Source organism: Microbispora sp. ZYX-F-249, from assembly GCF_039649665.1.
Classification (GTDB): Bacteria; Actinomycetota; Actinomycetes; order Streptosporangiales; family Streptosporangiaceae; genus Microbispora; species Microbispora maris.
This window is the reverse complement of record NZ_JBDJAW010000002.1, coordinates 114,250-171,231: the sequence shown is the minus strand read 5'-3', so window position 1 is coordinate 171,231 and position 56,982 is coordinate 114,250. Positions and strand designations below refer to the sequence as shown.

49 protein-coding genes and 1 riboswitch (2 of these 50 cut by a window edge) are annotated in these 56,982 nt (G+C 73.0%); of the genes, 24 read left to right on the top strand and 25 right to left on the bottom strand.

What is annotated here, in order from left to right:
• Positions 1–62, top strand: the 3' end of a protein-coding gene (locus AAH991_RS03280) for a hypothetical protein (protein WP_346224217.1). 229 nt of this gene lie to the left of the window's left edge; 62 of the gene's 291 nt are visible here — the last part of the coding sequence; the start codon falls outside the window, past its left edge; the stop codon is at positions 60–62.
• Between the two features lie 69 nt (positions 63–131).
• On the opposite strand, the gene AAH991_RS03275 is transcribed toward AAH991_RS03280, so the two are convergent.
• Entirely contained in the window at positions 132–1,052 is a 921-nt protein-coding gene (locus AAH991_RS03275) for a tyrosinase family protein (protein ID WP_346224216.1), read from the bottom strand.
• A 311-nt stretch (positions 1,053–1,363) separates the two neighbouring features.
• Positions 1,364–2,212 (bottom strand): SAM-dependent methyltransferase, encoded by an 849-nt coding sequence (locus AAH991_RS03270; RefSeq protein WP_346224215.1) that lies wholly within the window; start codon positions 2,210–2,212, stop codon positions 1,364–1,366.
• A gap of 189 nt (positions 2,213–2,401) precedes the next feature.
• On the opposite strand from AAH991_RS03270, the gene AAH991_RS03265 reads away from it, so the two are divergent.
• On the top strand, positions 2,402–3,139 hold the full coding sequence (locus AAH991_RS03265) for a pyrimidine reductase family protein (RefSeq protein WP_346224214.1): 738 nt from the start codon (positions 2,402–2,404) through the stop codon (positions 3,137–3,139).
• A complete protein-coding gene (locus AAH991_RS03260; RefSeq protein ID WP_428833929.1) occupies positions 3,123–4,232 on the top strand; it encodes an ATP-dependent DNA ligase in 1,110 nt (369 codons plus the stop codon). Before AAH991_RS03265 ends, AAH991_RS03260 begins: the two co-directional genes overlap by 17 nt.
• 96 nt (positions 4,233–4,328) lie before the next feature.
• Here the strand turns inward: AAH991_RS03260 and AAH991_RS03255 are convergent, their stop codons facing one another.
• From AAH991_RS03255 to AAH991_RS03230, 6 genes are all read right to left on the bottom strand, one after another.
• Positions 4,329–4,634: an AzlD domain-containing protein gene (locus AAH991_RS03255; protein WP_346224213.1), complete on the bottom strand. Its 306-nt coding sequence runs from the start codon at positions 4,632–4,634 to the stop codon at positions 4,329–4,331.
• Positions 4,631–5,722 carry an AzlC family ABC transporter permease gene (locus AAH991_RS03250; protein WP_346224212.1) on the bottom strand — a complete coding sequence of 364 codons (1,092 nt, stop codon included), beginning with the start codon at positions 5,720–5,722 and terminating at the stop codon, positions 4,631–4,633. The genes AAH991_RS03255 and AAH991_RS03250 overlap by 4 nt, the downstream gene beginning before the upstream one ends.
• A 168-nt stretch (positions 5,723–5,890) precedes the next feature.
• A complete protein-coding gene (gene glgX, locus AAH991_RS03245; protein WP_346224211.1) occupies positions 5,891–8,008 on the bottom strand; it encodes a glycogen debranching protein GlgX in 2,118 nt (705 codons plus the stop codon).
• A 114-nt stretch (positions 8,009–8,122) separates the two neighbouring features.
• Positions 8,123–8,551 carry an OsmC family protein gene (locus AAH991_RS03240; protein ID WP_346224210.1) on the bottom strand — a complete coding sequence of 143 codons (429 nt, stop codon included), beginning with the start codon at positions 8,549–8,551 and terminating at the stop codon, positions 8,123–8,125.
• Positions 8,552–8,639: 88 nt separating this feature from the next.
• Complete coding sequence (locus tag AAH991_RS03235) at positions 8,640–10,286, bottom strand: isovaleryl-CoA dehydrogenase (protein WP_346224209.1); 1,647 nt, start codon at positions 10,284–10,286, stop codon at positions 8,640–8,642.
• Positions 10,287–10,382: 96 nt separating this feature from the next.
• The gene (locus AAH991_RS03230) at positions 10,383–11,945 is read right to left on the bottom strand and encodes an ankyrin repeat domain-containing protein (RefSeq protein ID WP_346224208.1); all 1,563 of its coding nucleotides are present in this window, start codon (positions 11,943–11,945) and stop codon (positions 10,383–10,385) included.
• Positions 11,946–12,075: 130 nt separating this feature from the next.
• Here AAH991_RS03230 and AAH991_RS03225 point away from each other — a divergent pair, with 130 nt between their 5' ends.
• Both AAH991_RS03225 and AAH991_RS03220 read left to right on the top strand, forming a co-directional pair.
• Positions 12,076–12,759, top strand: coding sequence for a DUF1707 SHOCT-like domain-containing protein (locus tag AAH991_RS03225; RefSeq protein ID WP_346224207.1), 684 nt, complete (start codon positions 12,076–12,078; stop codon positions 12,757–12,759).
• Positions 12,760–13,798: 1,039 nt separating this feature from the next.
• Entirely contained in the window at positions 13,799–15,103 is a 1,305-nt protein-coding gene (locus AAH991_RS03220) for a poly(ethylene terephthalate) hydrolase family protein (RefSeq protein WP_346224206.1), read from the top strand.
• A 31-nt stretch (positions 15,104–15,134) separates the two neighbouring features.
• On the opposite strand, the gene AAH991_RS03215 is transcribed toward AAH991_RS03220, so the two are convergent.
• From AAH991_RS03215 to AAH991_RS03195, 6 genes are all read right to left on the bottom strand, one after another.
• The gene (locus AAH991_RS03215) at positions 15,135–15,893 is read right to left on the bottom strand and encodes a sirohydrochlorin chelatase (protein ID WP_428833928.1); all 759 of its coding nucleotides are present in this window, start codon (positions 15,891–15,893) and stop codon (positions 15,135–15,137) included.
• Positions 15,875–16,603 carry a phosphoadenylyl-sulfate reductase gene (locus tag AAH991_RS03210; protein WP_346224204.1) on the bottom strand — a complete coding sequence of 243 codons (729 nt, stop codon included), beginning with the start codon at positions 16,601–16,603 and terminating at the stop codon, positions 15,875–15,877. Before AAH991_RS03210 ends, AAH991_RS03215 begins: the two co-directional genes overlap by 19 nt.
• Positions 16,604–16,663: 60 nt before the next feature.
• Positions 16,664–16,852, bottom strand: coding sequence for an Insertion element protein (locus AAH991_RS03205; protein ID WP_169980307.1), 189 nt, complete (start codon positions 16,850–16,852; stop codon positions 16,664–16,666).
• Positions 16,816–18,498: a nitrite/sulfite reductase gene (locus AAH991_RS03200; RefSeq protein WP_346224203.1), complete on the bottom strand. Its 1,683-nt coding sequence runs from the start codon at positions 18,496–18,498 to the stop codon at positions 16,816–16,818. The genes AAH991_RS03205 and AAH991_RS03200 overlap by 37 nt, the downstream gene beginning before the upstream one ends.
• A gap of 147 nt (positions 18,499–18,645) precedes the next feature.
• Positions 18,646–18,729: a putative leader peptide gene (locus AAH991_RS40430; protein WP_357054749.1), complete on the bottom strand. Its 84-nt coding sequence runs from the start codon at positions 18,727–18,729 to the stop codon at positions 18,646–18,648.
• 84 nt (positions 18,730–18,813) lie between these two features.
• Positions 18,814–18,948, bottom strand: coding sequence for a hypothetical protein (locus AAH991_RS03195; RefSeq protein WP_346224202.1), 135 nt, complete (start codon positions 18,946–18,948; stop codon positions 18,814–18,816).
• Positions 18,949–19,130: 182 nt separating this feature from the next.
• Between AAH991_RS03195 and AAH991_RS03190 the strand changes: the two genes are divergently transcribed.
• The 5 genes from AAH991_RS03190 to rsgA all read left to right on the top strand — a co-directional run bounded on the left by AAH991_RS03190 (position 19,131) and on the right by rsgA (position 25,928).
• Entirely contained in the window at positions 19,131–20,099 is a 969-nt protein-coding gene (locus AAH991_RS03190) for a YihY/virulence factor BrkB family protein (protein ID WP_346224201.1), read from the top strand.
• Between the two features lie 32 nt (positions 20,100–20,131).
• Positions 20,132–21,607, top strand: a complete 1,476-nt coding sequence (locus AAH991_RS03185; RefSeq protein ID WP_346224200.1) for a serine/threonine-protein kinase — start codon at positions 20,132–20,134, stop codon at positions 21,605–21,607.
• Positions 21,608–21,668: 61 nt separating this feature from the next.
• Entirely contained in the window at positions 21,669–23,111 is a 1,443-nt protein-coding gene (locus AAH991_RS03180) for a serine/threonine-protein kinase (RefSeq protein ID WP_428833926.1), read from the top strand.
• 40 nt (positions 23,112–23,151) lie between these two features.
• Positions 23,152–23,253: riboswitch (ZMP/ZTP riboswitch) on the top strand.
• An 11-nt stretch (positions 23,254–23,264) separates the two neighbouring features.
• Positions 23,265–24,542 carry a serine hydroxymethyltransferase gene (gene glyA / locus AAH991_RS03175; RefSeq protein ID WP_428833925.1) on the top strand — a complete coding sequence of 426 codons (1,278 nt, stop codon included), beginning with the start codon at positions 23,265–23,267 and terminating at the stop codon, positions 24,540–24,542.
• A gap of 285 nt (positions 24,543–24,827) precedes the next feature.
• Entirely contained in the window at positions 24,828–25,928 is a 1,101-nt protein-coding gene (gene rsgA, locus AAH991_RS03170) for a ribosome small subunit-dependent GTPase A (protein ID WP_346224198.1), read from the top strand.
• A 331-nt stretch (positions 25,929–26,259) separates the two neighbouring features.
• On the opposite strand, the gene AAH991_RS03165 is transcribed toward rsgA, so the two are convergent.
• The 3 genes from AAH991_RS03165 to AAH991_RS03155 all read right to left on the bottom strand — a co-directional run bounded on the left by AAH991_RS03165 (position 26,260) and on the right by AAH991_RS03155 (position 29,303).
• A complete protein-coding gene (locus AAH991_RS03165; protein ID WP_076434697.1) occupies positions 26,260–26,574 on the bottom strand; it encodes a WhiB family transcriptional regulator in 315 nt (104 codons plus the stop codon).
• A 116-nt stretch (positions 26,575–26,690) separates the two neighbouring features.
• Positions 26,691–27,596, bottom strand: coding sequence for a sucrase ferredoxin (locus AAH991_RS03160; RefSeq protein WP_346224197.1), 906 nt, complete (start codon positions 27,594–27,596; stop codon positions 26,691–26,693).
• 180 nt (positions 27,597–27,776) lie between these two features.
• Entirely contained in the window at positions 27,777–29,303 is a 1,527-nt protein-coding gene (locus tag AAH991_RS03155; protein WP_346224196.1) for a glycerol-3-phosphate dehydrogenase/oxidase, read from the bottom strand.
• A gap of 57 nt (positions 29,304–29,360) precedes the next feature.
• On the opposite strand from AAH991_RS03155, the gene AAH991_RS03150 reads away from it, so the two are divergent.
• The 3 genes from AAH991_RS03150 to AAH991_RS03140 all read left to right on the top strand — a co-directional run bounded on the left by AAH991_RS03150 (position 29,361) and on the right by AAH991_RS03140 (position 34,293).
• Positions 29,361–30,959 (top strand): FAD-binding oxidoreductase, encoded by a 1,599-nt coding sequence (locus AAH991_RS03150; RefSeq protein WP_346224195.1) that lies wholly within the window; start codon positions 29,361–29,363, stop codon positions 30,957–30,959.
• A gap of 93 nt (positions 30,960–31,052) precedes the next feature.
• Positions 31,053–32,552, top strand: a complete 1,500-nt coding sequence (locus AAH991_RS03145; RefSeq protein ID WP_346224194.1) for a metallophosphoesterase family protein — start codon at positions 31,053–31,055, stop codon at positions 32,550–32,552.
• A 100-nt stretch (positions 32,553–32,652) separates the two neighbouring features.
• Positions 32,653–34,293 (top strand): bifunctional 3'-5' exonuclease/DNA polymerase, encoded by a 1,641-nt coding sequence (locus tag AAH991_RS03140; RefSeq protein ID WP_346224193.1) that lies wholly within the window; start codon positions 32,653–32,655, stop codon positions 34,291–34,293.
• Positions 34,294–34,306: 13 nt separating this feature from the next.
• Here AAH991_RS03140 and AAH991_RS03135 read toward each other — a convergent pair whose 3' ends face one another.
• The 4 genes from AAH991_RS03135 to AAH991_RS03120 form a co-directional block, all read right to left on the bottom strand.
• Entirely contained in the window at positions 34,307–36,436 is a 2,130-nt protein-coding gene (locus tag AAH991_RS03135; protein WP_346224192.1) for a protein kinase domain-containing protein, read from the bottom strand.
• Positions 36,437–36,633: 197 nt separating this feature from the next.
• On the bottom strand, positions 36,634–38,019 hold the full coding sequence (locus AAH991_RS03130) for a YlbE family protein (protein WP_346224191.1): 1,386 nt from the start codon (positions 38,017–38,019) through the stop codon (positions 36,634–36,636).
• Between the two features lie 34 nt (positions 38,020–38,053).
• Positions 38,054–39,454, bottom strand: a complete 1,401-nt coding sequence (locus tag AAH991_RS03125) for an AllF/FdrA family protein (protein ID WP_346224190.1) — start codon at positions 39,452–39,454, stop codon at positions 38,054–38,056.
• Positions 39,451–40,353, bottom strand: a complete 903-nt coding sequence (locus AAH991_RS03120) for an oxamate carbamoyltransferase subunit AllH family protein (RefSeq protein WP_346224189.1) — start codon at positions 40,351–40,353, stop codon at positions 39,451–39,453. The genes AAH991_RS03125 and AAH991_RS03120 overlap by 4 nt, the downstream gene beginning before the upstream one ends.
• Positions 40,354–40,735: 382 nt before the next feature.
• On the opposite strand from AAH991_RS03120, the gene AAH991_RS03115 reads away from it, so the two are divergent.
• The 6 genes from AAH991_RS03115 (at position 40,736) to cutA (ending at position 48,034) form a co-directional block, all read left to right on the top strand.
• Complete coding sequence (locus AAH991_RS03115; protein ID WP_346224449.1) at positions 40,736–42,313, top strand: PucR family transcriptional regulator; 1,578 nt, start codon at positions 40,736–40,738, stop codon at positions 42,311–42,313.
• Between the two features lie 176 nt (positions 42,314–42,489).
• Positions 42,490–42,717 carry an RNA-binding S4 domain-containing protein gene (locus AAH991_RS03110; protein WP_310742008.1) on the top strand — a complete coding sequence of 76 codons (228 nt, stop codon included), beginning with the start codon at positions 42,490–42,492 and terminating at the stop codon, positions 42,715–42,717.
• A gap of 147 nt (positions 42,718–42,864) precedes the next feature.
• Positions 42,865–44,250 carry a uracil-xanthine permease family protein gene (locus tag AAH991_RS03105; protein ID WP_346224188.1) on the top strand — a complete coding sequence of 462 codons (1,386 nt, stop codon included), beginning with the start codon at positions 42,865–42,867 and terminating at the stop codon, positions 44,248–44,250.
• Positions 44,251–44,286: 36 nt separating this feature from the next.
• Positions 44,287–45,162 carry an FAD binding domain-containing protein gene (locus AAH991_RS03100; RefSeq protein WP_346224187.1) on the top strand — a complete coding sequence of 292 codons (876 nt, stop codon included), beginning with the start codon at positions 44,287–44,289 and terminating at the stop codon, positions 45,160–45,162.
• Entirely contained in the window at positions 45,159–45,653 is a 495-nt protein-coding gene (locus AAH991_RS03095; RefSeq protein WP_346224186.1) for a (2Fe-2S)-binding protein, read from the top strand. The genes AAH991_RS03100 and AAH991_RS03095 overlap by 4 nt, the downstream gene beginning before the upstream one ends.
• On the top strand, positions 45,650–48,034 hold the full coding sequence (cutA, locus tag AAH991_RS03090) for an aerobic carbon-monoxide dehydrogenase large subunit (protein WP_346224185.1): 2,385 nt from the start codon (positions 45,650–45,652) through the stop codon (positions 48,032–48,034). The genes AAH991_RS03095 and cutA overlap by 4 nt, the downstream gene beginning before the upstream one ends.
• A 6-nt stretch (positions 48,035–48,040) precedes the next feature.
• Here the strand turns inward: cutA and AAH991_RS03085 are convergent, their stop codons facing one another.
• From AAH991_RS03085 to AAH991_RS03070, 4 genes are all read right to left on the bottom strand, one after another.
• Positions 48,041–48,250 carry a hypothetical protein gene (locus AAH991_RS03085; protein ID WP_346224184.1) on the bottom strand — a complete coding sequence of 70 codons (210 nt, stop codon included), beginning with the start codon at positions 48,248–48,250 and terminating at the stop codon, positions 48,041–48,043.
• A gap of 5 nt (positions 48,251–48,255) precedes the next feature.
• Positions 48,256–49,167, bottom strand: a complete 912-nt coding sequence (gene cydB / locus AAH991_RS03080) for a cytochrome d ubiquinol oxidase subunit II (RefSeq protein ID WP_346224183.1) — start codon at positions 49,165–49,167, stop codon at positions 48,256–48,258.
• An 11-nt stretch (positions 49,168–49,178) separates the two neighbouring features.
• A complete protein-coding gene (locus tag AAH991_RS03075; protein WP_346224182.1) occupies positions 49,179–50,648 on the bottom strand; it encodes a cytochrome ubiquinol oxidase subunit I in 1,470 nt (489 codons plus the stop codon).
• A 393-nt stretch (positions 50,649–51,041) separates the two neighbouring features.
• Complete coding sequence (locus AAH991_RS03070; protein ID WP_346224181.1) at positions 51,042–52,118, bottom strand: alkene reductase; 1,077 nt, start codon at positions 52,116–52,118, stop codon at positions 51,042–51,044.
• Between the two features lie 128 nt (positions 52,119–52,246).
• On the opposite strand from AAH991_RS03070, the gene AAH991_RS03065 reads away from it, so the two are divergent.
• The 5 genes from AAH991_RS03065 to AAH991_RS03045 all read left to right on the top strand — a co-directional run.
• Complete coding sequence (locus AAH991_RS03065) at positions 52,247–52,819, top strand: MarR family winged helix-turn-helix transcriptional regulator (RefSeq protein WP_346224448.1); 573 nt, start codon at positions 52,247–52,249, stop codon at positions 52,817–52,819.
• Between the two features lie 119 nt (positions 52,820–52,938).
• Positions 52,939–53,652 (top strand): SRPBCC family protein, encoded by a 714-nt coding sequence (locus tag AAH991_RS03060; RefSeq protein WP_346224180.1) that lies wholly within the window; start codon positions 52,939–52,941, stop codon positions 53,650–53,652.
• 46 nt (positions 53,653–53,698) lie between these two features.
• The gene (locus AAH991_RS03055) at positions 53,699–54,352 is read left to right on the top strand and encodes a DsbA family oxidoreductase (RefSeq protein ID WP_346224179.1); all 654 of its coding nucleotides are present in this window, start codon (positions 53,699–53,701) and stop codon (positions 54,350–54,352) included.
• 94 nt (positions 54,353–54,446) lie between these two features.
• Complete coding sequence (locus tag AAH991_RS03050; protein ID WP_346224178.1) at positions 54,447–56,492, top strand: hydantoinase/oxoprolinase family protein; 2,046 nt, start codon at positions 54,447–54,449, stop codon at positions 56,490–56,492.
• A protein-coding gene (locus tag AAH991_RS03045) for a hydantoinase B/oxoprolinase family protein (RefSeq protein ID WP_346224177.1) crosses the window boundary here: on the top strand, positions 56,482–56,982 show its start. It continues 1,332 nt past the right edge of the window; the window shows 501 of its 1,833 coding nt (coding positions 1–501); it begins with the start codon at positions 56,482–56,484; the stop codon falls past the right edge of the window. The genes AAH991_RS03050 and AAH991_RS03045 overlap by 11 nt, the downstream gene beginning before the upstream one ends.

Below are 56,982 nucleotides of genomic sequence, written 5' to 3'. Positions count from 1 at the left end.
AGAAGGAGGCCGTCGCGCAGACGGCCGGCCGGGCCCGCGCCACCACGGGCACCAGGGCCTGACGCGCCGGGCCGCGACGCACCCGGCCGGTTCCCCCGGGGGACCGGCCGGGTCGCGTGCGGCCCCGGCCCTCACCGGGGGCGGGGCAACCTCGCCGTTCGGCGTGCGCGCGGCCACGCCGCGTCGTAGCGGTAGCCCAGCTTCTCGATGTCCAGGACGTCCGCGACCGTGTCGCCGTACCGCGGCAGCCCGCTCTCCTCGGTGACGTTCCCGTACGCCGACCGGGTCGGGGCCCCGGGATGGCGGGAGCGCCACATGTGCCAGAGCAGGTCGCCGAAGCAGGCGACGACCCAGTACAGCGGGTCGTTCGGGGCGGCGGGCTGGGCCAGGTCGCCCCCGATGCCCATCTGCACCGCTCCTATGTGGATCTCCAACTGCATGTTGAACACCTGGAAATCCGGATTTTTCAGCATGTTCCCGATGACCTCGGAGGTCGCCCACGGGGGAATCGTCGCGCCGTCGGCGTAGGAACGCCGAAGCGGATGCGCCCGCGGGATCTTGGCCGTCCATCCGGCGAACGCGCCGTCGAGCACGGCGTGATCGCGCGCGGCACTGCCGTTCCCTCCGAAATACTCCTTCGACAGCATCGCCGAGCGCGCCGGCGCCCGGCCGTCGAGGGGCCAGTCCCAGTACGGCACGGACACGGCCGGATCGACACGCTGCAGTTCCCGCTCGAAGTGCAGGAGGTATCTGCGCTGCCAGGGCAGGAAGAAGCCGTTGGCGTGGGTGGCCGCGAAGCCGTCCGCGTAGGTCCGGACCAGCGCGTCGTAGGTTCCCCGCGACTTGAGCGCGTGCACCGCCCGGACGAACGCCGCCCACTGCGCCGCAGTCATGTCGCCGGCCCGCCGGCGGATGGTCAGATCGCCGGCTCGTAGCCCGGCCTGCGGCCGGGCTGGGTCCGCGTACGCCGCCGTCCCGCGCGTTCCGAACGCGATCGCCGCCGTGCCCCACACCGCCGACGCCAGCACGTCCCGCCTGCTCGGCCCCCGCATATGTCCGCCCCCCGAATACCATCGGCTCCCGTGGCCTGTTCCGACGGGCGGAAAGACTAGAACGGTGCGGCCGCGGGGACCGTGCATTTGGCGCCGTGTCGGCCATGAGGTCGGCCATGAAGTCGGCCATGAAGTCGGGCATGAGGTCGGCCATGAAGCCGGGCATGGGGTCCGGCCATGAGGTCGGCCGTGAGACGGACCGGCCGCGGGCCGGGACGGCCCCTCACGCTCTGCTTTCCCCGAGCAGGCCGAGGCGTCCGGGCGGGAGCCGCCGCCCGGACACGGCCGCGGGAGCGCCTTCGGGAACCGGCTCAGGGAACGCGTCCGACCGCGGCGAGGATGTTCGGGCGGCTGAGGTCGATCTCGGCCTCCGCTTCCCGCTCCGGCCGCCAGGCGGCCACCGGCACGATCCCCGGTTCGAGCAGTTCCAGCCCGTCGAAGTAGGCGCCGATCTGCGCGTGGTCGCGGGGCTTGGACGACCCCGCGCTCGACCCGCGGTACACCTCCCGCACCTCCCGGTCGGTCGCGCTGCCGACCTCGCCGGTGTATCCGTGGGACACGACCAGGTAGCTCCCGGGCGCCATGGCCGCGCGGAACGCCGCGACGATGGCCTCCGCCCGGGCGTCGTCCGGTACGACGTTGAGGACCGAGAGCATCAGCACGGCGACCGGCCGGGACAGATCGAGGTGCGCCCGCAGGTCCGGGTCGCCGAGAATCGCCTCCGGGTCGTTGATGTCGCCCCGGACGACGACGGCGCCGGGACTGCCGGCGAGCAGCGCGCGGCCGTGCGCCAGCACGATCGGGTCGTTGTCCACGTAGACGACGCGGGCCTGCGGGGCCACGGCCTGGGCGACCTGGTGCACGTTCTGCTGGGTCGGCAGCCCTGCGCCGACGTCGAGGAACTGGTCGATCCCCTCCTCGGCGAGGAACCGGACGACGCGGCCGAGGAACTCGCGGTTGGCCCGGGCGAACTCGGGCAGGTTCGGCACGAGGGCGATCAGCTTCTTCGCGGCCTCGCGGTCGGCCTCGAAGTTGTCCTTACCGCCCAGGAAGTAGTCGTACATTCGCGCGACGCTCGGAGTGTTCGGATCGACGCCCGAGGGTGCCTCGCCGTACTCGCCGTACTCGCCGTACTCGCTGTACTCGTCGTACTGGGTCATGGCCCGCGCCTCCCCGTCCCCGGTGGTTTGTTGATCATTTTGCCATCGCATGGCAAAGCCGTCCGGCGAATGGGGCGAACCGCCGAAACCGGACGGGCGGACCAAGCCGGACGGGGAGCCGGAAGGGAAGCGGTGGGAAGGCGGGCGTCGCGGGCGGTCTTGTCGGTGTGGTGTGCCACTGTAGGAAGCGTGCGCCGCATCCACCCCTACTCCGAGGACGAGCCGGACATCCCCGCCGCCTACGCCTACCCGCGCGACCACTGGCTGCGCCTGAACATGGTGGCCAGCGCCGACGGCGCGGCCTGGGTGGAGGGCCATTCGGAGGGACTGTCCGGCCGGGCCGACAAGCGCATCTTCGGGCTGCTGCGCGGCCTCGCCGACGTGGTGCTGGCCGGGGCCGCGACGGTCCGCACGGAGGGATACCGCCCGGCCCGCCCCCGCGAGTCGTGGCGGGCCCTGCGGGAGGGCAGGCACCCGGCGCCGCCCATCGCCGTCGTCACCCGCCGCCTCGACCTCGACCTCGATGCCCCGCTGTTCACCGAGGCCGAGCCGTACGCCCGCACGATCGTGATCACGACGGAGTCGGCGCCGAAGGACCGGCGCGAGGAGGCGGCCGGGAGGGCCGACCTGATCGTCGCGGGCGACGAGGCGGTCGATCTCGCGACCGCCGTGAGCGAGCTGCGCGACCGGGGGCTCGGCCGCGTCCTGTGCGAGGGCGGCCCCCGGGTGAACGCGCAGCTCGCCGCCGCCGGCCTGGTCGACGAGCTGGCGCTGACCGTGAGCCCGCTGCTGACCGGCGGCGACGCCGCGCGCATACTGGACGGCGTCGCATCGCACACGCCGCTGACCCTCGCCCAGGTGCTCGAAGAGGACGGCTTCCTCTTCTGCCGATACATCAGGGAGGCGCAGGATGAAGCAGCCGGTTGAGCCGCAGATCCCCGACTTGGAACTGCCGGTCGTGCCGCCGGTCGCGCCGATGCTCGCCAAGGCCGTCAAGGCGCTGCCGAAGCAGGACGGCACGCTCTACTACGAGCCGAAGTGGGACGGCTTCCGCTGCATCGTCTTCCGGGACGGCGACGAGGTCTTCCTGGGCAGCAGGAACGAGCGGCCCTTCACGCGCTACTTTCCCGAGCTGGTCGAGGCCGTCAAACGGGAGCTGCCGCCCAAGTGCGTCGTGGACGGCGAGATCGTGCTGATCAGGGGACAGTCGCTCGACTTCGACGCGCTGCAGCAGCGCATCCATCCCGCGCAGTCCCGGGTGCGGCTGCTGGCCGAGAACACGCCCGCGTCCTTCGTCGCCTTCGACCTGCTCGCCACCGCGGCCGAGGACCTCATGGAGGCCCCGTTCTCCGAGCGCAGGGCCCGGCTGGAGGAGGCGCTGGCGGGCGCGGGCCGGTCCGTACGGCTCACGCCGGTCACCCGGGACGAGGGCCGGGCCGCCGAGTGGTTCGACGCGTTCGAGGGCGCCGGCCTCGACGGCATCGTCGTGAAGCCGGGCGACCAGCCGTACACGCCGGACAAGCGCGTGATGTTCAAGGTCAAGCACGAGCGGACGGCCGACTGCGTGGTGGCGGGCTACCGCGAGCACAAGTCCGGCCCGGTCGTCGGGTCGCTGCTGCTCGGGCTCTACTCGCCGGACGGCCGTCTGCACCATGTGGGCGTCGCGGCGTCGTTCCCGATGAAGCGCCGTGAGGAACTCGTCGAGGAGCTCGCGCCGTACCGGGTGCGGGACCTGAGCGAGCATCCGTGGGGGCACTGGGCCGAGGTCGCCGCGGGCGGCGCCGAGGGCCAGCGCCTGCCCGGCGCCGTGTCGCGGTGGAACGCCAAGAAGGATCTGTCGTTCATCCCGCTGCGGCCCGAACGGGTGGTCGAGGTGGCCTACGACCACATGGAGGGCGACCGGTTCCGCCACACCGCCCAGTTCCGCCGCTGGCGCCCGGACCGCACTCCCGCGTCCTGCACCTACGACCAGCTCGACCGCCCGGTGAGCTACGACCTCGACAAGATCCTCGCCCGCTGACCGTCCTGCCGCGGCGCCGGCCGCGCCACGCGGGTGGCGGACGGCCCGGTTCCCGGCCGGCGCGGGCGGCGCGGACGGCGCGGACGGCGCGGCGGGTCAGCCGGTGAGGGCGCGGACGGCGGCGGTGACGACGACGGCGACCGCGACGATCACCAGGAACGGCGCGCGCAGCAGCAGGGCGACGGCCGCCGCCGCGAGCCCGGCGGCCCGGGCGTCGACGACGAGCGTGCGGCCGTCGGCGAAGGTCTGCAGGGCGATCAGCGCGGCCAGCGCCGCGATCGGCACCAGCGCGGCCAGCCTGCGTACGAGCGGTCGTTCGAGCACCGCCGCCGGGACCGACAGCCCGAGCAGCTTCACGGCGTAGCACCCGGCGGCGGTGACCACGATCGCGGCCCAGATCATCGGCGTTCTCCTCGGGGCGAGCGGCGGGCACTGCGGGGGGCACTGTGGCCGGCACTGTGGCCGGCACTGTGGCCGGCACTGTGGCCGGCACTGTGGCCGGCACTGTGGCCGGCACTGAGCCGGGGCGAGCGGCGGGAACTGTGGCGGGGCGAGCGGCGGGAACTGTGGCGGGGCGAGCGGCGGGAACTGTGGCGGGCACGGAGCCGGGACACGGCCAGCACGGCCGGTGCGGCGAGCACGGCCACCAGCACCGGCACGCCCGCGGGGACGAACGGCACGCAGGCGAGGGCCAGCACGACGGCCAGCGCCGCCACCGCCGCCTCCTGCCACGGGAAGGCCGTGCTCCTCGCCGTGCCTCCTGGCGTGCCTCCTGGCGTGCCCCCTACCGTGCTTCCTACCGTGCTCCTCGCCGTGCCCCCGGACGTACCCGTGCCCGCCGGGCCCGTCGTCGCGATCGGCCGCTGGTCCGCAACGCCGCCGGGGACGGCAGCATCGGTCCCGGCAGCATCGGATGCCGCCGTGGAGCGGCCCCGGAGCATGGGGAGGAGCAGGGCGAGGAAGACGGCCGGACCGGCGACGTCGAGCCCCCAGGCCGCCGGGTCGCCCAGCGCGGAGGCGCCCAGCGCGCCCAGGAACGTGGTGATGTTCCAGCCGGCGTACAGGCTGGCCCCGGTGACCGTGAACCCGAGCCGGGCGAGGCGCCGGTCGGGCTGGGCCAGGGCCACGGCGGAGGTCTCGTCGATCACCCACTGCGCGGCGAACGGACGGACCGCCGCGGGCAGCCCCAGCAACTGCGACAGCCGCAGCCCGTAGAAGGCGTTGCGGACGCCGAGCAGCAGCGCCCCGGCCGCGGCGGCGAGCGGGTTCCCGCCGGTGCCGAGCGCGCCCACCAGCGCGAACTGGGAGGCCCCGGTGAACACGAACAGCGACAGCACGCAGGTCTGCGCGACGCTCATCCCCGCGCCCGCGGAGGTGACGCCGAACGCGAAGCCGGACAGGCCGACGGCCGTGCCCACCCCGAGGGCGTCCCGCACCACCGCCGCCCGGGGCTTCGGCGGCAGGCCGGCCTGCACTGATGTCCTGGTCACCCGCTTGAGCGTAACGAACTGGGCGGGATAGTCCCCTATGGGGGTCAATGCCGCGTTCGTCCCTACCGCTCTCGCTCGTACGGGGTCCATGGAGGGCCCGGGAGCCTGCTCCGCTTCGCCCTCATCGGCTTCGGGCGCGCCGGTCACCCATGCGCGGGGCCGCGTGGATCAGCCGGCGCGGACCAGGATCCGCATGGACCGGTCGGCGACGCAGACCTTGGCCCCGGCGGGCAGGCTCTCCTCGGCGTACGGGTCGTCGCGGACGCTCTCGTCGGCGGTGTCCAGGACGGGACGCCAGGCGGCCCCCAGCTCCGGGCCGGGAAGGGCGAACGTCAGGCTCTCGTGGTGCGCGTTGATCAGCAGCAGGAACGTCTCGTCCCTGATCCGCTCGCCGCGCGGGCCGGGCTCGCCGATCGCGTCGCCGTTGAGGTACACCCCCAGCGACTTCGCGTAGCCCGTGTGCCAGTCGCCGTCGGTCATCTCGGCGCCCGAGGGCGTGAGCCAGACGATGTCCCTGCTGCCGCCCCCGACCGTGCGGCCGTGGAAGAACCGGCGCCGCCGGAAGACGGGATGCGCCCGCCGTAACGCGGCCAGGCGGCGGACGAACTCGAGCAGGTCGTCCTCCTGGCGCAGCAGCGACCAGTCGATCCAGGAGACGTCGTTGTCCTGGCAGTAGGCGTTGTTGTTGCCGTGCTGGGTGCGGCCGAACTCGTCGCCCGCGAGCAGCATCGGCACGCCCTGGGACACGAACAGCGTGGCGAGGAGGTTGCGCCGCTGCCGCCGGCGCAGCCGTACGATCGCCGGGTCCTCCACCGGGCCCTCGGCGCCGCAGTTCCAGGAGCGGTTGTCGTCGGTGCCGTCGCGGTTGCCCTCGCCGTTGGCCTCGTTGTGCTTGTGGTCGTAGGAGACGAGGTCGGTGAGGGTGAACCCGTCGTGGGCGGTCACGAAGTTGATCGAGGCCACCGGGCGGCGGCCGCTGCTGGCGTACAGGTCGCTCGACCCGGCCAGGCGCGAGGCGAACTCGGGCAGCGTCTGGGAGGCGCCGCGCCAGAAGTCCCGCACGGAGTCGCGGTACTTCCCGTTCCACTCCGTCCACAGCGGCGGGAAGTTGCCGACCTGGTAACCGCCGGGGCCGACGTCCCACGGCTCGGCGATCAGCTTGACCTGCGAGATCACCGGGTCCTGCTGGATGAGGTCGAAGAACGCGCTCAGCCGGTCCACGTCGTGCAGCTCCCGCGCCAGGGCGGCGGCGAGGTCGAAGCGGAAACCGTCCACGTGCATGTCGAGCACCCAGTAGCGCAGCGAGTCCATGATCAGCTGAAGCGCGTGGGGCGAGCGGACGTTCAGCGAGTTGCCGCACCCGGTGTAGTCGAGGTAGTAGCGGCGGTCCTCCTCGCGCAGCCGGTAGTAGGCGACGTTGTCGATGCCGCGGAAGCCCAGCGTCGGACCCATGTGGTCGCCCTCGGCGGTGTGGTTGTAGACCACGTCGAGGATCACCTCGATGCCCGCCTCGTGCAGGGCGCGCACCATCGCCTTGAACTCCTGGACCTGCTCCCCGCGCTGCCCGGAGCTGGCGTAGGTGTTGTGCGGCGCCATGTAGGCGATCGTGTTGTAGCCCCAGTAGTTGGTCAGCCCCCTGGCCACCAGGAAGTGCTCGGGCACGAACTGGTGCACGGGCATGAGCTCGACCGCCGTGACCCCGATCGACAGGAGGTGCTCGATCACGGCCGGGTGCGCGAGCCCGGCGTAGGTGCCCCGCTGCTCCTCCGGGACGGCGGGATGGCGCATGGTCAGGCCGCGCACGTGCGCCTCGTAGATCACCGTCTCGTGGTACGGCGTGCGGGGCGGCCGGTCGTTGCCCCATTCGAAGAACGGGTTCACGACCACGTTCTTCGGCATGTAGGGCGCGGAGTCCTCGGTGTTGAGCCGGGCGGGGTCGGCGAACTGGTAGGAGAACAGCGACTGGTTCCACCGCACCGAGCCCTCGATCGCCTTGGCGTACGGGTCGAGCAGCAGCTTGGACGGATTGCACCGGTGCCCGTGCTCGGGCCGGTAGGGCCCGTGCACGCGGAAGCCGTACCGCTGTCCGGGCATGATCCCCGGCACGTACCCGTGCCAGACGAACCCGTCGACCTCGGGCAGATCGACGCGGGTCTCCCCGCCGTTGTCGTCGTACAGGCACAGCTCGACCCGCTCGGCCGCCTCCGAGAACACCGAGAAGTTGGTGCCCACACCATCCCAGGTGGCGCCGAGCGGGTAGGGCTCTCCAGGCCAAACCTCGCGCATGTAACCTCATTCTCCACTGCCGGGGCGAATCGTGCACCCGCGACGCCCCCTGCTCTCGCGCGGGAACGCGGGAGCCCCCGCCGGATCGGGTCCGGCGGGGGCTCCCGCTGACGCTCAGCCGACGAGCTCGGCCTTGAGGCTGATCGTCGTGCCGGCGAGCGCCTTGCTCACCGGGCAGTTCGCCTTGGCCGTCTCGGCGGCCTGCTGGAAGTCCTCGGCCGAGATGCCGGGCACCTGTCCCCGGACGGAGATCACGATGCCGGTGATGCCCTCACCCGGCTGGAAGGTCACGTCCGCGCGGGTCTCCAGCGACTGCGGCGGCGTGCCCGCCTTGGCCAGGCCGTTGGACAGGGCCATCGAGAAGCACGAGGAGTGGGCGGCGGCGATCAGCTCCTCCGGGCTCGTCTTGCCGTTGGCCTCCTCCGCCCGGGAGGGCCAGGAGACGTCGAAGGTGCCGACCCCCGAGGAGTCGAGCGAAACGGTGCCCGAACCGTCGAGCAGCGCGCCCTTCCACTGCGTCGTCGCGGTACGAGTGGTCGCCATGGCGATATCCCTTCAGTAAGCGGAGCCTATCCACAGTGACCTTAACGCCGCCGCCGGTGCGCCGGGCTCACCGGCATGGCCGGTCGGCTCACGCCGGCGCCGCGCGGTCGAGGATCGCGTCGAGGTCGAGGCCCGGCGGCAGCGTGCCGAAGGCGCGTCCCCAGTCGCCGGACAGGCGCGAGGCGCAGAACGCGTCGGCCACCGCGGCGGGGGCGTGCCGTACGAGCAGGGACGCCTGCAGGACCAGCGTCATCTCCTCGGCCACCCGGCGCGCGTCGGCCTCTCCCGCGCCGGCGAGCGTCTTGAGCGCCCGCTCGGCCGCGTCGGCGACCCGTCTGTCCCCGGCCGCCGCCACCTCGGCGAAGAACGCCTCGACCGCCTCCGGCTCCCTGGCCAGCACCCGCATGAGGTCGAGGGCGGCCACGTTGCCCGAGCCCTCCCAGATGCCGTTCAGCGGCGACTCGCGGAACAGCCGGGGCATCTGCGACTCCTCGACGTAGCCGTTGCCCCCGAGGCACTCCAGCGCCTCGGCCGCGTGGACCGGCGCCCGCTTGCACACCCAGTATTTGGCCGCGGCGAGCGCGGCCCGCCGGAACAGGCCCTCGGCCGCGTCGCCCCGGATCGCCCGGTCGGTCGCCCCCGCCAGGCGCGTCATGAGCGTGGTCGCCGCCTCGGACTCCAGCGCCAGGTCGGCGAGCACCGAGCGCATCAGCGGCTGCTCGGCCAGCGTCCGGCCGAACGCCGTGCGGTGGCGGGCGTGGTGGAGCGCCTGCGCCAGCCCGTACCGCATGCCGGCGGCCGAGCCGATCACGCAGTCGAGCCTGGTCATGTTCACCATCTCGATGATCGTGCGGACGCCCCGGCCCTCCTCGCCGACGAGGAAGGCGACGGCGCCCTCGTACTCGACCTCGGCGGAGGCGTTCGACCGGTTGCCGAGCTTGTCCTTCAGCCGCATCAGCCGCACCGCGTTGCGGGTGCCGTCGGGCAGCACGCGGGGGAGCAGGAAGCACGACAGCCCGCCCGGGGCCTGCGCCAGCACCAGGAACACGTCGCACATCGGGGCGGAGTTGAACCACTTGTGGCCGGTCAGGGCGAAGCTGCCGTCGCCCAGCGGCTCGGCGCGCGTGGTGTTGGCCCGCACGTCGGAGCCGCCCTGCTTCTCGGTCATCGCCATCCCGGCCAGCACGCCCCGCTTGTCCTGCGGCGGGCGCAGCCCGAAGTCGTACGTCCGGGAGGCCAGCAGCGGCTCCCACTCCGCCCGCAGCGACGGCGAGTGCCGCAGCGCGGCCACGGCGGCGTACGTCATGGAGATCGGGCAGCCGTGCCCGGCCTCGACCTGGGACCAGGTGAAGAACTTGGCGGCCCTGGCGACGTGCGCCCCCGGCCGTGCCGACGTCCAGGGCGCGGCGTGCGCACCGCTCTCGACCGCGACCGCCATGAGCTCGTGCCAGGCCGGGTGGAACTCGACCTCGTCGATCCTGTTGCCGTACCGGTCGTGGGTGCGCAGGACGGGCGGGTGCTCGTTGGCCAGCCGCCCCCACTCCTGCGCCTTCGCCGAGCCGGCCAGCAGGCCGAGCTGTCGCAGCTCTCCGGTCGCCCAGTCCGCCCCCTCCCTGGCGAGCCCCTCCAGCAGCGCGTGATCGGCCGAGACGTCGTGGCCGGTCAGCGGGGGCACCTGGTTGGTCACCTCGTGGGTCACTGGGTCCTCCTGCGGTCGATGCCGGGAATCGTCCATCCGGGACGTCCACGATGCGGGGAGTCCGGTATTGCCGGGACTCCATCTCAACACTCCGGGCGGCCGGGACAAACACCGGGCGGGATCCGGGTCCGGTCAGGCGCCCGAGATCTCCAGACCGAGCTCCTGGGCCGCCTCCAGGGCGAGATCGCGGGCGTAGTCCTGGTCGGCCCCCGCCTCGCACAGCACCCGGTGGATCCCGTCGAGCGCGCGCCGGTCCCCGCGCCCGGCCAGGCCCCGCGCGGCCTCGGCCACCGTCGTCAGATCGCGGTCCGCCAGCCGCGTGGTCAGGGCCTCCCTGATACGGGCGCTGTCGGCGGCCAGGCCCGCGATCCCCATCGTCGCCCAGTCGCGCACCTCGTCGTCGGGGCACTCGCTCAGCCGGATCAGCGTGGCCAGCCCGTCCTCGTCGTCCGGCGGCAGGACCGCGGCGAGCGCGACGGGGTCGTGGACGGTCGGCTTCCGGCCCGGGCTGTTGACGATGTCCAGCACCTCGGGGAGCGCCCGCTCGTCGGCGTGGTGGCCGAACGCGTGCAGCAGCGCCTCGACGACCGCCGGCTCGCTCTCGTGCCGGGCCATGTCGCGGAGGATCGCCAGAGTGCGGTCCCGGTAGGGAGCGCGCCCCGCGTCCCGGCCGATCACCGTTTCCCGGCCGGGCCGCGTCTCCTGGCCGACTCCCGTCTCCTGACCGACCACCCTCTCCCGGCCGGGCCGTGTCTCCTGGCCGAACTCCGCGAGCACGTCGACGCCGAACTCCCGCTCCACCGGGTCGTCGCTCTCGCACAGCCGGGTCAGCGCGAGGAACGTCTCCTCGTCGTGGCGGGACTGCAGCGCGTGGACGGCCGCCCACCACGTCTCGTCGTCCTCGTCCAGGTCGCGGTACGGCAGCACCCGCCTGAGCAGCACGTCCGCGGACGGCCGCAGGCCGAGCGCCGACTCCAGGACCGTCGCGACGGCGGCGTGGCCGCGCTGGCGGGTGATCGAGTAGCCGCCGTCGGCGCCCCGCGCCTCGACCGTGACCCGCCGGGTGCCGTCCGGCGCGGAGCCGTGCGCCACCAGCACGGTGTGCTCGCCCTCCACCCTCGCGGAGACCTCCTCGCGCAGCATGGCTTCGAGATCCGCCGCCGCGAGCCGTGAGGAGATCTCCAGCGGGGTCGCGCCGTCCCAGCCGGGCGCGGACGGATCGGCGCCGTGTTCGAGGAGGGACCAGACGATCCCGTACGCCCCGAAGATCGCGGCCAGCGTCAGCGGGGTGTCGCCGTCGTCGTCGGCCCGGCCGGGGTCGGCCCCCGCGTCGAGCAGGATGTCGGCCGACTCGAGGTTGCCGTTGGCCGCGGCCCACAGCAGGGCCGTCCAGCCGCCCTCCTCCGCCGCGTCGGGGTCGGCGCCGCCGTCGAGCAGCGCCTGCACGGTCTCGGCGTGGTCCCAGCACGCCGCCGCGCAGAGCGGAAGGCCCTCCTCGTGCCCTCCGCTCGGCCGGTCGGGGTCGGCGCCGTACTCCAGGAGCAGCCTGACGATGTCGTGGTGACCGGCGACCGCCGCCCGGTAGAGCGGCGTCGTTCCCTGAGCGGGGTTCACGGCGGTGTCCGGGTGCAGCATCGCCGCCACCCGCGCGACGTCCCCTCCCGCTATCGCCTCGAGCAACCTGCTGCGGGTCACGATTCCATGCTCACACAGCCCCGGGCGGCGTCGTCGTCAGGGATCGTCCTCCCGCCGCACCCTGGAAGGGTTCCGGGATCGTTCCCGAGGAGGATAGGGGAGCGGCGCCGGCCGGGATACGGTGATGGGCGTGACTGATCCGGGTGGAATGCGGGCATCCGACGCCGAACGCGAGTCCGTGGTGGAGCGGCTGCGGGTGGCGTCCGCGGAGGGACGGCTGACCCTCGCCGAACTGACCGAGCGTACCGAGGCCGCCTACCTGGCGCAGACCCACGGCGAGCTCGCCCAGATCACCGCCGACCTGCCGGGTGCCGCCCCGGTCTCCGCTCCCGTGGCGCCGGCCGCCCGGGGGAGCAGGGCGCGCAAGTGGATCGTGGCGGTGCTGGGCGACGCCAAGAGGACCGGCACGTGGCGGATCGACGACGGCATCGGCGCGGTCTGTGTGATGGGCGACGTGGTCCTCGACCTGCGCGAGGCCGAGGTGCGCGGGCGTGAGGTGGACATCGTCGCCACGTGCGTGATGGGCGACGTCAAGATCATCGTGCCGGACGGCGTCGACGTCGAGCTGTCCGGAGTCACGATCCTGGGGGACAAGAAGGTTCAGGTGGTCGAGGCCCCGCGCGGCCAGTCCGCCCCCGTCGTCAAGGTCACGGCGTACGTGCTCATGGGCGACGTGAAGATCATCGGAGACTCCCGGGCCGACCCGATCAAGCGCGGCTGGTTCGCCTGGAGCGAGTGGTGGCAGGAGCGCCGGCAGCGCCCGGGCCACGGCGGATACGACCTGCCCGACCGCGGTCGCCACGGCCTGCACTAATCCGGGCCGCCCCGGTCCGGCTCGCTCTGGTCCGGCTCGCTCTGGTCCGGCTCGCTCTGAGGCGGCATGCGCGCCGCCGCGCAAGGGGCGGGAGCGCCGCCCTGACATGCCCTCCAGTTGTGCCCCGGGCGAGGAAGCATGATGAAAATTTCACCGTGGGAGACGCCGCTTCGGCGGGCGGCCTCACGCTAACGCCCAGTCAGCCCACGCTCGCAATCATGGGGCGACGCGAACCCGTACGCCGGGCGCTTGACAGTGGCGCTTGACCTCGTGTTTGCTCCGCCCGACACCACCGCTGTCCACCCCGGCGGAGAGGGGCTCGACCGGCAGACAAAATGTGAGCGCTAACAACGAGACGTCACGCGCGTGACCGGGCGCCGTACGACCCGAGCGCACCACGGAACGGTGCTCCTCCCGGCCCGGGGCTCCCGAGCCGGAAGGTCATTCGCCTGCGGCGCCGGAAGCAGGAGCCGCCGGTGCGCGGCCGTCGCGACAGGTCCCGGCCGGCGAGGCGTCTCCCCACATCGGATCGGCACGCCCGACAGCGCCGGTACGCATCACCTTTCGCAGCCGGGACGTCACGTACCCGCAGCAGAGGCGCCGGCCGCGGGGCCCGGCACCATCCGACGGCCATATCGCCGGCGGTCCGGGCCGACCCCCACACCGGCAGGGCCGCCGGACCCCGCCGGGTCCACCCTCGGCGAAATCCCCGCACGTTCTTCCGCGAGCTGTCCAGCGACGGCCGGACCCTCGGCGAAGTGCGGGGTGCGGGAAGCGGACCGCGACCCGGCAGCGCGCTACCGGGCCGGAGCCGCCCGACGGCTCCGAGCCGCTGCCGGCTCCTGAGCCGATCCGCAGTGCCGGCCGGCGGATTCCACGGCGTCGCCGTCGCGGTGACCGCGGCCGCCGGCCAGGCCGCCGAGCCGGCTGATGTCAGAGTCTGACGAGGAGGAACACAACGGTGCGAAGACATGTGAGCGAATCTCTGTATGGTGCCGCCGACGCACTCGGGCCGCCGCCCGGCCGGGGACGCCGCTTGATGCACCGCTTGATGCACCGCGTGACGGCCGCGACGGTGGCCGTTCTCGGGCTGCTCTCGATGACCATCGCGACTCACGCGGCATCGGCCGCCGACAATCCCTATCAGCGGGGTCCCAACCCGACCCTGGCCAGCGTGTCGGCCACCCGGGGGACGTTCGCCACCGCGCAGATCAGCGTGCCGCCCGGGAACGGCTTCGGCAGCGGTGTGATCTACTACCCGACGGACACCGGTCAGGGGACCTTCGGCGGCGTCGCGATCGTGCCGGGCTACTCCGCCCTGTTCGCCAACGAGGAAGCGTGGATGGGCCCCTGGCTCGCGTCCTTCGGCTTCGTAGTGATCGGGATCGAGACCAACAGCCGCACCGACAGCGCGGACGCCCGGGGAACCCAGCTGCTCGCCGCGCTGGACTACCTCACCCAGCGCAGCGCGGTGCGCGACCGGGTCGACCCCAACCGGTTGTCGGTGGTCGGCCATTCCGCGGGCGGGGCAGGCGTCCTGTCCGCGCTGCTCCGGCGGCCCACGCTGAAGGCCGCGGTCGGACTCGCGCCCGGCTCGCCGGTCGGGGACTACAGCCTGTACAACGACCGCGTGCCGACGATGTTCATCTCGGGCGAGAGGGACACGACCGTCACACGGTCCTACCTCAACGGGCTGTACACCACCATCCCGGCTTCGACGCCGAGCGCGTGGGTGGAGATCACCGGTGTGGACCACCTGTTCGCGACCCGCGCGAACACCACCGAGATGCGGGTGCTGATCCCCTGGTTGAAGATTTTCCTCGACGACGACACCCGGTACACCCAGTTCCTGTGCCCGCAACTGGCGGACTCCGCCAACGTCTCGATGTACCGGAGCAAGTGCCCGTACGTGCCGCCGGGCGGGTCGTCACCGTCGGCCAGCCCGTCCACGTCGCCGTCCGCCAGCCCGCCCGCCAGCCCGTCCACGTCGCCGTCCGCAAGCCCGCCGATTTCGCCGTCGCCGTCGCCGTCCGCCAGCCCGTCGGCGTCGCGCGCCTGCACGGCGAGCTACCGTACGGTGAACTCCTGGTCCGGGGGCTTCCAGGGCGAGGTGACGGTGACGGCGGGCACTTCGGCGATCAACGGGTGGACCGTCGGCTGGACGCTGAGCGGCGGCCAGACGATCAACCAGGTGTGGAACGGCACGCTGAGCGTCAACGGCTCCGCCGTCAGAGTGACGAACGCCTCGTACAACGGCTCGATCCCCGCGTCCGGCTCGAGCACGTTCGGCTTCCTCGGCACCGGTACGCCGTCGATGCCCTCCATCACGTGCACCAGCCCGTGAACCCTTCCGGCACGCCGTAGCGCGTAGGGCGTCAGGCGGCTTCGGAAGCGGCGCGGACGGCCTGGGCGTGCCGTTCGAGCAGGAGCGCGACCAGTTCGGGGGCGGGGCCGAGGACGCCGGCCACGGCGTGTGCGCCGGCCTCCAGGGCGTCGCGCTCCACCTTGTCGGCGAAGTGGCCGGGGGCCAGCAGGTAGGGCGCCACCACGACCCTCGGGGCGCCCGCGCGCGACAGCCGTACGACCTCGTCCCCGGGCGTGGGCGCGGCGGCCGAGGCGTAGGCGGCGGTGACCGACCACCAGGGGCGGGTGAGCGCCCACTCGCGGGCGACCGCGGCGATCGTCGCGTTCGCCCGGCGGTCGCTGGAGCCGGCCGAGACGAGCACCACGGCCGTCTCCGGGTCGCCGATCTCGACGCCGGCCTCGGTGAGACGGCGTTCGAGGGCCCGGACGAGCAGCGGATGCGGGCCGAGCGTGGGTCCGCAGACGGCCCGCAGCCGCGGGGTGCGTCCGGCCGCCTCCCGCAGCGCCGCCGGGATGTCCACGCGGCTGTGGTAGGCGGCGGTGAGCAGCAGGGGGAGCACGACGGCCTCGTCCAGCCCGGACAGCGCCTGCGGCAGCGAGGGCGGGGCGTGGTCGAGATAGGCGGCGCGGACGTCCAGGCCGGGCCGCGCCCGCCGTACGCCGTCGAGCAGCGCCTCCACGGTCGCGGCGGCGCGCGGGTCGCGGGACCCGTGCGCCACCGCGACCAGCGGCGCGCCTTCGTGCGGGACGGTCACAGGTGGATGCCGCATTCGATCTTGCCGAGGCCGGCCCAGCGGCCGCTGCGCGGGTCCTCGCCCGGCGCCACGCGGCGGGTGCAGGGGGCGCAGCCGATCGAGGGGTAGTCGTCGTAGTGCAGCGGGTTGATCAGAACCCCGTTGTCGGCGATGTAGTTGTCGACGTCCTGCTGGGTCCACCGGGCGATGGGGTTGACCTTGACCATCTGCCGCTTGGCGTCCCACTCCACGACCTTGGTGTTCGCGCGGGTGGGCGACTCGTCGCGGCGGATGCCCGACACCCACGCGAGGTACGGCTCCAGCGCCCGGTTGAGCGGCTCGACCTTGCGCAGGTAGCAGCACAGGTCGGGGTTGCGCCCGTACAGGCGCGGCCCGAGGTCGCGGTCCTGCTCCTCGACGGTCCTGGACGGCTTCACGTTGATCACGTTGACCTTGTAGACCGCCTCGACCGCGTCCCGGGTGCCGATGGTCTCGGCGAAGTGGTAGCCGGTGTCGATGAACAGCACGTCGACGCCGGGCTTGACCCTGCTGACCAGGTCGATCAGCAGGGCGTCGCTCATCGACGAGGTGAGACAGAGGCGGTCGCCGAAGGTGGCCGCGGCCCAACGGATGATCTCCCGGGCGGGCGCGTCCTCGAGGAAGCGCGCCGCGGACTCCACGATGCCCTGGAGGTCCAGCGTGGCCCGCTGCCGCTCCAGTCCTGCCTCTATCTCCGCCACCGACATCGTTACTCCTCACACGTCGTTCACTGATTCATCGGATGATTGGACGAAAGCCTTCTGGGATCACGAACGCACGCCGAGGCCGAGGAATTTCACCCGGAAGGCGCGGGCGCAGGACCTGCAGTACCATCCGTGGCTCTCCTCCTCGGTCACGTAGGGCTCCAGGTCCTCCTCGCCGCAGTACGGGCAGTAGAACGGCGCGGCCCTCTCGGTCGTCACTTGAGGTCGGCCTCGTCGGCGCGCTTGACCCATTCGGCGAAGGACTCGCCCTCGTCCTTCTGCTTCTCGTAGTTGCGCACGACCCGCTCGACGTAGTCGGGCAGGTCCTCGGCCGTGGTCTTGAGGCCGCGGACCTTCCTGCCGAAGCTCGGGTTCAGGCCGAACGAGCCGCCCAGGTGCACCTGGTAGCCCTCGACCTGCTCGCCCCTGTCGTTGACCACGAGCTGGCCCTTGAGGCCGATGTCGGCCGTCTGGATGCGGGCGCAGGAGTTCGGGCAGCCGTTGATGTTGATGGTCAGCGGCGCGGCGAAGTCGGGCAGTCGCCGCTCGAGCTCGTCGATCAGCTCGGACGCGGCGTTCTTGGTCTCCACGATCGCGAGCTTGCAGTACTCGATGCCGGTGCAGGCCATCGTCTGACGGCGGAACGTGGAGGGGTTGACCCGCAGGTCCGCGGCCTCCAGCTCGGCCACGATCGAGTCCACCCGGTCGGGCGCGACGTCGAGGATGACCATCTTCTGCTCGACCGTCGTCGCCACCCGGCCGGACCCGTGGCGCTCGGCGATGTCGGCGATGCGGTGCAGCAGGTCGCCGCTGAGCCGGCCCACCCGGGGCGCGAAGCCCACGTAGTAGTTGCCGTCACGCTGGAGGTGGACGCCGACGTGGTCGCGCCGGTCTCCGCGCGGCGCCGCGGGGGCCGGGCCGTCGGGCAGCTCGTACTTGAGGTACTCGGTCTGCAGCACCTCGCGGAACTTCTCCGGGCCCCAGTCGTTCATCAGGAACTTCAGCCGCGCCCTGCCGCGCAGCCGCCGGTAGCCGTAGTCGCGGAAGATGCCGGTGACCCCGGCCCACACCTCGTGGGCCTGCTCGGGCCGGACGAACACGCCGAGCCGCTTGGCGAACATCGGGTTGGTCGACAGGCCGCCGCCCACCCACAGGTCGAAGCCGGCCTCGCCCTGCTCGTTCAGCACGCCGACGAACGCGATGTCGTTGATCTCGTGAACCGTGCAGTGCGCGGCGCAGCCGCTGATCGCGGTCTTGAACTTGCGCGGCAGATTGGAGAACGCCGGGTCGCCGATGTACCGCTCGCGGATCTCCTGGAGCTGGGGCCGGCCGTCGATCACCTCGTCGGCGTCGATGCCCGCGAGGGGGCAGCCGAGCATGCCGCGCGGGGTGTCGCCGCACGCCTCGGTGGTGGACAGGCCCACGGCCTCCAGCCGCGTCCACATGTCCGGCACCGACTCGATCTCCACCCAGTGGAGCTGGATGTTCTGCCGGTCGGTGACGTCGGCGGTGCCCCTGGCGTAGTCGTTGGAGACGTCGGCGATCACCCGGAGCTGCTCCAGGCTGAGCTGGCCGCCGTCGGTCCGGATGCGGATCATGAAGTAGCGGTCGTCGAGCTCCTCGGGCTCCAGGACGGCCGTCTTGCCGCCGTCGATGCCCGGCTTGCGCTGGGTGTACAGGCCGTACCAGCGGAAGCGGCCGCGCAGGTCGGCGGGGTCGATGGAGTCGAAGCCGCGCTTGGAGTAGATGTCGATGATCCGCTGACGGACGTTCAGCCCGTCGTCGGCCTTCTTGTTCTCCTCGTTCTTGTTCAGCGGCTCACGGTAACCGAGAGCCCACTGACCTTCGCCACGCGGGCGCTTGTGATGGCGGTTCGCCGGGCGGGCCGGGGTGCTCATGGGCACACGTCCTTCTCCGAGGCTCGGTCTGAGATCGGTGTTCGGCGGGACGCCGGCGCAGGCGGCCTCTCACCTCGCCGTCGAGTGTGAGGGCATACGAAAACGACGCCTGGCCGAGCGCCCGGATGGATCAGCGGAGGGCGACGGTCAGCCGGCGTCGATACAGATCGCGCTACGGACACGCAGGAGATCGACGTGGCGTCGCACGACGAGCAACGGGTCCGCTGGCATGTCCCAAACGATACCTCTGAGATCCTGGATGTCCAAGTTCGTGTCCAGGATGCGGGATTGTGACGGCAATGTGACGCGGGGTCGTCACCCCTTGCGTATCCAGTTCTCCGGCGGCTCGGCCTCGTGGTCCTTCTCGGACGGCTCCTGGTGCTGGCAGTCGCACCAGGACCCGCCACGGCACTCCTCGTGCCGGTGCTCCCTGCACGCTGGGCAGATCATGTCTCCATTGTTCACCCCCTGTCACGGCCGGATGACAGGGGCGCGCGGTGACCGGTTCGTGAGGGATCCTCGCGAGAGGAGGGCAGAGGCCCCTATCCTGGGCGGCGACAATCCGCTCGCAGGTCACGTACTAAGCGCCCCGGCAGCGGGTAGAGCCCAGATCTCATGACCGATTGGGTGCCATGACCTCCACGGACGCGCCGTCGCGCAGGCCGCGGCGCCTCACGCGCAAGGGCATGACCATTGCGCGGGCGCGCCTGACGTGGCTGCGCGGCACGAACATCTGGTCTCTCGTCAAGGCGACCACGATGGCGGGCGTCGACTACCGGGTGACCGGCCTCGCGGGCGAGGCGGCCTTCTTCGCGCTGCTGTCGCTGCCGCCGTTCGTGCTCGGGCTGCTCGGCGTCATGGGTCACCTCAGCGGGCTGATCGGCGAGTCCACCGTCGGAGAGATCAGGGACTGGGTCGTGGCCCAGTCGGAGCTGCTGTTCACGCACAACACCGTCGAGCGGGTCGTGAAGCCGCTGCTCGCCGACGTGCTGAGCGGCGGACAGGTCTCGCTGATCTCCGTCGGCTTCCTGCTGTCTTTGTGGTCCGGCTCGCGTGCGCTGTTCGTGTACGTGGACCTGATATCCATCGCGTACGGGCTGGGGGAGACCCGGGGGATCATCCGCACCCGGGTGCTGTCGTTCATCCTCTATGTCGCCGCGCTGCTGATCGGGCTGGTCGTCATGCCGATCCTGGTCATCGGGCCGACCCTGATGTCCAACGCTCTGCCCAGATACGCCGTGCTCGTGAACGTCCTCTACTGGCCCGTGGTGGTGATCGGCTCGGTGCTGGCGCTGACCGTGCTGTACCACGTGAGCGTGCCGCACCGGACGCGCTGGTGGCGCGAGACCCCGGGGTCCGTGCTGGCGCTGGTGATCTGGATCGTGTGCGCCGCGTTCCTGCGTGAGGTGCTGGCGGCGTGGTTCACCCCGCTGTCGATCTACGGCTCGCTCGCGGCGCCGATCGCCGTGCTGCTGTGGCTCTACATCACCGCGCTCGCCGTGCTCATCGGGGCGACGCTGAACGCGGAGGTGGACCGGCTGTGGCCGCTCGGCGGCGCCAGCCGGCACGAGCACCATCACCGCAAGTCCGGTAAAGGCTGATCCATACCGATAGCGGTGGAAGGATGGCGTCGATGGACGCGCAGCCTTCCGCCGGTGACCCCACCGCGACCCACCGGCGCACGATCGGCCCCTACGTCCCCGTACGCCGCCTGGGGGAGGGCGGCATGGGCATCGTCTATCTCGCCAGGGACCCGCGGGGCCGCCAGGTGGCGCTCAAGGTCATGCGGCCGGAGCTGGCCGCCCAGGAGGAGTTCCGGACGCGGTTCCGCAAGGAGGCGGAGGCCGCCCAGCGGGTCGCCAGGTTCTGCACCGCGCCGCTCCTCGACGCCGGGCGGGACGGCGACCGGCACTACCTCGTCACCGAGTATGTCGACGGCCCCGACCTGTCGTCGGTCATCGACGCACAGGGCCCGCTCTCCGGTTCCAACCTCGACGCGCTCGCCGTCGGCGTCGCGACCGCCCTCGCCGCCATCCACAGGGCGGGGATCGTGCACCGCGACCTCAAGCCGTCCAACATCCTGCTCTCGCCCCTCGGCCCCCGGGTGATCGATTTCGGCGTGGCCCAGCTCGCGGACATGCTCGCCGAACGGACCGGGACCGTGATCGGGACGCCCAGCTACATGTCCCCGGAACAGGCGCGCGGGGAGCCGGTGACCTCCGCGGCCGACGTCTTCGCCTGGGGCTGCGTGATCGCGTACGCCGCGACCGGCAGGCCGCCGTTCGGCGGCGGCGCCGCGCCCGAGGTCCTCTACCGGGTCGCGCACCACGTGCCGCACCTGACCGGGCTCGACGAGCGCCTGCGGCCCCTGGTCGAACGGGCGCTGGACAAGGACCCCGGCCGGCGGCCGAGCGCCCAGCGGCTCCTCGACCGGCTGCTCGGCCGGGAGGAGGTGGCGGTCGAGGCCGCCACGAGGATCGTCAGCGACATCTGGGCGGCCCCCGCCGAGACGACCCGCCGCGCGGGCGCCGCGCGGGACGGCGTGAGGGCGGCCGGCGCGGGAACCGGCCCGGGAGCGGGAACGGAAGCGGGCGCGGAAGCCGGCTCGGACCGGCGGGACCGCCGCCGCTGGGCGCCGGTGGCGGCGGTCTGCGGGGCGCTCGCGGTGGCGGCCGCGGCTCTGCTCCTGACGTCGCGGCCCTTCGGCGGCGGCGGGACCGAGCCGAAGGGCCCGCTGACGGTCCGGGACGCCACGTTCAACGGTTCCTCGCTCCACCTGACCGTCGACGCGGTCCGTCGGCGGGGGACCTCGGTGAGTGTGCAGCTGACGGTCACTTTGAAGGACGGCAACCAGTGGTGGCCCAAGGATCTGTTCGGGGACCAGGTGTCGGGCGCCGCCCTCGTCGATCCGCCCAGCGGCTCCAAGTTCACGCCCGCGAGCAAGGACGGAGGCTGCCTGTGCAGCACGCTTCCGGCCCACTGGCTGCAGCCGGGCGACGTGGTCCCTCTCTACGCCACGTACACGGGTGTCCCCGAGGACCTGGAGACCGTGGGCCTCGACGTCCCGGGGTTCGGGCTCCTCGCCGACGTTCCGATCCAAGACGGATGACCGGACCACGTCTTCCGTACAGTCCGGGAATCCGTCGCGAAAGACTGATCTATCCGCCACCATGGGGCAGGTGACGGCGCCGATTCCTCCCACTGACGATGCGTCGACGTCCCCGCGGTCGGCGCGGCCTTCGATCGGGGGGTACACACTGCTTCGGCGGCTCGGGGAGGGCGGCATGGGAATCGTCCACCTGGCCCGTGACCGGTCGGGCCGGCCGGTGGCGATCAAGATCATGCGCCCGGAGCTGGCGGCCGGGCCGGAGTTCCGGCGCAGGTTCGCCCGCGAGGCGCAGGCCGCCCAGCGCGTCGCCCCGTTCTGCACCGCGGCCGTGCTCGACTCCGGAGTGGACGGCGACCAGGCCTATATCGTCACCGAATACGTCGAAGGGCCCGACCTCGGCTCGCTGATCAGGGACCGCGGCCCGCTCACCGGCGGAAGCCTGCAGGCCCTGGCCGTCGCGACGGCCACCGCCCTGGTCGCCATCCACGCGGCCGGCGTCGTGCACCGGGATCTGAAGCCGTCGAACATCCTGCTCGGCGTGCTCGGGCCCAAAGTGATCGATTTCGGCATCGCCCGGCTGGCCGACGCCGACGCCACCAGGACCGGGTCCGTCGTGGGCACTCCCGCCTACATGGCCCCGGAGCAGGCGAACGGCGAGCCGATCACCGCGGCGGCCGACGTCTTCGCCTGGGGGTGCGTGATCGCGTACGCCGGCACCGGCGGCCCGCCGTTCGGCGGCGGCACCCCGGCCGAGGTGCTCTTCCGCGTGGTGTCCCGGCCGCCGCGGCTCGACGGCCTCGACGAGCGCCTGCGGCCGCTGGTGGAGCGGGCGCTGGACAAGGACCCGGCCCGCCGCCCCACCGCCCAGGGGCTCCTCGACGCCCTGCTCGGCCGCGAGAGCGCCGGGATCGAGACGGCCACCCGGGTGGTCGGGGACACCTGGACCCCGGTCGTCGCCCCGGCCGCCACGCTCGCGGCTCCCGTTCCGCCGGACCGGCGCGGGCGGCGCCGGTGGCCGTACCTCACGGCGGCGCTGCTCGCCCTCGTCGCCGCCGCGACGGCGCTGGTGATCACCCGGCCGTGGGAGCCGGAGGGCAACCTTCCCGGCACGCCCGCGACCACCCGTGAGATGGAGATCGATAAGAATCCGATGCGGGTCCAGATCACCGAAGCGGTCCGGCTGCGCGACGGCGACGTCCGGCTGAGCTGGGCGCTCACGAACAGGGGTCCGAACGCCTGGATATTCATGGACGACTTCGGCAGGAGTGCGCTCGACTACTCGGTGTCCCAGGTCGGCCTGACGACGCCGGGGAGCAAGGAGCCCCTCTACCCCACCTGGAAGGACGGCGCGTGCTTGTGCAGCTCCGGGGTCACGTCGGTGCGCTCCGGTGAGGAGAAGCGGTTCTACGCGGTCTACACGTCCGTGCCGGAGGAGGCGGAGTCGGTGGACGTCGACATCCCCCGCCTGGGCGTCTTCCGGAATGTGTCGATTTCCGACGGCTGAGCCGCACTCGGCTCTCCGGCGAGGCGCGCTCGGATAGGGTTGGAGGCATCGCGACTGGCGCTGACGTGCTGCTGTGGCGCGTCGCTAGGTGGGGCACCACCGGGGAGCGAATTCGCGGAGGCCGTGCGCCTGGGTCGCCGCCGAAGAGTCGACGTGGAGAAGGAAGGCGCAATGGCTGAGAACTCGCTGAACGTCGTCGATCCCGAGATCGCCGAACTGATCAGGGCGGAGGAGCGGCGGCAGGCCGACACCGTCAAGCTGATCGCGTCCGAGAACTACGTGTCGAAGGCCGTCCTGGAGGCGACCGGGACCGTCCTCACCAACAAATACTCCGAGGGTTACCCGGGCAAGCGCTACTACGAGGGCCAGCAGGTCATCGACAAGATCGAGACGCTGGCGATCGAGCGGGCCAAGTCGGTCTTCGGCGTGAGCCACGCCAACGTCCAGCCCTACTCGGGCTCGCCCGCCAACCTCGCCGTCTACCTGGCGTTCCTGAGCCCGGGCGACACCGTGCTCGGCATGGGCCTGCCGTTCGGCGGCCACCTCACCCACGGCTGGTCGGTGTCCGCCACCGGCAAGTGGTTCAACTCCGTCAAGTACGGCGTGCGCCGCGACACCGGCCGCATCGACATGGACGAGGTGCGCGCGCTGGCGCTCGAGCACCGGCCCAAGCTGATCTTCTGCGGCGGCACCGCGATCCCGCGCACCATCGACTTCCCGGCCTTCGCGGAGATCGCCAAGGAGGTCGGCGCGGTGCTGGCGGCCGACATCGCCCACATCGCGGGCCTGGTCGCCGGGGGCGCCCACCCCTCCCCGGTCGGGCACGCCGACGTGATCTCCACGACCACCCACAAGACCCTGCGCGGCCCGCGCGGCGCGATGCTCATGGCGACCTCCGAGGAGATCGGCAAGGCGCTCGACAAGGCCGTGTTCCCCGGCCTGCAGGGCGGCCCGCACAACCACACCACCGCCGCCATCGCCGTCGCCCTGCGCGAGGCCGCCCAGCCGGACTTCAGGACGTACGCCGCGCAGATCGTGAAGAACGCGAAGGCGCTCGCCGACGAGCTGCTCGCCCGGGGCTTCGACCTGGTCTCCGGTGGCACCGACAACCACCTGATCCTGATGGATCTCACGTCCAAGGGCGTCGGGGGCAAGCCGGCCGCGCAGGCGCTCGACCGGGCGGGCCTGGAGACCAACTACAACACGGTGCCCTTCGACCCGCGCAAGCCGTTCGACCCGTCGGGCATCCGCATCGGCACTCCGTCGGTCACCTCCCGGGGGATGGGCGAGGCCGAGATGCGCCAGATCGCCGCGTGGATGGACGAGGTCGTCACCGCCGTGGCCAAGGGCGACGCGGAGGACGTGATCGCGCGGGTGCACGGCGAGGTCACCGAGCTGACGAGCCGGTTCCCCGCGCCCGGCCTGTCCTGATCACCCGGATCGACCGTGACGGCTCCCCGCGAAGGTGGCGGGGAGCCGTTCTCGTACCGGGCGGTCAGCCGAATCGCCTGCGGCGTGATGAAGCGGATTAATTCGGTTGCGGGGAGCGGCTGAAGGGCTGCTACTGTTCCCCCATCGCCGCGATCCGCGCGGCCGGAACCAGGGAGGTGAGGACTATGCGGGTCTTTCTGACGACCATGCCGTCCGTCAACTCCCGGGTGCCCGCCTAGTCTCCTCTCGCTGGGACACCCGGTCTTCGAAGGGTGTTCACCAGCAGTGTTCAACGATCTTTCTCTTCTCGGCTGGCACGAGGGGCTCGCGGAGCAGCTCCCCGACCTGCCCGGCGGCGCCGTTCCCGCGCGTGTGGCGCGGGTCGACCGGGGCGCCGCCGAGGTCATCGCCGCCGACGGAACCCATCAGGCACGGTTCGGCGCCCGCGTCCGCAGGGCCGCGGCCGCCGATCCGCTCGAGCTTCCGTGCGTGGGGGACTGGGTCGCGCTCGCCCGGCTCGATGAGGGCCGCTACGAACTGGCCGAGGTGCTGCCCCGCCGTACGGCCTTCGTCCGGGGCGGGGTGAGCCGCGACTCGCGCGGAGGGCTGTCGGGCGACGGTCAGGGGCAGGTCCTGGCCGCCAACGTCGACGTGGTCTTCGTGGCCGAGCCGTCCATGCACGCCACCGACTTCGCCGATCTCGGGCGGATCGAGCGCCTCGTGGCGCTCGCCTGGGAGAGCGGCGCCCGTCCGGTCGTGCTCGTCACCAAGGCCGATCTCTTCGAGCAGGGAATCGGCGATCTCCTCGCCGACGTCGCGGCGGCGGCGCCGGGCGTCGACGTCCACCCGGTCTGCTCACTCACCGGCGACGGGGTGGAGCTGGTGCGTGCCCACCTCGGCGCCGCCGGGACCGCCGTGGTCCTCGGCCCGTCGGGCGCGGGCAAGTCGACGCTCGTCAACGCGCTCGCCGGCACGGAGGTCATGGAGACCCAGCAGGTCAGGGCCGCCGACGGGCGGGGCAGGCACACGACCGTCCACCGGCAGCTCATCCCGCTGCCCGGCGGCGGGCTCGTCATCGACACCCCCGGCATCCGCCGGGTCGGACTGTACGAGATGAGCGAGGGCGTCGGCCTGGTCTTCGCCGACATCGAGGAACTGGCCGAGGGCTGCCGGTTCTCCGACTGCCGTCACCACGAGGAGCCGGGCTGCGCCGTGCTGGCCGCGGTGGAGTCGGGCGAACTGCCCGAGCGGCGGCTGGAGAGCTGGAACAGGCTGCAGCGCGAGGCCGCCTGGATGGCCCGCCGGACCGACGCCCGGCTGCGGGCCGAGGAGACCCGCAAGTGGAAGATCATCCACAAGCAGATGCGGGGCATCAACCGCCCGTAGGACGGCGACTCGGGGGTGCCTTCCGCTCCGGCCGCGGGTATGACCCGGGCGTGAGGACGACGCGGGCGCGGCCGCCGTACGCGGGCCGTGCCCCTGTGAAGGCGCTATGGGGGCGCTGCGTGCCGGGTCGCGCGGGACATGGGCCCGCGCGACCCGGCACTGCTCGCGCCGTCCGTCCGCCGGCGGCCGGCTCACCGAGGCGTGGTGTGCCCACCGGCCGCGGCGTGACGGAAGACAACGCGAAGGGCGCCCCGGGTGCGCCGTCCTCCCGCTCAGGGGGACGGAACGCGGGGCGCCCAGTGGTGACGCGTGTCGGGGAAGGGGGAAACGCTCAGGCGACGGCGCTGATGCCGGCGCTGGCGGCGCGGCGCATGCGGCGGCGACGCTCGGACGCGCGCTCGTCCTCGTTGAGGCCGCCCCACGTGCCGTACTTCTCCGGCCGGGAGAGCGCGTAGTCGAGGCACTCCGCTCGCACAGGACACTGAGCGCAGATGGCCTTGGCCTTGCGCTCCCGGATGTCGCGCTCGGGCTGACGCTCACCGTCAGGACCGAAGAACAGCACCAGGTCCTCTCCCCGGCACGCGGCATCATCCTGCCAACCCCAGCTGGGGCGCGGGCGGGCGAGCTGCCGACGTACCTGAGACATGAGAAACCACCTTTGGTGAGAGGTATTTCAGTGTTCGTGCCGCTTTGGACGCTTGTGGCGTCCCTTGTGCCAACGCCGGGATAGGCCGTGGTGTTCCCGGCTCCGGGCAGGAGCCCTCAGGTCAATACCGGCGTGAGCTCGCTCAGCTCGGCCAACCTGTAGGTCGGGATTCCATCGGCGCAAGTCATCCCGCACGGTGCCGTGAACACCGCGGGTTCGACCACGACTCGGAATCGCGACGTCCCACGCTCCGTCGTGCGCCGCACGACGGAGATCGTGGTGTCGTCAACCGACCGGGAGGATTCCACGGCCACCCCGCCGACCGAGATCTCGCCGGTGTGCGCCCGGACGAAGTGCTCGGCGGCCTGCAGTGGCTCAGGGATACCCGCGCGTCCCCGGAAACGGTCGAGGACGACCTCGCCGTGCCGGTACGCGTTTGCCGCCGCGATCGCAGCAGCCTGAGACATGCTGCCGTAGTAAAGCCCGTGTGGCAAGCATACGAGGTTGGCGGCGTATCGATCGCCGCCGACATGTGTGGTTTCCCACACTTCGCCGGGCAGGTTCTCGTCGAGGAACCGGGCCAGCGGGAGTCCGAGACGCGCACAGCACGCGTTGTGCCTGCCGTGCGTGCAGACCAGGTACATCGGCTCGTTCACCAGTATGCAGGACTCCGGAACCACTCCGTGCACGAGAGCGCCCAGGTCAAGATCGTCGGGGTGCTCCAGAAAGCCCTCCGCGAGCCACGGGTGGTCCACCGCGGCGGCGGCGACGTAGACGTGCAGGGGGCCCGTGAGGGGCTCGCGGCGGCCGGGCCGGCGGATCAGCTGCGGCCGGATGTCCAGTGCCCTGGCGCGGGAGATCAGCCGGTGGACGTCCTCGGGCAGCCGGCACTCCTCCAGCTCCGCGGCCCAGGGTCCCGTGTGCTCGATGAGCAGCCAGAACCGGCCCTTCCTGGTCGCGCTCGCCAGGATCGGCGCCTCCCCCGAGTGGCAGGCGGCGGGGTGCTCGCACCCGTTGGCCATCCGGTCCCGTCCTTCTCTCGCGTTTCTTAGGTAAGACTTACCTTAGCGACTTGCGGAAGAGGGTGCGGGGGCGGGGCCGTAAATCCCCATTAAATCCGCAATTGTCCGGATGTAGTCGCAGTCGCCCGAATCCTCGCATTTCATCGGCAAGCGAGGGCGAGCGGCAGTGGGGGATGCGCGTCAGGAGTAGGCGAGGGCGGCCTCGGCGGCAGGGAGGGCCGCCGCCCGGTCCTCGGGGACCAGGCCGATCCTCGTCCGCCGGTCCAGCAGGTCGGCGGCGTCCAGAGCGCCCTCGTGGCGCACGGCCCACACCAGCTCGGCCCGGGTGATCCCCAGCGCCACCGGCTCGGCCAGCGCGGGGTCCTCGCGCATCAGCTCGTGCAGCGCCCAGGCCTCCGAGCCGTACTTGCGGGCCAGCCGCCCGGGCGTGCCCGGCCGTACCGGTCCGGCCCCGACGAGGGGCAGGCGCGCGGTACGGCTCGCGCGCGCGTGCGGGCACGCGGCGTCGACGGCGTCCTCGGCCATCCGCCGATAGGTGGTGAGCTTCCCGCCCACGACCGTCACGACGCCGTCCGGCGAGCGCAGCACGGCGTGACGGCGGGACAGGTCGGCCGTCGGCCCGCCGGCGGCGTCCGCAGAGCCGGCCGCGTCGGCCGTGCCGGCCGTGTCCACCAGGGGCCGCAGCCCGGCGAAGGCGGCGGCGACGTCCGCGCGGGACAGCGGCCGGTCCAGCGCGGTCCCGAGGACGTCGAGCAGGAACGCGACGTCGCTCTCGGGCGCCTCGGGGACGTCGGGGATCGGCCCGTCCAGCGGTTCGTCGGTCAGCCCGGCGTAGACGCGGCCGTCGGCCTGGGGGAGCACCAGCGCGAAGCGGGCGCGCTCGCCGGGGATCGGCACGTGCAGTCCCGCGCGCAGCGGGCCGAGCGCCCCGGGGCGCAACACGAGGTGCGTGCCCCGCGAGGGGCGCAGCGCCACCGACGGCGTCAGCCCACCGGCCCACACGCCGGTCGCGTTGATCACCGCGCGGGCCCGGATGTCGAACTCCTCGCCGGTCAGCTCGTCACGCACCCGGGCGCCGTCCCCCGCCAGCGTCAGCGCCCGGCAGCGGGTGAGGATCCGGGCGCCGTGGGCGGCGGCCGTACGCGCCAGCGCGACGACCAGGCGGGCGTCGTCCACCACCCGGCCGTCCCACGACAGCAGCGCCCCGCGCAGACCGTCCGCGCGCAGGGCCGGGGCGAGCGCGAGGGCCCGCTCCGCCCCGAGCCGGAGGGGGCCCGGCAGCAGCCGCCGCGGCGTGCCCGCGGCGGCCCGCAGCGCGTCGCCCAGGCGGTACCCCGCCATGACGGTCGAGGCCCGGGCCCGGGGGACGGCCGGCGTCAGCGGCAGCAGGTACGGGTGGGCGGAGACCAGATGGGGCGCGGTGAAGCGCAGCAGGGCGTCGCGCTCCACCGCGCTCTCCCAGGCCACGCCGACCTGCCCGCTCGCGAGGTAGCGCAGCCCGCCGTGGATCAGCTTCGAGCTCCACCGGGAGGTGCCGAACGCCAGGTCGTGGGCGTCGACGGCGGCCACAGAAAGCCCGCGTGAGGCGGCGTCGAGCGCCGCTCCGGCCCCCGTCGCCCCCAGGCCGACCACGAGCACGTCGACGACGTCGGTGCGCGCCTCACCGATCTCCCAGAGGCGCCTGGCGGCGTTGAGTGAGGAGTTCATGTCCTCTCCACTACTTGGGGATTACTCTTGAGTAACCTACCTGGAGGCGTCACGGACATGGAAACCCCTCTCACCTCGGCGGAACCCATGCTCTGGTCGGGCTGGGGCGATCCCGCCAAGGCCGCCGAGCTTCCCGCGCCGGTGCGCGACCTGCTCGCGGAGCTCCTCGGCGTCCGCGCGCCCGCCGCGCCGGCGGCGACCTTCGGCGAGGTGCGGCTGCCGCCCGTGGCACTGCCGCCGCCCGTCCAGGCGGCGCTGGCCACGGTGGTGGGGGACGAGCACGTGCGGGCCGACGACGACGCCCGCATCCGCCACACCCGGGGCAAGTCCACCCCCGACCTGCTGCTCATGCGCGCGGGAGACGCCTCGGACGCGCCCGACGCGGTCGTGCTTCCCGGTTCCCACGACGAGGTGGCCGCCGTCCTGCGCCTGTGCGCGGAGCACCGGGTGGCCGTGGTGCCGTTCGGCGGTGGCACCTCGGTGGTCGGCGGGCTCGTGGCGGCCCGGCGGGGTTTCGCGGGCGTGGTCGCGCTCGACCTGACCCGGCTCGACCGGCTCGTCTCCGTCGACCCGGTGTCCATGGTCGCGGAGCTGGAGCCGGGCCTGCGCGCGCCGCAGGCCGAGCAGCTGCTCGCGGGGCACGGGCTGACGCTCGGGCACTTCCCCCAGTCGTACGAGTACGCGACGCTCGGCGGGTTCGCGGCGGCCAGGTCCAGCGGGCAGGCCTCGGCCGGATACGGCAGGTTCGACGACATGGTCGCCGGTCTGACCGTCGCGACGCCCCGGGGCACGCTGGAGATCGGCCGCGCGCCCAGGTCGGCCGCCGGGCCCGACCTGCGCCAGGTGTTCCTGGGCTCCGAGGGCGCCCTCGGGGTGATCACCTCGCTGCGGCTGCGGGTGCACCGCACCCCGGCCGTCAGGGCGTACGAGGGCTGGCGGTTCGAGAGCTTCGCGGCGGGGACGGCGGCCGTGCGGCGGCTCGCCCAGGAGGGGCCGCCCCCCACCGTGCTGCGGCTGTCGGACGAGACCGAGACCATGGTCGGGCTGGCCAAGCCCGCCGATCTCGGCGCGGCCGGCCGCGACTCCGGCTGCCTGCTGGTGGCGGGCTTCGAGGGCGCCCCGGGCGACGTGGCCCACCGGCGGGACCGCGTCGCCGCCGTGCTGATCGAGGCGGGCGGCGTCCACCTGGGGCCCGAGCCGGGGGAGAAGTGGGCGCGGGGCCGGTTCTCCGCGCCCTACCTGCGTGACTCCCTGCTGGCCGCCGGGGCGACCGTGGAGACGCTGGAGACCGCCGGCTTCTGGTCGAACCTGCCGCGCCTGTACGACGCCGTACGGCTCGCCCTGCACGGCGCGCTGGGCTCGCCCCTGGTCATGTGTCACATCTCCCACGTCTACGCCACGGGGGCCTCGCTGTACTTCACCGTGGTGACCGCGCAGACCGCCGACCCGCTCGCCCAGTGGGCGGCGGCCAAGCGGGCCGCGAACGAGGCGATCGTGGGGGCGGGCGGCACGATCTCCCACCACCACGGCGTCGGCCGCGACCACCGCGAGGCGTACGCCGCGGAGATCGGCGACCTGGGCGGCGAGATCCTGCGGGGGATCAAGGAACGGCTCGACCCCGACGGGATCCTCAACCCGGGGGTGCTGATTCCTTAGCCTCTCCCCGCCGATCTTCGCTCTTCCCGCGGAGACCGCTCAGTTCGGGCAAATCTTGCCGGTCGAGGCGATGGAGACGCGAAGATTGTTTCCATGGTCGATGTGGGCGCGGCCGCCGCGCGGGGGAAGCAGGTCTCGTCACGGGTGTCGCAGGCGGGAGCGGGCTGGGACTGCCAGGAGATCGGCTCCTTCGACGCGCTGCGCCCCGACCGGAACTCCTTCAGCTGGCTGAACCCCGTGACGCTGTGGCGCTCGCGCAACGAGGTCCTCGCCCAGATCTTCGGCGACCCCTCGCCGGAGGTGCGCCGCCGCTGGGTGGCCGCACAGCGCGAGCGCGGCGTCGACGAGGACTTCCGGGTGCGCCTCGACCCGGGCGAGGAGTTCTCGTTCCTGGTGCTCGGCGATACCGGAGAGGGCGACGCCTCGCAGTACGCGGTGGTGCCCGGGCTGCTCAAGCTCGGCGAGGGCACCGCGTTCGCCGTCATCGCGAGCGACGTGATCTACCCGACCGGCTCCGGCAACGAGTACCGCGACAAGTTCTTCCGGCCGTACCAGGACTACCCGGCCCCGATCTTCGCCGTGCCCGGCAACCACGACTGGTACGACGGGCTCGGCGGCTTCATGCGGGTCTTCTGCGACGCCCGCCCCCTGTCCGCGGAGAACCGTGGATTCCGCCTGTCGCCCGGCGGACTGCGCGGGCTGCTGTGGAGGAAACCCGAGACGATCGACGAGGACGCCCTCGCGGAGGCCAGGAAGATGCGGCCCGGCCCCGGGCCGGCGCTGCCGGGGCCCTACTGGGTGCTCGACACCGGCCGCCTGCTGCTCGTGGGCATCGACACCGGCATCAAGGGCACGCTCGACCGCGAGCAGGGCGAGTGGCTGCGCCGGGTCTCCGCCGACCCCCGCCCGAAGATCCTGATCACCGGCAAGCCGATCTACGTCAACAACGCCTACCACCCCTGTCCCATCGAGGGCGGCGGCACGGTGGACGACGTGGTCCGCGACCCGGCGCACAACTACGTCGCGGCCATCGGCGGTGACGTGCACAACTACCAGCGCTACCCGGTCCGCGCGGAGGGCCGGCTCATCCAGTACGTCGTGTCCGGGGGCGGCGGGGCGTTCATGCACGCGACCCACACCATCCCCCGGGTGGACGCCGGTGGCGTCCACGAGGACGACTTCAAGTGCTATCCCCTGCGCGGCGACTCGCTGTCGTTCTACAGCCTGCTCTACAGCAGGAGGCTGCGGCTGCGCGGGCTGTACATCACCCCCGAGGAGGGGCTGGCCCTGATGTCCCGGCGCATCGGCAACGCCCCGCCCCGGCCCACGCCGGGTGCGCCGACCGGCGCGCGGGTGAGGTGGGCGGCCCGGCTGCTCGGCGGCTGGCCGATGCCGTTCCGCCTGCCGGTGGGCCGGGTCTTCCATCGGTACATCTCCGAACTGTCCGACTGGGACACGCCGCCCTTCTTCAAGAGCTTCCTCCACCTGTCGGTCACCGGGGACACGATCCGGCTGCGCTGCTTCGCCGCCACGGGCTGCCTGCCGCAGGAGGAGGAGCCCCCGCTGGAGGACGAGGTCGAGATCCCGCTCTGACCTCGTACGGCGTCCTCGCGGGCGGCGGGACCGATCACGCAGCGGGACCGCGAAACCGACCGGCGGATGAACTGTCGGTGGCGCCTGGCACGCTGGTGGAGTGCACGTTGTGGTCGCGGCCGACGCCGAGGGAGGCGGGACGATCCGGCCCCTCGGCGAGAACGGGCACGCGGCGCATGCGAGCAGGGTGCCCGACCTCGCGGCGGCCGTGCGGTCGCTGGAGGCCGCCTCGCGGCCCCGCTGGGTGTGGGCCGACGCGCGCCGCGTCTACCCGGCGCTCCTGTCCGCCGGCGTACGGCTGTCGCGCTGCCACGACGTCGCGCTGACCGAGGGACTGCTGCTGGCGGCCGACGGCCGTTACGGGGAGCCCAGGCAGGTCCGTGCGGCCTACGCGCGCCTGCACGGCCTCCCCGTGCCCGACGACCCCCACGAGGCCGCGGAGGGGCATCAGGCGGGCGGCACGCAGGCGAGCCTGTTCGAGCCCGCGCCGCCCGGGCACGACGTCCCCGAGGCCGACATGGTCGCCGAGGTGTTCGAGGACCAGCGCCGCCGCGTCGCGCGTACGCCCGATCCGGGGCGGTTCCGCCTGCTGGTCGCCGCCGAGTCGGCCGGCACGCTGGTCGCCGCGGAGATGGCCCACGACGGCATGCCGTGGCGCGAGGACGTCCACGACGCGCTGCTGACCGACCTGCTCGGGCCCCGCCCCGCCCACGGCATGCGGCCCGCCAAGCTCCAGGCGCTGGCCGGCGAGGTGTCGGCCGCCTTCGGTCACCACGTCAACCCCGACTCCCCGCAGCAGATCGTCCGGGCGTTCAAGACCGCGGGGATCGAGATCCCGTCCACCCGCTCCCATGTGCTGAAGACGGTCGATCACCCGGCCGTCGCGCCGTTGCTGGCGTACAAGGAACTGGCCCGCCTGTACAGCTTCCACGGCTGGACCTGGGCCGCGCAGTGGGTCAGCGGCCACCGCTTCCGCCCCGAGTACGTCGTGGGCGGGGTGGTGAGCGGCAGGTGGGCCACCAGCGGCGGCGGGGCGCTGCAGATCCCCAAGGTGATGCGCAGGGTCGTGGTGGCCGACGACGGCTGGACGCTCGTAGTGGCCGACGCCGCGCAACTCGAACCCCGGGTGCTGGCCGCGCTGTCCGGCGACCGCGGGCTCGCCCGGGCCGCCGGGGAGATCGACCTGTACGCCGCGCTGGCCCAGGCGTTCGGCGGGGTCCGCGAGTCGGCCAAGATCGCGATGCTGTCCGCGATGTACGGCGGGACCAGCGGCGACGCCTCCAAGCTGCTGGCCGTCATGCGGCAGCGGTTCCCCAAGGCGTACGCGTTCGTGGAGGACGCCGCCCGCGCGGGGGAGGAAGGGCGGCTGGTGCGCTCCTGGCTGGGCCGCACCTGCCCGCCCCCGTCCGAGCGATGGCGGCGCCTGGTGGCCGGTCCCGAGGGCGCCCGGGCGGCCAGGGACCGGGGGAGGTTCACCCGCAACTTCGTCGTGCAGGCCACGGCGGCCGAGTGGGCGCTGACGCTTCTCGCGGTGCTGCGGGGGCTCCTGCCCGACGCGGCGAGGCTGGTGTTCTTCCAGCACGACGAGGTGATGGTGCACTGCCCGCTCGACCTGGCCGGCGAGGTCCGCGAGGCCGTGGGGCAGGCGGCGGAGGAGGCGACCCGGCTGCTGTTCGGCGACACCACGGTCCGCTTCCCGATGGAGGCGGTGGCCGTCAGCTGCTACGCCGACGCGAAGTGACCCCTGCCGGGGATCACGCGGGGCGGAAGGTGCTCCAGAGGGCCTGCCGCACCGGTGCGGCGGACTCGTTCCAGTCGAAGTCGGGCGAGGCGAACATGATCGCGTAGGCGCGCCCGCCGGTCGTCTCCAGATACCGGATGACCGCGTGGACGGTGACCTCGCTGGTGTTGGTGTAGGTGTACTCCCAGTCGGCCGCGGGGTAGCGGTAGTCCACCTGGCGCAACTGGATCTGCGTGTAGTCGGTGAAGTCCTTGATGTCGAGGTTCTGCTCGGCGGCCCGCAGCGCCGTGAGGCCGCCGTCCGGGATCCTCTTGATCGTGATGCTCTGCCCGCTGTCCTTCGGGCCCGTGAGCCTGACGGTCCCGTCCTCGACCGCGGCGGACCACTCCTCCGGCACCGCCAGCGACACGCCGCCCTCGGTCACCTGGCGGTAGCCCTCGGGCACGCGTACGGCCGACAGCGGGCGCTCGGACGGCGCGTCGCTCGTGCCGGCCGAGGAGGTCGCCGCCGCCGTCGTGGCGTCCGGGCGGGCGACCGCGGTCTCGTCGTCGTCCGGACCGCTCGGCAGCAGCACGAGCACGATCGCGACGATCACCGCGATCACGGCCACACCGGCCACGACCGGGAGGAGCTTCGACCTGCCCTCGGAGCCGGGGACCTCGTCGGCCCGCTCCTTGCGCCTGCGCCCGACCCGGGGCCGGTGCGGGCCGGTGACCTCCGCGGCCGGTTCGGAGCCGTCACCCTGAAGAGCGCCCGTCTGTACTGCGCCCGTCTGTACTGCGCCCGTCTGTACTGCGCCCGTCTGTACTGCGCCCGTCTGTACTGCGCCGGCCTGTGCCGCGCCCGTTCGCATCGGGGCGGCCGGCTGCGGGGACGCCGCGTACTGCCCCGGCCGGTGCGGCGGCTGCGCGGTCGCGCCCAGGTCGCCCGGCATGTCACCCGAGGTGGGCGTCGGCCACATGGCCTCCCTCGGCCGTTCGGGCGCGTGCGTCGACCCCGAGGGGGACGACAGCGCGTCGAAGGCCATGTCGGGGGAGGACACCTGCCCGAAGGCGGCCACGGGCCCGAACGCGCCCGGAGGCTCGTACGCGGGCTCGTCGGGCCGGACGTCCACGGAGTGGGACTCGGCGGGGCGCGGCGCGGCGCCGCCGGGCAGGCTCTCCGCCGTGAGCGGCACGCGGACCGGCCCCGAGGGCGTCTCGATGATGCGCGAGGGCAGCGGCCCCGAGGGGATGTCGAGCGGCGGCAGCAGGCCCGCGGGCGTGGAGTCCTGCGGCGTCGGCACCGAGGACGGCGTCCCCGCGCGCCCCGGCAGCCCGGCGCCGTGGCTGTGCAGCACGCGCTCGAGCATCTCCGCGACCTGCGCGGCCGGAAGGCGGTCGGCCGGGTTCTTGCGGAGCAGGCCCTCGATGACCGGCAGCAGCGCCCCCGCCCGGCGGGGCCGGTTGGGCTCCTGCGTCAGCACCGCGCCGAGCACGGCGACCGCGTCCGGTCCCTCGTACGGCGGGCGGCCCTCCACGGCGGCGTACAGCGTCGCGCCGAAGGACCACAGGTCGGCGGCGTGGGTGATCGGGCGGCCCTGCAGGCGCTCCGGCGGGATGTACGCCGGCGAGCCCATCAGCAGCCCGGTCTGCGTGATCGTGACGTCGCCCTCTATGGCGGCGATGCCGAAGTCGGTGAGCACCACGCGGTCGGCGGTGAGCAGCACGTTGCCGGGCTTCACGTCCCGGTGGAGGATGCCGGCGGCGTGGGCGTGACGCAGCGCGTCGAGCACCCGGATGCCGATCTCGGCGGCCTGCACGACCGGCAGCGGCCCGCTCTGCCGCACGGCCTGCTCCAGGGACCAGGCGCGGACGAGCTCCATGACGATCCACGGCCGCCCGTCCTCCTCCACGACGTCGTGGACGGTGACGATGCCGGGATGGCTGAGCCGGGCGGCCGAGCGCGCCTCACGCAGCATCCGCCGATGCGCGGTCTGCGCGCCGGTCTGGTCGAGCCCGAACGGCAGGAGCAGCTCCTTGACCGCGACGTCCCGGTCCAGCAGCACGTCGTGGGCGTGCCAGACCATCCCCATGCCGCCGCGGCCCACCGGGGACAGCAGCCGGTAGCGCCGGCCGACGAGACGTCCCTGCCCTTCGGGCACGCCCCCGGAGGGGACTCGGCCCACAGGTCCCTGACCCTCTGGCATAGGGGGGACCATACCGAGCAGGCGATCCGTCGTCATAGATAAGGTCCCCAATTCACGCTCGATCCGCAAGATCCCCCGAACGGACCGTGCGAATTGCATCGGATATCTGAGGTTGACGACGATATTACGGTCTGATGACGGTCAAAGGGAATTCACGCATCCGCCAGCGCGTCGAGAGCGGCCGTGAAGGCCTCGGCCGGCGGACTGACCAGACCCGCTCCCACCTGCCCGGTTCCCGCGATCCGGCCCGCGATCCCGGTGTTGACGACGGGCAGTGAACCGGTTCGGCCCACGAGCGCCACGTCGATGCCGGCCGGCGTGCCGCGGAAGCCCAGCCCGGGAATCTGGTACGCCGGGTGCTCGGCCATCGTGATCTCGTACATCGAGGTCGTGGCCGCGACGGCGTCGGACACCTCGCCGCCGACGAACCGGACGATCGCGGGGGCCGCCGCCATCGCGAAGCCGCCCAGGCCCGCCGTCTCGGTGATCGTGGAGTCGCCGATGTCGGGATTGGCGTCGTCCGGGCCGTACCCCCCGAGGTACAGGCCGTCGGGCACCCCGGCCGGGCCGGTGAACCACCGGTCGCCGAGGCCCGACACCTGTATTCCGAAATCCGTTCCATTGCGCGCCATGGCCACGACCAGGCTCGATCCGGGTACGCCGCGGGCCGCGTCGGCGCTGACTTTCGCCGCCGCCATTCCCGCGTTCAGGAAGAAATGATCATTTCCATTGATGAAACGCAGCACCTCGGCCGCGCGGTCCGGAGCGGCCTCCACGATCGCGGGCGCGATCTCGCGTACCAGCAGGGACGTCGCCGCGCGGTTGCGGTTGTGCAGCTCGTCGCCCATCTGCAGCGCCTGGGCGATGAGCGTGCGCAGGTCGAGCGGGCCGCAGCGCTCCAGCGCCGCCGCCAGCACCGGCCCCAGCACCTCGCCCATCCAGCGCAGCCGGCCGATGACCTCGGGTCCGTACGCGCCGTAGCGCAGGACCTTGCCCAGCCCCTCGTTCAGCGAGCAGTACGCCGTGCCGCCGTGCTCGGCGTCGGTCACCTCCAGCATCCACATCGAGGGGCTGACGACGCCCGCCATGGGGCCGACCGTGCGGTGGTGGTGACAGGAGTCGAGGCCGATCCCCGCGCCGGAGGCCAGGCGGTCCTGCGCCTCCTCGGGGGTGGCGGCCAGGCCCTCGAACAGCATCGCCCCGGTGAGCGCCCCGCGCATCGGCCCGGAGGCGCGCTCCCAGGTGATCGGGGGACCGGCGTGGAAGAACTCCCCGGCCCGCAGGCCCAGGACCGCGTGTGCCGGGCGTACGCCGGTCAGCATGGGCCGCGCCGACAGCATCCTGCCGACGGCGGTGGCGTTGGCGCCCTCGCGGCGGGGGTCGGCGAGCACCCGGGCGAGGGCCGGGGCGGTGCCCGGCAGCGGCGGACGCCAGTCGACCTCACAGCGCGGCACGGCCTGCCGCTCCAGCGCCTCGCCCAGCACCTGCGCCCCCACGGTGACCACCCGTGGCTCGCCGTACAGCATGGAGAGGGTCATCGGGCTCCGATCCTGGTCGGCGCGGCCACGCCCGTCACCCGCCGGCCAGGAGGCGGGCGTGCCGGGCGGCCGCGGCGTTGGAGGTGAAGACCGCCGCCCCGGCCTCGTTGAGCCGGGCGGCCTGGGCGCGCAGCCCCTGCGGGTCGCCGTCGGTGCCGACGAGGGCCACGACCACGTCCACGCCCTGGGCCACGGCCTCGCGTACGGCGGGCGCGAGCCAGGAGGACGGGTCGGGGTCGGCGCCGTGCCCGAGCACGACGTCCATCAGCACGACGCCGGAAGCCACACCGCGCAGCGCCTCCAGGCGCAGCGCCGGGTCGATCATCGGATGGGCCCGGCCCCGGGTGTAGGAGTCGTCGCCGAAGTCGGTGAACTCGCCGTCGCCCGCGACCAGGGCGGCCTCCGCGCACAGCGTGCCGCCGGCGTAGAGACCCCGGGGCCCGCGCCGCACCGCGCCGTCGCCCGCCGCGTCCGCGCCGTGCGGCGCGGAAAGGCGGGCCGCGCGGGGTGCGGGCCAGGAGGGCCACTCGGGCACGTCGCGGCCGAGGGCGCGCAGCACCTTCTCCGCGGCGGTGGTGAGGTCGTCCTGCCCGGGCCCGAGCAGCGCGGCGACGACCGGCGTCGCCAGGTCGAGGTCCCGTACGGCACGGGCCACCTCGGGGGCGGGGGGCTTGGAGACCAGCACGATCAGCTCGGTCGCCGGGTCCTCGTCGAGCGCGCGCAGCGCCTGCACGGCCGAGCGCCCGCCCACCTCGGCGGACAGGTCCCTGCCGCCCACGCCGAGCACGTGGGACACGCCGACGCCGGCGAGGTCGAGCAGGCTCGTCACCTGCTGCGCGCCCGTTCCCGAGGCGGCCACGACGCCCACCGGCCCGGGGCGCAGGACGTTGGCGAAGCCCAGACCGGCACCGCCGACGACGGCGGTGCCGCAGTCGGGCCCCATCACGAGCACGCCCTTGGCCCGGGCCCGGTCCTTGAGCAGGATCTCCTGCTCCACCGGCACGTTGTCACTGAAGATCATCACGGAGAGCCCGGCCTCCACGGCGTCGAGCGCCTCGGCGAAGGCGTGCTCGCCCGGCACGCTCACCAGCGCCAGCGTCGCGTCGAAGGCCCGCGCCGCCGACCGGGTGGTGCGCGGCGGCGCCTCGTCCCGCGTCCCGCTCGCCGGCGCCCGTGCGGCGAGCTGTCGTTCCAGTTCGGCGGCGGCGTCCTCCAGTTCCCCGGGGGAGGAGGCCCGCACCGCCACCAGCAGGTCGCCGGGCGTCGCGGGCGGCACCGCGAAGCCGAGATCGCGGGCGAGAGCCGTGTTGAGCTCGGTGGCCATCGCGACGACGGCGACGCTCACTCCGGGCTGTCCGGTGAGTGCCCGGCTCACCCGCATCAGCGTCACGGAGTCGCGGTAGACCCCGGGTCGCACCTCGACAAGGTCGTTCAACGGCCCTCCCGGAGAGCGAGGACGGCGGACAGGCCCATCTGCACACCCCACGCCAGGTCGGCGCCCGAGGTGTGGCCGAGGCGGAGCAGGCGGTGCACGGCCGGCTCCAGCGGCTGGTGCCCGGCCACGCCGCGGAGCACCCCGGTGACCTCCGGGCTCGCCTCCCCCCTGGCGGCGCAGTGCAGCAGGGTGGCCGAGACGGGCGTGGTCCGGGTGCGGGCGTCGAAGGTGACCGCGGCGGCCAGCCAGTCCGCCAGCCAGACGGCCCGCGGCACGCCCGCCGCCGCGCCGAGATGCCGCAGCGCGACCAGCAGGCCGGCGAGCATGTCGTCGCCGCTCGGGGTGAGCCCCGGGCCGAGGCCGATCAGCCGCTCGGCCGCCGTGATGCTGTCCAGCAGAGATCCCGCCAGGCAGCCGCGCTCCAGCAGCGCGGGGGCGCCGCCGGGGTCCAGGCCCGGCCGCCGGTGCGAGGCCGCGCGGGCACGGCCGAGCAGTCCTGGCGCGGCCGCGAGCCGTACGGGGTCGGCGGGGGCGAGCGGGGGAGCGGGGTCCCACCAGCGGCGCACGCGGATCGACAGGCCGCCGACCTCGACGGAGCCCTCCCCGACCCAGGCGTCGTCGCCCGCCGACACCCCTTCGACGCGCCCGGCGAGCACCACGGCGTTGGGCAGGCGGGTCGCCTCGCCCGTCACCACGGCGACGACGTGCGGCTCGGTCTCGCTCCTGATCTCCAGGTAGAGCGCGAGGGGAAAGGCCGCGAGCACCCGGGCCGGGCGGCGGGGCGCCTCGAGCGCGGGCCGTACGGCCGCACTCGCGGCGCCGCTCACGTAGGCGGGGGCCGCCGGGGGGCGGGACGCGGGCGCCGCCGCCCGCGCTCTCGGGCGCGTGCCAACACTCACCGGACCTCCCGAAGCCAGTCGTTGCCGACGCTAAAGCCCGGTCTCCCCCCTCCGTACGGAGAAAGATGCCAACAGTCGGCCGAATGCTTGGCTCTTCCTGACAGGACCGGTGCTCGGGCACAATCGCCCAAAGACGTCCCCGGAGCGAACCCGACGCAGTGAGCGGAGTGGTCCGTGAGGTACGAGCGGCCCGCGTAGCGAGCGAGGAGTGGTGAGCGACCGATGAGCCGGAGCGAGCGCGAGCGAGGAGCGGTGAGCGACCGATGCGCCGGAGCGAGCGCGAGCGAGGAGCGGTGAGCGACCAGTGACCCGAGGACGTCGCGATCCCCTCCGGCAAGCAGGACCGGAGACGGCATCGCACAACGACCCGGCCCCGCCCGCGATGCGCCTGGCGAGCACCGGAACGATCTTCCACGGCGTGTCGGTGGGGGAGGTGCTCGGCGTCTCGACGCTCGCGGACGCCCGCCTGATCGCCGGCCGGGGCGGCCTCGACCGCATCGTGCAGCGCCTCAACGTGATGGAGGTGCCCGACATCCTCGCCTGGGTGAAGCCGCACGAGCTGCTGCTCACCACGGGCTACCCGCTGCGCAACACGCCGCAGTCACTCGACCGGCTCGTGGCGGACCTGGACGAGCGCGGCCTGGCCGCTCTGGCGATCAAGCTCGGCCGCTACCTGGACGAGCTCCCGGGGGAGATGGTCGAGCAGGCCGACCGGCTGGGCTTCCCGCTGATCCTGCTGCCCAACGACGTCGGCTTCGACGACATCCTCAACCAGGTGCTCACCGACATCCTCAACCGGCAGGCGGCGATCCTCGCCCGCACGGAGGAGGCGCACCGGGCGCTGGTGCAGATCGTGCTCGCGGGGGGCGGGATGCGCGAGGTCACGGCGGAGGTGGCCGGGCTGCTGCAGGTGGCCGTGGGGGCGGCCGACGCCGCCGGCCACTTTCTCGCCACCGCGGGGGAGCCCGCGCAGGTGGCCCGGCTGCGGGAGATCAACGCGGCCCTCGCACGGACTCCGGCGGCCACGCCCGCCGGCGGCGACGGGCACCACGCCGCCGTCCCGATCGTCGCGGGCGGGCACCACCACGGAAGGATCGCGGCCTACAGCGCCCACGGCACGCTGACCCCCAGCGACATCGGGATCCTGGAGCGCGCCGCGACCGTCGCCGCGCTGGTGATCACCAAGCAGGAGGCGGTCACCGCCGTCGAGAGCAAGTACCGCGCCGACTTCCTGCGGGACGTGCTCACCGGCAGGGGCGGGCTGCGCGTGGCCGAGCGCGCCCAGGCGTTCGGCTGGGACCTGGAGCGCCCGGTGAGCGTGCTGGTCGCCGAGATCGACCCCGACGCCGAGGAACGGCCGCTTCAGGACCGCATGCTGGCGGCGTGGCAGGCGTCGGTGCGCAAGCACGACCCGCGCGGCGCGGTCGCGGGCTTCTCCCACGAGGTCGTGGCGATCGTCGGGGCGGCCGCCGATCCGGCCAGGGTGGCCAGGGACGCGCTCGCCGCCGTCTCCGACGGCACGTTCTCCACCGGCCTCAGCCGGGTCGCCTCCGGCGCGGACGCCCTGCCCGGCGCGTACGGCCAGGCGCTGAAGGCCGCGAGGGTGGGCCGCCAGCTCCACGGGGCGGGCGCGGTCGCCCACTTCGACGAGCTGGGGGTCTACCGGCTGCTGTCGCTGGTGAACGACACCGACGAGCTGCACGCCTTCGTCCGGGAGACCCTGGGCCCGCTGGCGGGGGACGACGACGCCGAGAACGCCGACCTGCGGCGTACCCTGCAGGCGTTGCTGGAGACCAACCTCAACGTCGCCGAGACCGCGCGCCGGCTGCACTTCCACTACAACACGCTGCGCTACCGGATCGGGAAGCTTGAGCGCATGCTGGGCAACTTCACCGAGGACGCCCACCTGCGGCTCAACCTCACCCTCGCCCTGCACGTGCTGCGCATGCGGGGCATCTAGGTCGTGCCCCTTGGATCTCTTGCCTACTGCGGTCGCCCAGGCGGCGCCTCGCCGCGTTGTCGTCGTCGCCCGTAGCTCCGCTATGGGCTCCTCCTCCGCCTGGCGATGCATCCACCTGCCCGATCCTCGCTACGGCGAGATCTGCGGGACACTCCCTGACTGCCTAAGCTGGCGGCGTGAACGATGCGAAGGCCCCTGCCATCACCTTCGAGCTGGACGGCGACCACATCCCGCTCTGCGATCTCCTCAAGTTCTGCCAGATCGCCGACAGCGGCGGCGCCGCCAAGCACCTCGTCGCCGAGGGCCGGGTGCGCGTCGACGGACGCGTGGAGCTGCGCAAGGCCTGCAAAATCCGGGCGGGCCAGGTCGTCACGGGAGACGGGTACACGATCCGCGTGGTGTGACGCCCCGGAGTCCGTCGGTTTGGCAGATCATGCCAATGTCTGTCGCGCACGCCAGTCCTAAAGTGCCCCAAACGGTCTAGAAGCGCCGCGGAGGGACGCCTGCGGGGTGGCCGACCGGCCCACGGCCCAGTAGCAAGAGGGGCGTAAATGGCTTTCAGATGGACAGTGCACGGCGACGGGAGAGGGCTGGCGCCCGGGGAGGTCGTCAAACCCGACGAGAGGCTGAGCTGGCCGCGCATGGTCGGCATCGGCGCCCAGCACGTGATCGCCATGTTCGGCGCGACCTTCGTGTTCCCGCTCGTGATGGGTCTGGACCCGAACATCGCCGTGATGATGTCGGGCGTCGCGACGATCCTGTTCCTGCTGATCACCCAGGGGAATGTGCCCAGCTACCTCGGCACGTCGGCCTCGTTCGTCGGCGGCGTGGTGGCCGTGCGGGCGGCGTTCGGCGGCGACACCCCGGCCGTCGACCGGGTCGTCACCGGATCGATCCTCGTCGCCGGCCTGGTGCTCGCCCTGTGCGGCGTGGCGATCCACGTGCTCGGCGTGCAGATCATCCATCGCGTCTTCCCGCCGGTCGTGACCGGCGCCGTGGTCATGCTGATCGGCTTCGGCCTGGCGTACGTCGTGGCCGACGTCTACTGGCCGCAGGACCCGTGGATCGCGCTGATCACGATGGTCGCGACGTTCGTGTTCATCGTGCTGTTCCGCGGCTTCCTCGGCCGGATCGGCGTGCTGCTCGGGCTCGTCTTCGGGTTCGTCCTGTCCTGGCTCGCCGACAAGGTCTTCGGGAACATCACCGCCTACAACGCGGGCACCGGGAAGGTCGACACGCACCCCCGGGTGAACTTCCAGGCCGTCGCCGACGCCGACTGGATCGGGCTGCCGCACTTCAACATGCCCCCGTCGTTCCAGGTCTCGGCGATCCTGGTCGTGCTGCCCGCCGTCATCGCCCTGATCGCGGAGAACGTCGGCCACGTCAAGGCCGTGGGCCAGATGACCGGCTCCGACGTCGACCCCCAGATGGGCAAGGCGGTCATCGCCGACGGCGTGGGCACCGTGGTCGCGACCGCCGTCGGCGGCTCGCCCACCACGACGTACGCCGAGAACATCGGCGTCATGGCGGCCACGCGGGTCTACTCGACGGCCGCCTACTACATCGCCGCGGTCATCGCGATCCTGTTCGGCCTGTGCCCCAAGTTCGGCGCGCTGATCGCCGCCACGCCCGGCGGCGTGCTCGGCGGCGTCACGGTCATCCTGTACGGCATGATCGGTCTGCTCGGCGCGAAGATCTGGGTGGAGAACCGGGTGGACTTCGCCGACCCGGTGAACATGGTGCCGATCGGCGCGGGGATCATCCTCGCGATCGGCCCGGTCACCCACCAGATCACCGGCGACTTCTCGCTCGCCGGAATCGCGCTCGGGACGATCGTGGTGCTCGCCGGCTATCACCTGCTGCGCGCCATCGCGCGCAGACCAGCGAAGGAGGTCTCGGGTGGGGAGATCGGGCTCGAACGCGACCCGGCGGTCTGAGCGGCGGGAGCCGCGCGAGCCGCGGGTGCGAGCGCTGTGAAGCCGCCCCCGTTCGACTACCACGGCCCGGCCACCCTCGGCGAGGCGCTGGACGTCCTCGCCGAGGCCGGGCCGGACGGGAAGGTGCTGGCGGGCGGCCAGAGCCTGATCCCGCTGCTCAACATGCGGCTGGCCGCGCCCGGCCACATCGTCGACGTGAACCGCGTGCCCGGCCTGGACAAGATCGAGGCCGGGCCGGCCGGCGTACGCGTCGGGGCACTGGCCCGGCACGCCGCGGTGGAGCGCTCACCCGAGGCCGCCGCCGTGCTGCCGTTGCTGCGGCAGGCGCTGCGGCTGGTCGCCCATCCCGTGATCCGCAACCGCGGCACGGTGGTGGGCAGCCTCGTGCACGCCGATCCCTCCGCCGAGATGCCGGCCGTCCTCGCCCTGCTCGGCGGGTCCGTACGGCTGGCGAGCCGGGGCGGGGAGCGGGAGGCGCCGGCCGCGGAGTTCTTCACCGGTCCCATGGAGTCGGCCCTGCGGCCGGGCGAGCTGGCCGTGTCGGCGTTCTTCCCGGCGTTGCCCGCCCGGTCGGGCACGGCCTTCCACGAGGTGGCCCGGCGGCACGGCGACTACGCGGTGGCCGGGGTCGCCGCCGCCGTCACCCTGGACGATGACCTCCGCGTCGCCGCCGCCCGCGTCGCCTGCGTGAGCGTGGGCCCCGTGCCGGTGGTCGTGGACGTGACCGCGGCCTGCGGCACGCGGCCCGCCGCGTCGGCCGGCTGGGAGGCGGCGGCGGCCGCCGTACGGGACCGCGTCGAGCCGGAGGGCGACATCCACGCGACGGCGGACTACCGGCGGCACCTCACCGGGGTGCTCGCCGCACGGGCGCTGCGGGACGCCGCCGCGGCGGCCCACGGGGAGGAAGCGTGAACGAGACGCGCCATCGGGTGACGCTGACGGTCAACGGGGTCGTGCGGGAGGCGGAGGTGCCCGGGCGGCGGCTGCTGTCCGACTGCCTGCGCCACGACCTCGGCCTCACCGGCACCCACGTGGGCTGCGAGCACGGCGTCTGCGGCGCCTGCACGGTGCTGCTGGACGGTGAGCCGGTGCGGTCGTGCCTGACATTGGCCGTCACGGCGGACGGTCACGAGATCACCACCGTGGAGGGCCTGGCCCGCGGCGACGGCGAGCCGTCGCCGGTCCAGCGGGCCTTCACCGAGTGCCACGCCCTGCAGTGCGGGTTCTGCACGCCGGGCTTCCTGTGCACGGTCACCGCGTTCCTGCGGGACAACCCCGCCCCGTCCGAGGAGGAGGCGCTGGAGGCCGTGGCGGGCAACCTGTGCCGGTGCACCGGCTACCAGAACATCCTCAAGGCCGTCCACCGGGCTGCGGAGATCCAGTCGGAGGAGGGCGGAGCATGACGACGAAGCTGTTCGGCGAGCCGGTCCGGCGGCGCGAGGACGCCCGGTTGATTACCGGGCGGGGGCGCTACCTCGACGACCTGGGCCGGGGCGCGCTGGCCGCCGCCTTCGTCAGGTCGCCGCACGCCCACGCGCGGATCCTCGACGTCGACGTGTCGGCCGCCCTCGACGTCGAGGGCCTGGTGGCGATCTACACCTGGGAGGACCTGCCGGGCGCGCTGGCCGAGCCGCTGCCGCTGCTGATCCCGCACCCCGCGCTCACCCACGGCCGTACGGCCCACCCGCTGGCCCGGGAGATCGTCCGGCACGTCGGGGAGCCGGTCGTCATGGTCGTCGCCCGCGACCGTTACCTCGCCGAGGACGCCTGCGCGCTGATCCGGGTCGACTACGAGATCCTCAAGCCCGTCGTGGGCATCGAGGAGGCCGTGCGCGGCGTCCACCTCGTGCACGAGGACGTGCCGGGCAACGTCGGCGCGCACCTCGTCCAGGAGGTGCCGGGCCACGGCGGGGTGACGGCGCGGGAGGCGGTCGAGGCGGCCCCGCACCGGCTGGAGTTCCGCCTCGACGTCGAGCGCAGCGCGTGCACCCCCCTGGAGGGGAAGGGCGTGTACGCCCGCTGGGACGCCGACGACGGCTCGCTGCGCGTCTACTCCTCCACCCAGACCTCCACGAGCGTGCGGATGGCGATCGCGGCCAAGCTCGGCCTGCCGCTGCCCAAGGTGGAGGTCATCGCGCCGGACGTCGGCGGCGGCTTCGGTGTCAAGATCGTCCACCCGTGGCCCGAGGAGATCCTCGTGCCGTGGGCGGCCCGGCTGCTGAACCGCGAGGTGAAGTGGGCCGAGGACCGGCGCGAGCACTTCGTCTCGTCGTCGCACGAGCGCGGCCAGGTCCAGCACGTGCGGGTCGGTTTCGACGACGACGGGCGCGTCCTCGGCCTGGAGGTGGAGATCCTGCACGACCACGGCGCCTACACGCCGTACGGGATCATCGTGCCGATCATCACCTCGACGCAGCTGCTCGGGCCGTACAAGGTGGGGGCCTACCGGGTCGAGTTCTCCTCGATCTACACCAACACCGTGCAGGTCACGCCCTACCGGGGCGCGGGCCGCCCGCAGGGCGTGTTCTGCATGGAGCGGACGATGGACAAGATCGCCGCGTACCTCGGGAGGGACCGCACGGAGGTCCGCGCGGCCAACTTCATCCAGCCGGACGAGTTCCCCTACGACCAGGGCCTGACGTTCCAGGACGGGCGTCCGCTGATCTACGACAGCGGCGACTACCCCGAGGCGCTGCGCATGCTCAAGGAGCTGATCGGCTGGGACTCCTTCGCCCAGGAGAAGGCCCGCGCGGCGGCCGAGGGGCGCAGGATCGGCATCGGCGTCGGCTGCTACGTCGAGGGCACCGGCGTCGGCCCGTACGAGGGCGGGCACGTGCACGTCACCTCCGACGGCCGGGTGCACGTCTCGACCGGCCTCACCTCCCAGGGGCAGGGGCACGAGACGGTGTTCGCGCAGATCGCCGCCACCGAGCTCGGCGTGCCGATCGAGAAGGTGTCGGTGGTCACCGGCGACACCCGGCGCTTCGGGTACGCCGTGGGGACCTTCGCCTCACGGGCGGCCGTGATGAGCGGCAACGCGATCGCGCTCGCCTGCCGGAAGGTCAGGGAGAAGGCGCTGCGGATCGCGGCGGAGGCACTGGAGGCCGACCCGCGCGACCTGGAGATCACCGACGGGACGGTCCACGTCGCCGGCGTGCCGTCGGCGTCGATCCCGCTGGCGACCGTCGCCGTGCTGTCCAACCCGCTGCGGTACGCCTTCGACGAGGAGGCCAAGCGGGCCACGCAGTTCGCCGGGCCGGCCTCCGACGACCGGCCGCCGGTGGCCGAGGGGGAGGAGCCCGGGCTGGAGGGCCGCGACTACTACTCGCCGGTGAGATCCACCTTCGCCGCCGGCATGCACGCGGCGATCGTGGAGACCGACCCCGACACCGCCGAGATCAGGATCCTGCGGTACGCCGTCGTCCACGACTGCGGGAAGCTGATCAACCCGATGATCGTCGAGGGGCAGATCCACGGCGGGGTGGCCCAGGGCGTGGGCGGCGCCCTGTACGAGAAGATGGTCTACGACGAGCACGGCCAGTTGCTGAACGCCTCGTTCATGGACTTCCTGATGCCGTACGCCACGGAGGTCCCGCGCATCGAGACGGCCCACCTGGAGACGCCCTCGCCGCTGAACCCGCTCGGGATCAAGGGCGCGGGGGAGGCCGGGGTGATCCCCGTCTCCGCCGTCATCGCCTCCGCGGTCGAGGACGCCGAGGGCATCGCGATCGACCGGATGCCCATCTCCCCCTCCGACCTCCACCACCTGCGCCTGGAACGGTGATCACCGTCATGGCCCGATCATCTGACCGACCCGGAAGACGAGCTCCCCATGGGAGCCTGGATCGATCTTCGTGTGGGGCTTGGTGAGGCTGGCCACGTGGAGAGTCTCTATCACTCCGAGGTCCGCGACCCCGGTCCCCGGGACGGTGAAGAGACGGCGCGGATGGATGACTTTCGCCATCGTGTCGTCCCGCCGGTAGACCGGGAGGGCCAGCACGGTCCTCAGGACACCTGGGCGGTGAGGCGCTTGCGGAAGACCCAGTAGGTCCAGGCCTGGTAGGCGATGACGCCCGGCAGGGCGAGCAGGCCGATCCAGGTGAGGACGGTCAGCGTGTACGGCGCCGAGGCCGCCTCGGCCAGCGTGAGCCCGGGCAGCGGGGCCGACCACAGCACGCCGAAGACGGTGGCCGTCGTCGCGGCGATCGACGTGGCGGTCGCGGTGAAGGCCCAGCCCTCCCGGCGGCCCCACACCAGCGTCACCCCGGCCGCCAGCGCCGACGCGGCGAGCAGGGCCGTCCCCAGCGTCCACATCGGCCCCTTGCCGGGCACGGACGGCAGCGTGCCGATCGCGACCGGCACCGCGCCCACGGCCGCGAGCAGCGCGGCGCGGCGGGCGCGGGCGCGGACCGCGCCGGTCGTCTTGAGCGCGACGAACACCGCGCCGTGCAGCACGGCCACCGACAGCGACAGGGCCCCGCCGAGCACGGTCGCCAGCGCCGTGCCGAACAGCAGGTTGCCGAAGATCGCGCCCCACAGGAACGCCGGCAGCACGCTGCCGGTGACGATCCCGGCGTCGCACAGCGCGACCTCGCGCCGGGAGTGGACCTTCCCCCGCCACTCCAGGCCCACCCCGCGGACGATCAGACCGGCGATGACGAGGAAGACCGCCAGGTAGAAGCCGCTCAGCAGGCCCGAGTACCACGCCGGGAAGGCGGCGAACATCGCCCCGATCGCGGTGATCAGCCACACCTCGTTGCCGTCCCAGACCGGGCCGATGGTGCCCAGCACCTGCTTGCGGTCGGTCTCCGAGCGCGACAGCAGCGGCAGCAGCGCGCCCACGCCGAAGTCGAACCCCTCCAGGACGAAGTAGCCCGTCCAGAGGAACGCGATCACGATGAACCAGAAGGTCGTCATCTCGTGACTCCTCAGTACATGAGCGTCGGCATGAGCCGCGCCTCGTCGGACCGGTCCGGAACGGCGCCGGCGGGCGCGGTCTCGGCCGGAGGCAGCTCCGGGCCCGCCTTGACGTGCCGCACCAGCAGCACGCCCTCGGCCAGGGCCAGCACGCCGTACAGGACCGTGAAGACGGCCAGGGTGATCGCGACCTCGCCGAGCGAGACGCCGGGCGAGACGCTGGCGGCGGTCATGAGCTCGCCCTGGACGGTCCACGGCTGACGGCCGATCTCGCTGAGCAGCCAGCCGGCGACGATCGCCATGGTGGGCAGCGGGAGCGCCAGGACGCAGAGGCGGGCGAACCAGGCGGGCACCGGCTTCGCGGTGCCGCCCTGCCGGCGCCGGGGCCGCCGGGTCAGCCACAGGCCGAGCACGGACAGGCCCACCGTGGCCATGCCGAAGCCGATCATCACACGGAAGGACCAGAAGACGACCGGCAGGTTCGGGGTGTAGTCGGCCGGCCCGAAGGTCTTCTCGTACCGCGCCTGGATGTCGTCGACGCCCTGGACGGTCGCGCCGGGGTCGTGCGCCGCGAGCAGGCTGAGCAGGCCGGGCACCTCGACGCCGGGCGCGATCGAGAACGGCGCGCCGGCGGTGTCGTGGCGCAGGCCCTCCGCCGCGGCGAGCTTCATCGGCTGCTGCTCACGCAGCAGCTGGCCGGACAGGTCGCCGCTGCCGGCGACGACGGCACCCGCGATCGCCGTCATGACGAGCGCGGCGCGCAGGCTGGTCCGCCACATGTCCGGCAGGCGGCGCATGGGCACGGTCGCGTCCCGGACGGCCCGGGCGTTCCCGCGGCCGGGCATCAGGCCGGCGCCGCGCTCGCGCAGGATGCGGTAGCCCGCGACGGCGATGACGAACCCGCCCGCGACGACGAACGAGGCGGCGACCACGTGGGGCACCTGGGCGAGGGCCGTAGAGTTGGTCAGCACCGCCCACAGGTCGGTCATCCTGGCCCTGCCGTCCACGACCTCGTAGCCGACCGGGTGCTTCATCCAGGCGTTGGCCGCGAGGATGAAGTACGCCGACAGGTTGGACCCGATGACGGCGGCCCACAGGCAGGCGAGGTGGATCCGCTTGGGCAGGCGGTCCCAGCCGAAGATCCACAACCCGAGGAACGTCGACTCCAGGAAGAACGCGAGCAGCGCCTCCAGCGCCAGCGGCGCGCCGAACACGTCGCCGACGAAGGTCGAGTACTCGCTCCAGTTCATCCCGAACTGGAACTCCTGGACGATGCCGGTGACGACGCCCATGGCGAAGTTGATCAGAAAGAGCTTGCCGAAGAACTTCGTCAGCCTGAGGTAGTGCTCCTTGCCCGTACGCAGCCAGGCGGTCTGGAGTCCGGCGACGTAGACGCCCAGTCCGATCGTCAGGGGTACGAAGAGAAAGTGGTACACGGTGGTCACCCCGAACTGCCACCGTGCCAGGTCAAGCGCGTCCATGTCTCCCTCACACCGGAGCTCTACGGCCCGTAGTCCTATAACAAGTAGTACTACAAGCTGTAGAGCATTAGGGCTCTGCGGCGTGCGATCTTCGTCACAGCCGGCGGAGTGCCGCCCGGACTCCGCGTCGCGAGGGCCGGAACCCCGTTTCTTGCAGTACCGACGATTGCGGCCGGATGGTCCCGGCCGCCAGGGACACGGGTCCCGTCCCGCCGGGAGCGCCTCCTGGGGAGGCACGGGATCAAGAATGGGCGAACACCGGCATGCGGCGCGTCCGCCGCGCGGCTGATTCGCCCGTACGCCGCGCGGTTGAGACCCGCGGGGAGGCGGGACGCGGGAACGGCGAAGACCTCCGGTTCGCCGAACCGGAGGTCTTCGCGTCGTGTGTGCCGGCTACGCCGCGGCAGGGTGGGCGGCAGGGTGCAGGGCGAGCGTCGGGTAGTCGGTGTAGCCGCGGTGGTCGCCGCCGAAGGCCGTGCTCAGATCCGCCTCGTTGAGCGGCGCGCCGACCCGCAGGCGCAGCGGCAGGTCGGGGTTGGCCAGGAAGGACTTGCCCAGCGCGACCAGGTCGGCGCCCCAGTCCAGCAGCCGCTCCGCGGCGGACGCCGGGTCGGTGGCCGCGGGATCGTTGACGACGAGGGCGTTCGGCCACAGGTCGCGGATCCGCGCGTTGAGCTCGTCGCCGCCGGTCGCCACCAGGTGCAGATAGACCAGGTCGAGATCGGCGAGCGCGGACACCAGCACGGGGTAGAGCTCGTCCGCGTCGTCCTCGGCCAGTCCCTGGGCGCCGTTGCGGGGGGACAGGCGGATGCCCACCCGCTCGGGGCCGATCTCCGCCGCCACGGCCCGGGCGGTCTCCACCGCGAACCGGATGCGGCCGGACACCGTCCCCCCGTAGCGGTCGTCGCGCAGGTTGGCGTTCCGGGACAGGAACTGGTGGACGAGGTAGCCGTTGGCACCGTGGAGCTCGACCCCGTCGAACCCGGCGTCCACCGCGCGCCGCGCGGCGGCGGCGAAGTCGCGGACCGTGGCCTCAACTTCGGCGGTGGACAACGCGACCGGCACCGGCGTGTCCTGGAGACCGGACGGCGTGAAGATCTGCCCCCCGATCCGTACGGCCGAGGGGGCGACGGGAAGCCTGCCGGTGTTGGCGGGATGGCCGGCCCCGCCCGCGTGCATGAGCTGGGCGACGATCCTGCCGCCCGCCGCGTGGACGGCGTCGGTCACCTCGCGCCACCCCGCCACCTGCTCGTCGGTGTGCAGCCCCGGCGTGTCCATGTAGCCCTGCCCGGCGGGGCTCGGCTGGACGCCCTCGGTGATGATCAGCCCGGCCGAGGCGCGCTGGGCGTAGTAGAGCGCGGTGAGCGGAGAGGGGATTCCGGCGACGTACGAGCGTGACCGCGTCATGGGCGCCATGACGAGGCGATTCGGCAGACGGAGGGAGCCCAGCTCGAAGGAGGTGAACGGCATGATCGTGTCCTTTCGCGTCATCATGTGGCCAGCCAACTTGGTCGGCAAACTTGGTCGGCCAACGAAAGTAATACAACTTGGCCGACCAATATGCAAGCGGGTAGGCTGAACGCGGAGGAGGGGGCGTGATGATGGATGCGCTGACCGGCGACGCGGGGGCGTGCGGGGTGCCGCAAGGTGAGGGCTCCGACAGCCTGAGCTGCCTGATGGCGCAGGCGGCCCTGGGCCACCGGGTCCTGCTCGCCGCCATGCTCGCGGAGATCGGCCTCTATCCCGGGCAGGACCGGGTGCTCGGCACGCTGTGGGAGAACGGCCCGATGTCCCAGAACAAGCTCGCCGCCGCGCTGGGCATCGACATGTCCACGATGACCAAGAGCCTGCAGCGGCTGGAGCGCAGCGGGCTCGTGAGCCGCGCGCCGTCGCCCGCCAACCGGCGGGTCAGCGTGGTGAGCACGACGCCGAAGGGCGACGCACTGCGTCCCGAGATCCGCCGGGTCGAGGAGGAGCTCCACCGCCGGATGTCCGACGGCCTGACGCCGGAGGAGGTGGAGACGCTCCGCTCGCTGCTGGCGGTGGTCACCCGCAACACCTGCCGCGAGGTCGCGCGGTCCCAGCCCGCCATGCCCTCCTCCGCGCCCTCCTCCAAGCCCTCCTCCAAGCCCTCCTCCGCGCCCACCGAAGCGGCCGCGGCGTCCCGGTAGACCCGCCGGCGTCGCGGCGGCATGTGAACTCTGCACGACCGCCGCGCCGTGCCGGGGCAGATCTTGCCGTTCTCGCCGGACAGGTGATTTTCTAGGGTGCTCGGCATCGGAGGTGGCCCATGAAGGTCTCGGGCAGCGCGCTGGTCGCGGCGGAGCGCAAGCGGGTCTGGGACGCCCTCCAGGACCCCGGTGTCCTGGTGCGGACGATCCCCGGCTGCGAGCGCCTGGAGACGACAGGCGAGAACGTGTACGCGATGACGGTGACCGCGGGGGTCGCCTCGATCAAGGGCGTCTACCAGGGCGAGGTCGCGCTGCGCGACCAGGAGGAGCCGGACCGGTTCACGCTCGGCGCGCGCGGGCAGGGCGCCCCCGGCACCGTCGAGGCGACCGTGGCCGTACGGCTCAGCGACGCGGGGGGCGGCACCCGCATCGACTACGACGCCGAGGCCGTGGTCGGCGGCATGATCGGCGGGGTGGGGCAGCGGATGCTCGCCTCGGTCGCCAAGAAGACCGCAGGCGAGTTCTTCGCCGCCGTCGAGCGGCACCTGCTGTCCGTCCCCGCCGTCCCCGCCGTCCCCGCCGTCCCCGCCGAGTCCGCTGACGCCGTGACCGCGCCCGTGACCGCGCCCGTGACCGCGCCCGTGGTGGCGCCCGTGGTGGCGCCCGTCACAGGGGAGTCCGCGCCGCGGGTGTTCACCCGCGAGGCTCCGGCCGCGCCCCGTCAGGGGGTGCCCGCCTGGACGATGCTCGCGGCGTTCGGGACCGGCGCCGGGGTCGCGCTCGGCAGCGCCGTCATCGGCTGGCTCCTGGGACGCCAGAGCCGCCGGCGATAGCCGCGGCCGGGGAATCGGCGGCCGGTGCCGCCGGTTGGGACATGGCGTGAAAGTAGAGATCTTCTCCGATGTCGTGTGTCCCTGGTGCTACATCGGCCACCACCGGCTCCGGCAGGCCGTCCGGGCCTTCGACGGGGACGTCGAGGTCGTCCACCGGCCGTTCCAGCTCGACCCGGACGGCGTCTCCGGCGGTGAGCCGCTGCTGCGCGCGCTGGAGCACAAGTTCGGCGGCGCCGACCGGGTGGCCCAGATGACCGGTCACGTCACGGGTGTGGCCGCGCAGGACGGGCTGGAGCTCCGCTTCGACCGGGCGGTCGCGGCCAACACGCTGGAGGCGCACCGGCTCATCTGGCTGGCCGGGCGCGCGGGGCGGGACGGGGACATGGCCGACCGGCTCTTCCGCGCCCACTTCACCGACGGCCTCGACGTCGGCGACCCCGCCACGCTGGCGAAGCTCGCCGCCGAGACCGGCGTCGAGGACACCGGGGAGGGCGGCGAGCAGGTGCGCGCCGAGCTGGCCCGCGCCCGCGCGCTCGGCGTCCGCGCCGTCCCGCTGTTCCTGTTCGAGGAGAAGTTCGCCGTCTCGGGCGCGCAGCCCGCCGAGACGCTCGTGGCCGCCCTGCGGGAGGTCGAGGCGCGTACGGCCCAGGAGGCGGCGCCGGCGGGCGGGGACTGCGACGACGGCGCCTGCGCGGTCTGAGTCATCCGTCCGGGCAGGGTGTGACGACAGGACGGCGATTCTTCGGCAGAGTGCGCCGGTTCTTCCGATCGGCGGCGGTCGGTAAACACTGAGCATGCCTAGCGTCCGCATCGGGGTCGACACGGGCGGCACCTTCACCGACGTCGTGCTCGTCGACGAGGAGTCCGGCCGGATCGTCACGACCAAGACTCCCTCGACTCCCGCCAACCCGGCCGACGGGTTCATGGCAGGCGTGCACAAGGTGCTCGAGGCCCACGCGGGGTCCCGTGCCCTCGACGCCGTCTCCGCCCTCGTCCACGGCACCACCGTCGCCACCAACCAGTTGCTGGAGGACCGTCCGGACGGCACGTCACACCTGGGGTTCGTCACCACGGAGGGCTTCGAGTTCGTCCTGGAGATCGCGCGGCAGAGCGTGCCGGACGGCTACGGCAACTCCTATTTCTGGGTCAAACCCCCGCGGATCGTGCCCGTGCACCGGGTGCGTACCGTGGGCGGACGGCTCGACCACCTCGGCCGGGAGGTCCGGCCGTTCGACGAGGCGCAGGCCGTACGGGCCGCCCGGTGGTTCAGGGAGCGCGGCGTCACCGCGATCGGGGTGTGCTTCCTGCACTCCTACGCCAACCCGGAACACGAGCGGCGGATGCGCGAGGTGCTGGAGCGCGAGCACCCCGAGGCGGTCGTGTCGCTGTCGAGCGACGTGCTGCGGGAGTACCGCGAGTACGAGCGGTCGGTGACCACGCTGGTGGACGCGGCGGTCAAGCCGATCATGCGGCGGTACATCGACAACCTGTCGGAGCGGCTCGGCCGGCCGTTCTCGGTCATGAAGAGCAACGGCGGCGTGCTGTCGGCGGCCGAGGTGGTGCACCAGCCGATCACGACCGTGCTGTCCGGCCCGGCGGCGGGGGCGCTCGGCGCGGCGCTCGTCGCGGGGACCGCCGGGCACCCGAGCGTCATCACCCTCGACGGGGGCGGCACCTCGACCGACGTGGCGGTCGTGGTGGACGGGGAGCCGTCGCTGACGACCGAGGGCAGCATCGGCCGCTACCCGTGCAAGATCCCCATGATCGACATCGTCACGGTCGGGGCGGGCGGCGGGTCGATCGCCTGGATCTCGCCCGAGGGGACGCTGAAGGTCGGCCCGAGGTCGGCGGGCGCGGATCCCGGCCCGATCTGCTACGGCAGGGGCGGCACCGAGGTGACCGTGACCGACGCGCACGTCTTCCTCGGGCGGGTGCCTCCGCATCTGCTCGGCGGCGAGATCCCCCTCGACGTCGCCGCCGCGCGGGCGGGCGTGGCGGCGCTGGCGGACCGGCTGGGGCTGACCCCGGAGCGCTGCGCCACCGGCATCCTGGAGATCAGCGCGTTCAACCAGTCGAACGCGATCCGGCAGATCACCGTGCAGCGCGGCCTCGACGTGCGGGACTTCCCGATGGTCGCCTTCGGTGGATCGGGGCCGCTGCTGGCCTGCCGCCTCATCGACATCCTCGGCCTGCCGGCCGCGATCGTCCCGCCGGACCCCGGGAACGTGTCCGCGTTCGGCCTGCTCACCGTCGACGTGAAGAACGACTACGTCCGCACGCACGTCGCCCGCGACCCCTCGCCCGAGGCGGTCGCCGACATCCTCGGCGACCTGGAGGCCCAGGCCGCCGCCGCGCTCGACCGTGAGGGCTTCGCCGAGCACGTGTACGCGCGCAGCGCCGACCTGCGCTACTACGGCCAGGCGTACGAGGTGCGCGTGCCCGCCCCCGACGGCCCCTTGGACGAGGCGTGGCTCGGCGCGGTCGCCGAGCGGTTCCACGCCGAGCACGAGAGGCTCTACGGGTACGGCTACCGTGCCGATCCCCGGCACGCCGTCGAGTGGGTCAACCTCCGGGTGTCCGGCATCGGCCCGATCGTCCGGCCGAAGATCGCGCGCAGGCCCCGCCAGGAGGACGAGCCGAGCCCGGTCGCGACCCGCGACGTCTACTACGAGCGGTGGGGCCGCACCGTGATCTACCGCCGGGGCGACCTCGGCGCGGGCGCGGTCGTGCGCGGCCCCGCCGTGATCGAGGAGTACGGCTCGACCCTGCCGGTGCATCCCGGCTTCACGGCGACCATGGACGACTACGGCAACCTCGTGGTGGTGAGCGATGACCGGTAGGACCGCCGACCCCGTGCTCGTGGAGATCGTGGAAGGCACGCTCGCCTCGGTGGAGAAGGAGGTGGAGACGGCGATCGCGCGGACGGCGAGGTCGCCCATGATCCGCGACGCCCACGACTTCCGCGCCGGCATCCACGACGTGCGGATGCGCAAGCTGACCGGGCGGTCCTACTCGGCGCTGGTGCAGCCGGTCGTCCGTGACTTCCCGGTGGACACGATGCGCCCGGGCGACGTGTTCTTCCACAACGACGTGTACCTGTCCGAGGGCGGCATCGGGCACCTGCCCGACCTGTGCGTGACGGTGCCGGTCTTCCACGAGGGCGAGGTCGTCGCGTTCGTCCAGGCGTTCGGTCACCACGACGACATCGGCGGCGCCGTGCCGGGTTCCATGCCGTCGCACGCGCGCAGCGCGTTCGAGGAGGGCCTGATGGTCCCGCCGATCAAGCTGTGGGACCAGGGGGTGCCCAACCGTGCCGCGCTCACGATCATG

What these genes read in the sequence shown, in the direction of transcription:
- AAH991_RS03200 (WP_346224203.1), bottom strand. Translation starts at nt 18,498, where the DNA reads ATGAGCACCCCGGCCCGCCCGGCGAACCGCCATCACAAGCGCCCGCGT.
- AAH991_RS03255 (WP_346224213.1), bottom strand. Translation starts at nt 4,634, where the DNA reads ATGATCTGGGCCGCGATCGTGGTCACCGCCGCCGGGTGCTACGCCGTG.
- AAH991_RS03195 (WP_346224202.1), bottom strand. Translation starts at nt 18,948, where the DNA reads ATGATCTGCCCAGCGTGCAGGGAGCACCGGCACGAGGAGTGCCGTGGC.
- AAH991_RS03160 (WP_346224197.1), bottom strand. Translation starts at nt 27,596, where the DNA reads ATGGCCAACGGGTGCGAGCACCCCGCCGCCTGCCACTCGGGGGAGGCG.
- AAH991_RS03165 (WP_076434697.1), bottom strand. Translation starts at nt 26,574, where the DNA reads ATGTCTCAGGTACGTCGGCAGCTCGCCCGCCCGCGCCCCAGCTGGGGT.
- AAH991_RS03205 (WP_169980307.1), bottom strand. Translation starts at nt 16,852, where the DNA reads ATGGGTCAAGCGCGCCGACGAGGCCGACCTCAAGTGACGACCGAGAGG.
- AAH991_RS03065 (WP_346224448.1), top strand. Translation starts at nt 52,247, where the DNA reads ATGATGGATGCGCTGACCGGCGACGCGGGGGCGTGCGGGGTGCCGCAA.
- AAH991_RS03115 (WP_346224449.1), top strand. Translation starts at nt 40,736, where the DNA reads ATGCGCCTGGCGAGCACCGGAACGATCTTCCACGGCGTGTCGGTGGGG.
- AAH991_RS03070 (WP_346224181.1), bottom strand. Translation starts at nt 52,118, where the DNA reads ATGCCGTTCACCTCCTTCGAGCTGGGCTCCCTCCGTCTGCCGAATCGC.
- AAH991_RS03215 (WP_428833928.1), bottom strand. Translation starts at nt 15,893, where the DNA reads ATGCGGCATCCACCTGTGACCGTCCCGCACGAAGGCGCGCCGCTGGTC.
- AAH991_RS03240 (WP_346224210.1), bottom strand. Translation starts at nt 8,551, where the DNA reads ATGGCGACCACTCGTACCGCGACGACGCAGTGGAAGGGCGCGCTGCTC.
- AAH991_RS03185 (WP_346224200.1), top strand. Translation starts at nt 20,132, where the DNA reads ATGGACGCGCAGCCTTCCGCCGGTGACCCCACCGCGACCCACCGGCGC.
- AAH991_RS03130 (WP_346224191.1), bottom strand. Translation starts at nt 38,019, where the DNA reads ATGACCCTCTCCATGCTGTACGGCGAGCCACGGGTGGTCACCGTGGGG.
- AAH991_RS40430 (WP_357054749.1), bottom strand. Translation starts at nt 18,729, where the DNA reads ATGCCAGCGGACCCGTTGCTCGTCGTGCGACGCCACGTCGATCTCCTG.
- AAH991_RS03235 (WP_346224209.1), bottom strand. Translation starts at nt 10,286, where the DNA reads ATGGACGATTCCCGGCATCGACCGCAGGAGGACCCAGTGACCCACGAG.
- AAH991_RS03075 (WP_346224182.1), bottom strand. Translation starts at nt 50,648, where the DNA reads ATGGACGCGCTTGACCTGGCACGGTGGCAGTTCGGGGTGACCACCGTG.
- cydB (WP_346224183.1), bottom strand. Translation starts at nt 49,167, where the DNA reads ATGACGACCTTCTGGTTCATCGTGATCGCGTTCCTCTGGACGGGCTAC.
- cutA (WP_346224185.1), top strand. Translation starts at nt 45,650, where the DNA reads ATGACGACGAAGCTGTTCGGCGAGCCGGTCCGGCGGCGCGAGGACGCC.
- AAH991_RS03220 (WP_346224206.1), top strand. Translation starts at nt 13,799, where the DNA reads ATGCACCGCTTGATGCACCGCGTGACGGCCGCGACGGTGGCCGTTCTC.
- AAH991_RS03270 (WP_346224215.1), bottom strand. Translation starts at nt 2,212, where the DNA reads ATGACCCAGTACGACGAGTACAGCGAGTACGGCGAGTACGGCGAGTAC.
- glgX (WP_346224211.1), bottom strand. Translation starts at nt 8,008, where the DNA reads ATGCGCGAGGTTTGGCCTGGAGAGCCCTACCCGCTCGGCGCCACCTGG.
- AAH991_RS03150 (WP_346224195.1), top strand. Translation starts at nt 29,361, where the DNA reads ATGGAAACCCCTCTCACCTCGGCGGAACCCATGCTCTGGTCGGGCTGG.
- AAH991_RS03260 (WP_428833929.1), top strand. Translation starts at nt 3,123, where the DNA reads ATGAAGCAGCCGGTTGAGCCGCAGATCCCCGACTTGGAACTGCCGGTC.
- AAH991_RS03050 (WP_346224178.1), top strand. Translation starts at nt 54,447, where the DNA reads ATGCCTAGCGTCCGCATCGGGGTCGACACGGGCGGCACCTTCACCGAC.
- AAH991_RS03190 (WP_346224201.1), top strand. Translation starts at nt 19,131, where the DNA reads ATGACCTCCACGGACGCGCCGTCGCGCAGGCCGCGGCGCCTCACGCGC.
- AAH991_RS03155 (WP_346224196.1), bottom strand. Translation starts at nt 29,303, where the DNA reads ATGAACTCCTCACTCAACGCCGCCAGGCGCCTCTGGGAGATCGGTGAG.
- AAH991_RS03180 (WP_428833926.1), top strand. Translation starts at nt 21,669, where the DNA reads ATGGGGCAGGTGACGGCGCCGATTCCTCCCACTGACGATGCGTCGACG.
- AAH991_RS03105 (WP_346224188.1), top strand. Translation starts at nt 42,865, where the DNA reads ATGGCTTTCAGATGGACAGTGCACGGCGACGGGAGAGGGCTGGCGCCC.
- AAH991_RS03210 (WP_346224204.1), bottom strand. Translation starts at nt 16,603, where the DNA reads ATGTCGGTGGCGGAGATAGAGGCAGGACTGGAGCGGCAGCGGGCCACG.
- AAH991_RS03060 (WP_346224180.1), top strand. Translation starts at nt 52,939, where the DNA reads ATGAAGGTCTCGGGCAGCGCGCTGGTCGCGGCGGAGCGCAAGCGGGTC.
- AAH991_RS03145 (WP_346224194.1), top strand. Translation starts at nt 31,053, where the DNA reads ATGGTCGATGTGGGCGCGGCCGCCGCGCGGGGGAAGCAGGTCTCGTCA.
- AAH991_RS03275 (WP_346224216.1), bottom strand. Translation starts at nt 1,052, where the DNA reads ATGCGGGGGCCGAGCAGGCGGGACGTGCTGGCGTCGGCGGTGTGGGGC.